General features: G+C 69.5%; 54 protein-coding genes and 1 rRNA gene (1 of these 55 cut by a window edge). 28 read left to right on the forward strand and 27 right to left on the reverse strand.

The window, feature by feature from the left end; all coding sequences use genetic code 11:
- The 6 genes from ACX28W_RS28545 to ACX28W_RS28570 form a co-directional block, all read right to left on the reverse strand.
- Positions 1-213: the 5' portion of a hypothetical protein gene (locus tag ACX28W_RS28545; protein WP_362067351.1), read on the reverse strand. It extends 75 nt beyond the left edge of the window; the window shows 213 of its 288 coding nt (coding positions 1-213); its start codon is at positions 211-213; its stop codon lies beyond the left edge, outside the window.
- A gap of 1,304 nt (positions 214-1,517) precedes the next feature.
- A complete protein-coding gene (locus ACX28W_RS28550; RefSeq protein ID WP_362067353.1) occupies positions 1,518-1,841 on the reverse strand; it encodes a hypothetical protein in 324 nt (107 codons plus the stop codon).
- Positions 1,838-2,188, reverse strand: coding sequence for a DUF6247 family protein (locus tag ACX28W_RS28555; RefSeq protein ID WP_459002513.1), 351 nt, complete (start codon positions 2,186-2,188; stop codon positions 1,838-1,840). Before ACX28W_RS28555 ends, ACX28W_RS28550 begins: the two co-directional genes overlap by 4 nt.
- A gap of 29 nt (positions 2,189-2,217) precedes the next feature.
- On the reverse strand, positions 2,218-2,373 hold the full coding sequence (locus tag ACX28W_RS28560; RefSeq protein WP_459002514.1) for a hypothetical protein: 156 nt from the start codon (positions 2,371-2,373) through the stop codon (positions 2,218-2,220).
- A 52-nt stretch (positions 2,374-2,425) separates the two neighbouring features.
- Positions 2,426-2,647 carry a DUF397 domain-containing protein gene (locus tag ACX28W_RS28565; RefSeq protein WP_459002515.1) on the reverse strand — a complete coding sequence of 74 codons (222 nt, stop codon included), beginning with the start codon at positions 2,645-2,647 and terminating at the stop codon, positions 2,426-2,428.
- The gene (locus ACX28W_RS28570) at positions 2,644-3,468 is read right to left on the reverse strand and encodes a helix-turn-helix domain-containing protein (RefSeq protein WP_459002516.1); all 825 of its coding nucleotides are present in this window, start codon (positions 3,466-3,468) and stop codon (positions 2,644-2,646) included. The genes ACX28W_RS28565 and ACX28W_RS28570 overlap by 4 nt, the downstream gene beginning before the upstream one ends.
- Positions 3,469-3,599: 131 nt before the next feature.
- On the opposite strand from ACX28W_RS28570, the gene ACX28W_RS28575 reads away from it, so the two are divergent.
- Positions 3,600-3,929 carry a hypothetical protein gene (locus ACX28W_RS28575; RefSeq protein ID WP_459002517.1) on the forward strand — a complete coding sequence of 110 codons (330 nt, stop codon included), beginning with the start codon at positions 3,600-3,602 and terminating at the stop codon, positions 3,927-3,929.
- Positions 3,926-4,237, forward strand: coding sequence for a hypothetical protein (locus tag ACX28W_RS28580; RefSeq protein ID WP_459002518.1), 312 nt, complete (start codon positions 3,926-3,928; stop codon positions 4,235-4,237). Before ACX28W_RS28575 ends, ACX28W_RS28580 begins: the two co-directional genes overlap by 4 nt.
- 66 nt (positions 4,238-4,303) lie before the next feature.
- Here ACX28W_RS28580 and ACX28W_RS28585 read toward each other — a convergent pair whose 3' ends face one another.
- From ACX28W_RS28585 to ACX28W_RS28605, 5 genes are all read right to left on the reverse strand, one after another.
- Positions 4,304-4,585 (reverse strand): hypothetical protein, encoded by a 282-nt coding sequence (locus ACX28W_RS28585; RefSeq protein ID WP_459002519.1) that lies wholly within the window; start codon positions 4,583-4,585, stop codon positions 4,304-4,306.
- Positions 4,582-4,938, reverse strand: coding sequence for a hypothetical protein (locus tag ACX28W_RS28590; RefSeq protein ID WP_459002520.1), 357 nt, complete (start codon positions 4,936-4,938; stop codon positions 4,582-4,584). The genes ACX28W_RS28585 and ACX28W_RS28590 overlap by 4 nt, the downstream gene beginning before the upstream one ends.
- A 534-nt stretch (positions 4,939-5,472) precedes the next feature.
- Positions 5,473-7,254: an ABC transporter ATP-binding protein gene (locus ACX28W_RS28595; RefSeq protein WP_459002521.1), complete on the reverse strand. Its 1,782-nt coding sequence runs from the start codon at positions 7,252-7,254 to the stop codon at positions 5,473-5,475.
- 95 nt (positions 7,255-7,349) lie between these two features.
- Positions 7,350-7,487, reverse strand: coding sequence for a hypothetical protein (locus ACX28W_RS28600; RefSeq protein WP_459002522.1), 138 nt, complete (start codon positions 7,485-7,487; stop codon positions 7,350-7,352).
- A 247-nt stretch (positions 7,488-7,734) separates the two neighbouring features.
- A complete protein-coding gene (locus ACX28W_RS28605; protein ID WP_459002523.1) occupies positions 7,735-9,534 on the reverse strand; it encodes a bifunctional metallophosphatase/5'-nucleotidase in 1,800 nt (599 codons plus the stop codon).
- 200 nt (positions 9,535-9,734) lie between these two features.
- Here ACX28W_RS28605 and mshD point away from each other — a divergent pair, with 200 nt between their 5' ends.
- Entirely contained in the window at positions 9,735-10,661 is a 927-nt protein-coding gene (mshD, locus tag ACX28W_RS28610; protein ID WP_459002524.1) for a mycothiol synthase, read from the forward strand.
- Positions 10,662-10,717: 56 nt separating this feature from the next.
- On the opposite strand, the gene ACX28W_RS28615 is transcribed toward mshD, so the two are convergent.
- The 5 genes from ACX28W_RS28615 to ACX28W_RS28635 all read right to left on the reverse strand — a co-directional run bounded on the left by ACX28W_RS28615 (position 10,718) and on the right by ACX28W_RS28635 (position 15,408).
- On the reverse strand, positions 10,718-11,443 hold the full coding sequence (locus tag ACX28W_RS28615) for an ABC transporter (RefSeq protein WP_459002526.1): 726 nt from the start codon (positions 11,441-11,443) through the stop codon (positions 10,718-10,720).
- Positions 11,431-13,014 (reverse strand): ABC transporter permease, encoded by a 1,584-nt coding sequence (locus ACX28W_RS28620; protein ID WP_459002528.1) that lies wholly within the window; start codon positions 13,012-13,014, stop codon positions 11,431-11,433. The genes ACX28W_RS28615 and ACX28W_RS28620 overlap by 13 nt, the downstream gene beginning before the upstream one ends.
- On the reverse strand, positions 13,011-13,889 hold the full coding sequence (locus ACX28W_RS28625) for an ABC transporter ATP-binding protein (RefSeq protein WP_459002573.1): 879 nt from the start codon (positions 13,887-13,889) through the stop codon (positions 13,011-13,013). Before ACX28W_RS28625 ends, ACX28W_RS28620 begins: the two co-directional genes overlap by 4 nt.
- A gap of 62 nt (positions 13,890-13,951) precedes the next feature.
- Positions 13,952-14,869, reverse strand: coding sequence for a zf-HC2 domain-containing protein (locus ACX28W_RS28630; RefSeq protein ID WP_459002529.1), 918 nt, complete (start codon positions 14,867-14,869; stop codon positions 13,952-13,954).
- On the reverse strand, positions 14,866-15,408 hold the full coding sequence (locus tag ACX28W_RS28635) for an RNA polymerase sigma factor (protein WP_459002530.1): 543 nt from the start codon (positions 15,406-15,408) through the stop codon (positions 14,866-14,868). The genes ACX28W_RS28630 and ACX28W_RS28635 overlap by 4 nt, the downstream gene beginning before the upstream one ends.
- A gap of 123 nt (positions 15,409-15,531) precedes the next feature.
- On the opposite strand from ACX28W_RS28635, the gene ACX28W_RS28640 reads away from it, so the two are divergent.
- The 10 genes from ACX28W_RS28640 to pstB all read left to right on the forward strand — a co-directional run bounded on the left by ACX28W_RS28640 (position 15,532) and on the right by pstB (position 26,510).
- Positions 15,532-15,969 (forward strand): GntR family transcriptional regulator, encoded by a 438-nt coding sequence (locus tag ACX28W_RS28640; protein WP_459002531.1) that lies wholly within the window; start codon positions 15,532-15,534, stop codon positions 15,967-15,969.
- Positions 15,966-16,868 (forward strand): ABC transporter ATP-binding protein, encoded by a 903-nt coding sequence (locus ACX28W_RS28645; RefSeq protein ID WP_459002532.1) that lies wholly within the window; start codon positions 15,966-15,968, stop codon positions 16,866-16,868. The genes ACX28W_RS28640 and ACX28W_RS28645 overlap by 4 nt, the downstream gene beginning before the upstream one ends.
- Positions 16,865-17,902 (forward strand): ABC transporter permease, encoded by a 1,038-nt coding sequence (locus tag ACX28W_RS28650; RefSeq protein ID WP_459002533.1) that lies wholly within the window; start codon positions 16,865-16,867, stop codon positions 17,900-17,902. The genes ACX28W_RS28645 and ACX28W_RS28650 overlap by 4 nt, the downstream gene beginning before the upstream one ends.
- A gap of 361 nt (positions 17,903-18,263) precedes the next feature.
- Positions 18,264-20,495 (forward strand): RNA degradosome polyphosphate kinase, encoded by a 2,232-nt coding sequence (locus ACX28W_RS28655; RefSeq protein WP_459002534.1) that lies wholly within the window; start codon positions 18,264-18,266, stop codon positions 20,493-20,495.
- On the forward strand, positions 20,476-21,594 hold the full coding sequence (locus ACX28W_RS28660) for a CHAD domain-containing protein (protein WP_459002535.1): 1,119 nt from the start codon (positions 20,476-20,478) through the stop codon (positions 21,592-21,594). The genes ACX28W_RS28655 and ACX28W_RS28660 overlap by 20 nt, the downstream gene beginning before the upstream one ends.
- Positions 21,595-21,656: 62 nt before the next feature.
- Positions 21,657-22,073 carry an NUDIX hydrolase gene (locus ACX28W_RS28665; protein ID WP_459002537.1) on the forward strand — a complete coding sequence of 139 codons (417 nt, stop codon included), beginning with the start codon at positions 21,657-21,659 and terminating at the stop codon, positions 22,071-22,073.
- 321 nt (positions 22,074-22,394) lie between these two features.
- Positions 22,395-23,522: a phosphate ABC transporter substrate-binding protein PstS gene (gene pstS, locus ACX28W_RS28670; RefSeq protein WP_459002538.1), complete on the forward strand. Its 1,128-nt coding sequence runs from the start codon at positions 22,395-22,397 to the stop codon at positions 23,520-23,522.
- A 103-nt stretch (positions 23,523-23,625) separates the two neighbouring features.
- Complete coding sequence (gene pstC, locus ACX28W_RS28675; RefSeq protein ID WP_459002539.1) at positions 23,626-24,636, forward strand: phosphate ABC transporter permease subunit PstC; 1,011 nt, start codon at positions 23,626-23,628, stop codon at positions 24,634-24,636.
- On the forward strand, positions 24,633-25,694 hold the full coding sequence (gene pstA / locus ACX28W_RS28680) for a phosphate ABC transporter permease PstA (protein ID WP_459002540.1): 1,062 nt from the start codon (positions 24,633-24,635) through the stop codon (positions 25,692-25,694). The genes pstC and pstA overlap by 4 nt, the downstream gene beginning before the upstream one ends.
- Before the next feature lie 39 nt (positions 25,695-25,733).
- Positions 25,734-26,510, forward strand: a complete 777-nt coding sequence (gene pstB, locus ACX28W_RS28685) for a phosphate ABC transporter ATP-binding protein PstB (RefSeq protein ID WP_459002541.1) — start codon at positions 25,734-25,736, stop codon at positions 26,508-26,510.
- A 427-nt stretch (positions 26,511-26,937) separates the two neighbouring features.
- Here the strand turns inward: pstB and ACX28W_RS28690 are convergent, their stop codons facing one another.
- On the reverse strand, positions 26,938-27,936 hold the full coding sequence (locus tag ACX28W_RS28690) for an inorganic phosphate transporter (protein ID WP_459002542.1): 999 nt from the start codon (positions 27,934-27,936) through the stop codon (positions 26,938-26,940).
- A gap of 7 nt (positions 27,937-27,943) precedes the next feature.
- Positions 27,944-28,564 (reverse strand): DUF47 domain-containing protein, encoded by a 621-nt coding sequence (locus tag ACX28W_RS28695; RefSeq protein ID WP_148009124.1) that lies wholly within the window; start codon positions 28,562-28,564, stop codon positions 27,944-27,946.
- A 211-nt stretch (positions 28,565-28,775) separates the two neighbouring features.
- Between ACX28W_RS28695 and ACX28W_RS28700 the strand changes: the two genes are divergently transcribed.
- Positions 28,776-29,129, forward strand: coding sequence for a metal-sensitive transcriptional regulator (locus ACX28W_RS28700; RefSeq protein ID WP_459002543.1), 354 nt, complete (start codon positions 28,776-28,778; stop codon positions 29,127-29,129).
- A gap of 69 nt (positions 29,130-29,198) precedes the next feature.
- Here ACX28W_RS28700 and ACX28W_RS28705 read toward each other — a convergent pair whose 3' ends face one another.
- Positions 29,199-29,384, reverse strand: coding sequence for a hypothetical protein (locus ACX28W_RS28705; protein WP_459002544.1), 186 nt, complete (start codon positions 29,382-29,384; stop codon positions 29,199-29,201).
- 111 nt (positions 29,385-29,495) lie between these two features.
- Positions 29,496-30,335 carry a hypothetical protein gene (locus tag ACX28W_RS28710; RefSeq protein ID WP_459002545.1) on the reverse strand — a complete coding sequence of 280 codons (840 nt, stop codon included), beginning with the start codon at positions 30,333-30,335 and terminating at the stop codon, positions 29,496-29,498.
- 118 nt (positions 30,336-30,453) lie between these two features.
- Here ACX28W_RS28710 and ACX28W_RS28715 point away from each other — a divergent pair, with 118 nt between their 5' ends.
- Both ACX28W_RS28715 and ACX28W_RS28720 read left to right on the forward strand, forming a co-directional pair.
- Positions 30,454-30,624: a hypothetical protein gene (locus tag ACX28W_RS28715; RefSeq protein ID WP_459002546.1), complete on the forward strand. Its 171-nt coding sequence runs from the start codon at positions 30,454-30,456 to the stop codon at positions 30,622-30,624.
- 218 nt (positions 30,625-30,842) lie between these two features.
- The gene (locus ACX28W_RS28720; protein WP_459002547.1) at positions 30,843-32,408 is read left to right on the forward strand and encodes an FAD-binding oxidoreductase; all 1,566 of its coding nucleotides are present in this window, start codon (positions 30,843-30,845) and stop codon (positions 32,406-32,408) included.
- 32 nt (positions 32,409-32,440) lie between these two features.
- On the opposite strand, the gene ACX28W_RS28725 is transcribed toward ACX28W_RS28720, so the two are convergent.
- Both ACX28W_RS28725 and ACX28W_RS28730 read right to left on the reverse strand, forming a co-directional pair.
- On the reverse strand, positions 32,441-33,142 hold the full coding sequence (locus ACX28W_RS28725) for a phosphatase PAP2 family protein (protein WP_459002548.1): 702 nt from the start codon (positions 33,140-33,142) through the stop codon (positions 32,441-32,443).
- Positions 33,143-33,300: 158 nt separating this feature from the next.
- Positions 33,301-34,308 carry a C40 family peptidase gene (locus ACX28W_RS28730; RefSeq protein ID WP_459002549.1) on the reverse strand — a complete coding sequence of 336 codons (1,008 nt, stop codon included), beginning with the start codon at positions 34,306-34,308 and terminating at the stop codon, positions 33,301-33,303.
- Positions 34,309-34,566: 258 nt separating this feature from the next.
- Between ACX28W_RS28730 and ACX28W_RS28735 the strand changes: the two genes are divergently transcribed.
- On the forward strand, positions 34,567-34,737 hold the full coding sequence (locus tag ACX28W_RS28735) for a hypothetical protein (protein WP_459002550.1): 171 nt from the start codon (positions 34,567-34,569) through the stop codon (positions 34,735-34,737).
- 3 nt (positions 34,738-34,740) lie between these two features.
- Here ACX28W_RS28735 and ACX28W_RS28740 read toward each other — a convergent pair whose 3' ends face one another.
- Both ACX28W_RS28740 and ACX28W_RS28745 read right to left on the reverse strand, forming a co-directional pair.
- The gene (locus tag ACX28W_RS28740; RefSeq protein WP_459002552.1) at positions 34,741-35,304 is read right to left on the reverse strand and encodes a Uma2 family endonuclease; all 564 of its coding nucleotides are present in this window, start codon (positions 35,302-35,304) and stop codon (positions 34,741-34,743) included.
- A gap of 47 nt (positions 35,305-35,351) precedes the next feature.
- Positions 35,352-35,786, reverse strand: a complete 435-nt coding sequence (locus tag ACX28W_RS28745) for an ATP-binding protein (protein WP_459002553.1) — start codon at positions 35,784-35,786, stop codon at positions 35,352-35,354.
- Positions 35,787-36,018: 232 nt separating this feature from the next.
- On the opposite strand from ACX28W_RS28745, the gene ACX28W_RS28750 reads away from it, so the two are divergent.
- From ACX28W_RS28750 to bla, 4 genes are read left to right on the forward strand one after another with little or no spacing between them, the layout of a single operon-like run.
- The gene (locus tag ACX28W_RS28750; protein ID WP_459002555.1) at positions 36,019-36,864 is read left to right on the forward strand and encodes a helix-turn-helix domain-containing protein; all 846 of its coding nucleotides are present in this window, start codon (positions 36,019-36,021) and stop codon (positions 36,862-36,864) included.
- 10 nt (positions 36,865-36,874) lie between these two features.
- The gene (locus tag ACX28W_RS28755; protein WP_459002556.1) at positions 36,875-37,069 is read left to right on the forward strand and encodes a DUF397 domain-containing protein; all 195 of its coding nucleotides are present in this window, start codon (positions 36,875-36,877) and stop codon (positions 37,067-37,069) included.
- Positions 37,062-37,298 carry a DUF397 domain-containing protein gene (locus tag ACX28W_RS28760; RefSeq protein ID WP_459002557.1) on the forward strand — a complete coding sequence of 79 codons (237 nt, stop codon included), beginning with the start codon at positions 37,062-37,064 and terminating at the stop codon, positions 37,296-37,298. The genes ACX28W_RS28755 and ACX28W_RS28760 overlap by 8 nt, the downstream gene beginning before the upstream one ends.
- Positions 37,292-38,194 carry a class A beta-lactamase gene (gene bla, locus ACX28W_RS28765; RefSeq protein ID WP_459002575.1) on the forward strand — a complete coding sequence of 301 codons (903 nt, stop codon included), beginning with the start codon at positions 37,292-37,294 and terminating at the stop codon, positions 38,192-38,194. The genes ACX28W_RS28760 and bla overlap by 7 nt, the downstream gene beginning before the upstream one ends.
- 15 nt (positions 38,195-38,209) lie before the next feature.
- Here the strand turns inward: bla and ACX28W_RS28770 are convergent, their stop codons facing one another.
- Complete coding sequence (locus tag ACX28W_RS28770; RefSeq protein ID WP_459002558.1) at positions 38,210-38,851, reverse strand: SRPBCC family protein; 642 nt, start codon at positions 38,849-38,851, stop codon at positions 38,210-38,212.
- A gap of 558 nt (positions 38,852-39,409) precedes the next feature.
- Between ACX28W_RS28770 and ACX28W_RS28775 the strand changes: the two genes are divergently transcribed.
- The 6 genes from ACX28W_RS28775 (at position 39,410) to ACX28W_RS28800 (ending at position 46,640) form a co-directional block, all read left to right on the forward strand.
- The gene (locus tag ACX28W_RS28775) at positions 39,410-39,718 is read left to right on the forward strand and encodes a hypothetical protein (protein ID WP_054232206.1); all 309 of its coding nucleotides are present in this window, start codon (positions 39,410-39,412) and stop codon (positions 39,716-39,718) included.
- 175 nt (positions 39,719-39,893) lie between these two features.
- Positions 39,894-40,751, forward strand: a complete 858-nt coding sequence (locus ACX28W_RS28780; protein WP_459002559.1) for a hypothetical protein — start codon at positions 39,894-39,896, stop codon at positions 40,749-40,751.
- Entirely contained in the window at positions 40,741-42,054 is a 1,314-nt protein-coding gene (locus ACX28W_RS28785) for a hypothetical protein (RefSeq protein WP_459002560.1), read from the forward strand. The genes ACX28W_RS28780 and ACX28W_RS28785 overlap by 11 nt, the downstream gene beginning before the upstream one ends.
- Entirely contained in the window at positions 42,051-43,610 is a 1,560-nt protein-coding gene (locus ACX28W_RS28790; protein ID WP_459002561.1) for an SCO6880 family protein, read from the forward strand. The genes ACX28W_RS28785 and ACX28W_RS28790 overlap by 4 nt, the downstream gene beginning before the upstream one ends.
- A 14-nt stretch (positions 43,611-43,624) precedes the next feature.
- Positions 43,625-45,049 (forward strand): ATP-binding protein, encoded by a 1,425-nt coding sequence (locus tag ACX28W_RS28795; protein WP_459002562.1) that lies wholly within the window; start codon positions 43,625-43,627, stop codon positions 45,047-45,049.
- 1 nt (position 45,050) lies between these two features.
- Positions 45,051-46,640, forward strand: coding sequence for a type IV secretory system conjugative DNA transfer family protein (locus ACX28W_RS28800; RefSeq protein WP_459002563.1), 1,590 nt, complete (start codon positions 45,051-45,053; stop codon positions 46,638-46,640).
- A 32-nt stretch (positions 46,641-46,672) separates the two neighbouring features.
- Here ACX28W_RS28800 and ACX28W_RS28805 read toward each other — a convergent pair whose 3' ends face one another.
- Positions 46,673-47,221: a GNAT family N-acetyltransferase gene (locus ACX28W_RS28805; protein ID WP_459002564.1), complete on the reverse strand. Its 549-nt coding sequence runs from the start codon at positions 47,219-47,221 to the stop codon at positions 46,673-46,675.
- A 122-nt stretch (positions 47,222-47,343) separates the two neighbouring features.
- Between ACX28W_RS28805 and ACX28W_RS28810 the strand changes: the two genes are divergently transcribed.
- Complete coding sequence (locus ACX28W_RS28810) at positions 47,344-48,105, forward strand: CDP-alcohol phosphatidyltransferase family protein (RefSeq protein WP_459002565.1); 762 nt, start codon at positions 47,344-47,346, stop codon at positions 48,103-48,105.
- 271 nt (positions 48,106-48,376) lie between these two features.
- Here ACX28W_RS28810 and rrf read toward each other — a convergent pair.
- Positions 48,377-48,449, reverse strand: a 5S ribosomal RNA gene (gene rrf, locus ACX28W_RS28815); the annotation flags it as partial.

Here is a 48,449-nt window from a genome sequence, read left to right on the forward strand (position 1 = left end):
GCTGTCGAATTCCTCGTCCGACAACGTGCACCCCATCCGCTCACGCAGGGCTTTGCGCGTGGCCGCCACGCGCTCGGCGATCTGCTCAGCGGTCGGCTGCTCGGCCGCGAGCTGCTCGACGAGCTGCCCCAGCGTCATGCCGCGATCCTTGGCCACCTGGGCGAGGTGGTCGCGGACTTCCTTGGTCACCTGAATGGTGGTGTGCTCGGCCATAGAATCACCATAGCTCCACTAGCATGCACCGGGGGGCGTCCTCACACGGAAGAGGCCTCCTCGCACTCCTCTCCGATTTTGACCTCCGCCCAACGGCGCCCCTGCCCTGGGCATCCCACCGAGGCCCCCTGAGCGCGGGGGCCCTACCTGACTCGGGCCTGGTCCTGGCCCTGGGGCACCCGCGGAAAGAGCGTCTGAACTTCCACGCCTGCCCAAGTCCTGAACCAGAGGAAACGGGTCTGGTCCGCTCGCGCGTCGGCGTTTTCACGTGACCGTCGGGGCCGCCCGCTTCTTTGTCAGTGTCGTGCTTCCACGGCCCGCCTCAAGGGCGCTTCGCGTCGCCTTCGGCGATCGGCCTACGGCCGCCCCTTGACCCGGGCCGTTCCAGCACGGGGAAGAAGCGAGCGAGCGGCCCGGAAAGCGGGGGTCCCAGGTCGGCCGACGGACGGGGTGGGTTGCGTTGCGAGCCGGGGTGGACGGGCGCGACCGCGCCTCGCCTGCACGCCGGGCCGGCTTAGCGGCGGACGGTGAGTGGGAGCGTACGCCCGGCGGAGTGGGGGCACGCCGTGGCGGCTTGGCGACTTACGGCCGGTGGGCCGCACCCACCGGCCCAGGGTGTGCCCCACCTGTCACATCCACCTCGCCCATCACGCCTCCGGAGGTAATTGGTGCGTTTGGGCCACGACGAGGACAGCCGACCTGGGCTTTCCTCTCCCGGGTGGCCCAAATCCTCCAATTACTCGGTCACGGCCCGCTCGCCGCGTCCCCTGAGGGGGCATCCCCGCCGTCCGGGGCATCGCCCGCCACCCCGTGACCACGGACAGCTCCCACCACCCACCGGCCGCCCGCCGCCAAGCCGCACCGGCGTGCCCCCACTCCGCCGGGCGTACGCTCCCACTCACCGTCGGCCGCTAAGCCGGCCCGGCGTGCAGGCGAGGCGCGACCGCGCCCGTCCACCCCGGTCCACAGCCCAACCGACGGCTCCCGCAAACCGACCCGGGCCCCCGCTTTCCCCAGGCCGCCCGCTCGCTTCTCACCCGTGCTGGAGCGAGCCGAGTCAAGGGGCGGCCGCAGGCCGATCGGCGCAGCCGACGCGACCGGAGGGAGCGCCCTTTACTCGGCTCGCGGAAGCACGACACTGGCAAAGAAGCGGGCGGCCCCAACGGCAACCCCACCACAGGCGCCCACAGCACCAACGTCGCTCCTACGACCCCGACCCTGACCTCTACCAGAAACGACGCCCACGCCGACGTGCCGAACACCAGCACCGGATCGGCCTGTGCGGAGTGAGGGAAACGCACCGCTCACTGCCAGAAGATCTCTTCCACCACGATCTGGGGATCTTCGGTTCGACGTACGAAGGTGTACTTCAACCAGCCCTTGCCGTTGTCGAAGAAGCAAAGGTGGCGGCCCTTCGGAACAGTGGACTGGTCCGGCATGACCCTCATGCCGTCGGGAAGCCCGGCATCAGTATCGATGCCTCGAAAGTACGGGTCTTTCGCCGTGACCAGTTCGGCGCGCGCGGCGAGGACCATCTCACGAGCGTGGTCGGGCAGTGCCTCGAAGGTGACGAGAGCATCGATCCGCCAGTCCGCTTGCCAAGGCGGCCCCATGAACCCATCAGTCACTCGCCGGGCTCCAGTTCTCGGACCCGGTAGTAAATCTTCGCCGCCTCTTCAAGGAGGGCTTTGGCTTCGGCGATGTCGGTGCACTCGTACGCGGCTCGGTGTTCGAGATCAAGTACGTGCGCGTTCAGTTTGGGGTCGCGGGCGATGGCGTACTGACCCCACCAGCGGGCCATGAACGCCGGCACCGGACCGAGGTCGTAGGTGTCGGCGATCGCCCACTTCCAGTGCGCGTCGAAATCCGGGAGAAGTTCGGGAGTGTGCTCGGCGATGGCCTCGCGCAGCGCCTTCGGGGTCCGCTCGGGCATGGGGGGGACGACCGCATCGGGTTCCGCAGCGTGGGCAGCCATGATCGATGTCCTCCTTCGACGCGCCGTGTCTACGACCATAGCCGCGCTCCCCGTCCCCGCACGGATCGTCCGCGCACCGGCTCCGGCCGAGACAGCAGGCCCTGGGCGCGGATCTTCTCGGCGGCCGGCGCGTACAGGTTGGCCACTGCGTCCGCAAAGGGGTCGATGGTCATGTTCTCTGCCATGACGTCACCGTGGCCGGACCGCACCCCTTCCCGTCCCGGTTTCCCGCACGCTTCACCGGACCGTGTTCACACCCGCGTCACCCTTGACGCCCTCCATGAACGCGGACCAGGACACCGCCGAGAAGACCAGCAGGCGGTCCGTCGGGGTCTTGCTGTCCCGGACGGGGACGAGGCCGGGGTAGCCGTCGGCGACCTCGACGCAGTTGTTGTCTCCCCCGTCGCTGTAGCTCGACTTGCGCCAGGCCGCGTTGCTGAGGTCGGGGGTGGACTTCATGACCTGTGTTCCTCCAGAACGCCCCTGATGAACGTCAGCGAGTCCGACGGGGGCAGCGCCAAGTCTCGGAGGCGATCGTAGGACAAGCGGTGGCGCAGGACCCCCTCCGAATCGTCGATCAACTCGCCGCCGCCGTTGCCTTCCTTGTAGGCAACGGCACTTCCGTCCATCTGCCACAGCAGAGTCAGAGAACCGTCGATGAGGTGGTGCACGCCGGTCGCGAAGGGCAGCACCTGGAGCGCAACGTTCGGCCACATCGCCACGGCTTCGATGCGAAGCAGCTGGTCGTCCCAAGTCTTCGCGGTGGCAGCCGGGCGCCGGAACGCGTACTCGTCGATGATGAACCGGACGTTGGGCGCCGGGTCTCTGCGCAACAGAAGCTGCCGCCCCATGCGCGCGGCCACCTGTTCCTCGACCTCTTCGCTGTTGCCAGCCGTTGCCTGAGCGCCAGACAACACCTCGCGGGCGAAATCCTCTGTCTGCAACAGCCCGGGCACGCCAAGCGTGAGCTTGTGCATGACCCGCGCCGTCGCCTCCAGCCCCATGAACCGCTTGTACTTGTCCTTGAAGGCGTCGTGCCGCGCCACCTTCCACAGCTGAACCAGCAGGTCACCGGACCCGTAGTAGCGGTCCAGGTCCTCCATGACCACCATCTTGGACAGCCGCTTGCCCGACTCCATCCGGCTCAGATAACTCTTGTCGTACCCGCTCTCGTCAGCCAGTTGCCCCAGTGACTTCCCGGCCTTCTCCCGCAGATGCCGGAGCGTCCGGCCCAACCCCGCGAGCCCCGACTCCCCTTCCCCGTCAACAAGTTCGTCCACGTCACCCCTCCCTGTTGCCTGGCGGCCCAGACAACACCAGCCCCCTTCCGCAGAGTACGCCCGAGCAGTGACGATCGAGACACGAACGGTAATCACCGCTCGTCAGAGCACCGTGAAAAGGGAGCGCCGCCATGGCCGAATGCATCGCGGGATTCTGGGAGTTGCTACTGCTGGCGCTGGTACGCGCCCTGCTCCCCGCCCGGGGCCGGCACCGAGCCGCCCAGGTCCAACCCCCGGGACAGGGAAGCCCGTTGGCACCCGCCTCACCCTTACTCTCCGGCCGCCCCCTCGACGTATGGCCCTTCGAGCCGGACACGCATCTCGTACGCCCGTACCTCCTCACCCCACAAGAGCGCCACGAGCGGCGGCTGCGACGGCAGCGGCGGCGCGCGCTGTGGCTCGCCGTGCACGGCATCGACGTAGGCCCCCGCCACATCCACGGAGTGGAGGTGCCCGCGTGAGCGCCCCCGAGGAAACATCGACGACCGTGACGCTGCGGCTGCTCCCCTGGACGCCCCCCGAAGGCAAGCCCTGCTATCTGAGCACCGACAGCGAGCACAGCCGCCTCTCCCTCCTCGCCGACGACATGGAGGCGGCCCAGTTGGACTCCGGGGAACAGGTCCTCGCCGGAGCCAAGGCCGTACTCTCCGATCCCAAGGCGGGCGAGCGGGCGGTCCGCTTCGCGCTCACCCGGGCGACGGAGTCCCTGGCCGACGTACTCCGCGTCGCGGTCAGCCGGGGCACGCGCATCCTCGGAGACGAGGAGTGACCTCGCGCCGGCGGCAGGGTGAAGCGAGCCAGGCTGGGCCGGCTCTCGCACAAGGTCGGCCCGACCTCATCCGAGCCAGGTCACCCGCTGGATGTAGACCCGTTTCCGGTAGTCGATGATCTGGTACCAGACCATGAGCGGGCCCATGGCGATCACGCGCAGGCCCTGCGGGTTCGTCACGCTGGCTCCGTCACCCGGATCCTGGCTCAGTGAAGCGAGGACGACCAACTGCCTCGCGACCTCCTCGGCCGCCGCGCGTCCTTCGGCGGACAGGTCGCCGACCACCCAGTCCGGCTCCGCTCCGTACTCCCAGGTCCACTCCGGGTCGTGCGGCTCCTCGTCGTTCAAGCCTCGATCTCCCGCTCGGCCTCACGCAGAATCGTGTTGATCTCCGCCATCGCGGCGCGAAACGCGGCTTCGTCGACCGTGTCGTCCTGGGAGATCCGCTCGGCCTCGTGCAGACGGGCCGCACGCGCGGGGTCCCGCTCGATCGCCACGAACACGCCCCAGCGTCGCAGGAACAGCCGAAGCGGAGCGGTGCTGCCGGTCTGGCTGGCCTGGTCGAAGGCCCGCCCGGCCTCCAGGTCGAACTGCGGCAGGTTCACGAGACTCACCCGCTTCACCGCCTCGCGCAGCGCGTCCCTCGTCAGGGGCGGCATCGGGGTGCTCGGCCCATCCTGGTGCACCGGCTGTGCGCTCATCCCTCGTCCCCTTCTCCTCCGCAGGTCGGGCCCAGTGTGCCCGTGGTCATCACCTGCCAGGGTAGCCGCGTACCACCACAGCCGACGGGTCATCGGCGGGACCGGCCGAAGCGGGCAGCGCCCATTTCCTCCTCCCCCGGCAACCTTTCCCCCACCAGCGGCAACCACTCAACGTCCCTCCCCTCCACAGACGTTGAACGGACCCCACACGTGACTGACATCCGCAAGGCACGCCACCGCAGGCGCAAGACCGCGCTGTACGTCGGCGAACAAGGACAAGCTCAGCTGACCGACGCCCAGGCCGGGGCCAGACGGTCGCCGCCTGGCTCGGCGACTGGACGCCCACCGCCTCCTGACACGCATCGCGTCATGACGCCCCACGCCTCATGACGCCCGGCACTTCCTGACCCCCACCGCCTCCTGGCGCTCGACGCGGAGGCCATGGGAGGACAGGGAAGACGGGGAGGCTGGGGGAGCCGCGGGGGGCCGCCCCCAGCCTCCCCACACGTCTCTCCAGACCGTGCGGGGCCTGGGCTACACGCTGCGCGCCGCCAAGTGGTCGTAGCCGTAGTCGTAGCCGTCGAGTGCGGGCGTCGGCGTCGCGAGGCTCGCGTATGTCCCGCCCCGCGCCATCAGTTCGTCGTGTGTGCCCGCCTCCACCAGTCGGCCGTCGTCCACGACCAGGATCCGGTCGGCGTCGGGGGCGAGGCTCAGGTCGTGCGTGATCATGATCGTCGTACGGCCCGCCATCAGCCGCCGCAGCGGCTGCACCACCCGGCGGGCGGCCACCGAGTCGAGTCCGGCCGTGGGCTCGTCGAGGACGAGGACGGGGGCGGCACGCAGCATGGCGCGGGCGATGGCGATGCGCTGGAGCTGGCCGCCGGAGAGGGTGGCCGTGCCGGGCGCGATCTCCGTGTCGTATCCGTCGGGCAGTGCGCTGATGAAGTCGTGTGCGACGGCGTCCGCGGCGGCCTGTTCGATGTCGGCCCGGGAGGCGCCCGGCCGTCCGCACTCGATGTTCTCGCGGATCGTGCCGTGCAGGATCAGGGTCTCCTGGGGCAGCAGCGCGACGTTCTCGCGCAGGAACTCCAGGGGTACGTCGGGCAGCGGGACGCCGTCCAGGCAGATCACGCCGGCCGTGGGGTCGTAGAAGCGGGTGAGGAGTTTCGAGAGCGTCGACTTTCCGGCGCCGCTGGGGCCGGTGACGATGACGAGTTCGCCGGGATTCGCGGTGAAGGTCACGTCGTGCAGGGTCTCGCGCTCGGTGCCGGGGTAGCGGAACGAGGCGCCGTGCAGGCTGACCCAGCCGCGCACGGGCCAGGGCCGGACCGGGTCGGCGGCGTCGGTCACGGCGGGTTCGGCGTCGAGGATCTCCTGGATGCGTTCCGCGCCGGCGGTGGCGGCGGTGAGGGTCAGGCCGAGCTGGCCGAGGTTGCGGATCGGCGGGTAGAGGTAGCCCAGGAAGGCGGCGAAGGCGAGCAACTGGCCGAGCGACATGCGCCCCTGGGAGATCTCCCAGGCGCCGAGGCCGATCACCGCGAGTACGCACAGGGTCTCGATGACCTCGACGAACTGCTCGTACATCTCGCTCGCCCGCGCCCCGCGCACGGACGCCCGCATCCAGGCGCGTGCCTCGCGGTCGAGCCGCTTCTCCTCGGCGCGACGCCGGTTGTACGCCTGGGTCAGCACCACGTTGCCGAGGGATTCCTCGACGACCGAGGTGATCGCGCCGTCGGCGGCCCGCTCCTCCTGGGAGGACTTCTTGATCCGGCCGGAGAAACGGCGGGCTGCGACGAGGAAGAGAGGGGCGAGGAGGAAGGTGACGAGGGCCAGGTCCCATCGCAGCCAGAGGGCGGCGGCCGCGTAGAAGACCGTCGAGAAGGCAGCGGAGACCGTCCCCACGACACCCGACACGACCATCTGTTCGATGGCCTCGACATCACCGGTGAGGCGTTCGACCAGGTCGCCCTGGCGATGCTTCTGGAAGAAGTCCGGCGGCAGGTCCTGGACGTGGCGGAAGACACCCGCGCGCAGCCGCAGTACGAATCTCTCGGCGGTCCACACGGCGAGCGAATTGCCGAGATAGCCGACGATCGCGCCGATCACGGCGACCGCGAGCCAGGCTCCGGCCGGTCCCCAGAACGCGGAGAGCGAACCGGCCTGCAAGGCGTGGTCCGTGAGCTGCGCGAACAGCAGGATCGAGGCCGTCTCGGCGAGCGCGGCCACGATCACGCAGCCGATGATCAGGACCAGCCATGTGCGGTCGCCGCGCGTCAGCGGCCAGAAGCGCGCGAATGCCTCCCGGACTTCCCGCATATCAACTCCACTCCCCTTTCGGGTCCAGAACATGGCCGAGGCGGGGCCACCGGAAGTCGTTTCTCCTTTCCGGGGGCCCCGCCTCGCGCGGGCTACTACTGGCCCTGACGGCTCACCGGACGCTTCTTCGGCGCGGGAGCGGCGGCCTTCTTCGGTGCGGGCTTGGCGACGCGCTTGGCAACCGGGGCGGCCTTGCGGTGCTTCTTGACCGGGGTGATCTTGTGGAAGCTCACGGGAATCTCCTTTTGCCGTTTTCTTCGTTTGCGTCGTTCGCTTTCGACATGGAAAACATTACGGGACCGCGAACCCGGAAATCGCCAATTCCTCTTAGACCTCAATGAATTGCAGCTAAAACCAATTTTCAGATGGCGGGCGGAACCAACTCGCTACTCACACAGAATTTAAGTCAAGAAAAAATCAATAAAAGGGGGCCGGTACGCATGTGCGCACCGGCCCCACTCGCTGCAACTTGCCGCCGTACTACTTCACGATCGTGATCCGGTCCGCCGTCGGCACCGGGTACGGCGCCGTGGCCGACGAGTTCGCCGTCAGGTAGGCCTCGAAGGCCGCCAGGTCGTCGCCGCCGACCAGGACGTTGGTGCCCTGGCCGAGCGCGGCGAAGCCGTCGCCGCCGCCCGCGAGGAAGGAGTTCATCGCGACGCGGTAGGAAGCGGCGGGGTCGATCGCCGTGCCGTTGAGCTTGACCGAGTCGGCCACCACCCGGGCGGCGCCCGTCTTGGTGAGGTCGAGCGTGTAGGTCAGGCCCTTGGAGATCTGCAGGATCTTCGGCGCGCCCTCGTTCAGCCCGCTGACCTGCTGCTGAAGTGCCGTGATCACCTGAGCCCCGGTGAGGTCCACCAGGTTGACGGTGTTGGCGAACGGCTGCACCGTGTACGCCTCCCCGTACGTCACCACCCCGTCGCCCTCAGCGCCGCTCGCGGCGTAGGTGAGCCCGGAGCGGATGCCGCCCGGGTTCATCACCGCGAGGTCGGCCTCCGCGTCGAGGGACTTGGCGTACGCGAGCTGCGCGTCGGCGATCATGTCGCCCAGCGGGGACTCGGTGCCGGTGTTGCCGATCTCGCCCGCGATGTAACCGATGGGGCGCGAGGCGATCGGGGCGGCGAGGGCCTTCCACTTGCTGATCAGGCCGGTCATGTCGGTGGCCGCCGCGACGTCACGGGTGACCACGTGGTTCGCGGACTTGACCGCCGTACGGGCGATGTCGCCGGTCCAGCGGTCGTACGTCAGCGTCGTGTCCGTGTAGAGGCGGCCGAAGGACGCGGCCGAGGTGACCATGCGGGGCTTGCCCGCCGGGTCGGCGATGGTGCACGCGTACGCCTGGTGGGTGTGGCCGGTGACCAGCGCGTCCACGGCCGGCGTGACGTTCTTGGCGATGTCGACGATCGGGCCGGAGATGCCGTCACCGGCACCGGGGCTGTCGCAGTCGTAGTTGTACGCCGTCGAGGCGGGCGCGCCGCCCTCGTGGATGAGCGCGACGATGGACTTCACGCCCTGCTTCTGGAGCTCCTTGGCGTACTTGTTGATCGTCGCGACCTCGTCGCCGAACTTCAGGCCCTTGACCCCGTCGGCGGAGACGATGTTCGGGGTGCCCTCCAGGGTCACGCCGATGAAGCCGACCTTGACGCCGTTCTTCTTCCACACCCAGTAGGGCTTGAGGATCGGCTTGCCGGTCTTCTCGTTGGTGACGTTCGCCGCGAGGTAGGGGAAGTCGGCACCCGAGAACTTCTCGCTGTCGTCGTAACAGCCGTCCGTCGGGTGGCAGCCGCCGTTCTGCAGCCGGGCCAGTTCCTTGGCGCCCTCGTCGAACTCGTGGTTGCCGACCGAGCTGACATCGAGGTCGAGGCCGTTGAGCGCGTCGATCGTCGGTTCGTCGTGGAAGAGCCCGGAGATCAGCGGGGAGGCGCCGACCATGTCACCGGCGGCGGCCGTGATCGAGTACTTGTTGCCCGTGCGGGCCTGTCGCAGGTGCGTGGCGAGATATTCGACGCCGCCCGCGTTGATGGTCTCGGTGGTGCCGTCCTCGTGGACCTCCGTGACACGGCCGGACGAACCGGACGGCGGCTCCAGGTTGCCGTGCAGGTCGTTGAAGGACAGCAGCTGCACGTCCTGGTAGCGGCCGCTGCCCTGGTGGTGGCCGGCGGTCGCCTTGTCCTGCCCTGCGCTCGCGGGCATCGCGGCGGCCAGCGCACCGACGGTGGCCAGGCCCGCGGCGGCCGCGAGGATGCGATGGGTACGTCTCTGCCGGGGCATCGGCGGCATGGGTTCCCCCCTGTGGGAGCGGTGATGCTGTTGTGGTTTTAACGCGCACCTTAGAATCAACGCGCGTAGCGCAACAGGGGGTTGAGGGTTACAGACTGGTTGCCATCACCTCTCCGGCGTCGAGCGGAACCCCCGCCACGCCCCGCGCCCACCCCGCCCAACTCCTTGTCCGGAAATCACCGCGCCGTACCCTCGTAACCATGACCAGCGACGACTCCGCACCGCCTGCCCTGTCCCGGTCCATCGAGACCTGTACCGCGCTCTCCCCCGCCCAGGCGGAGGAGGTGCTCCAGCTGCTCGCGGAGGCCGCCCGGTCCGACGGGCAACAGGCAGTGTCCGAGCAGGGGCGGTTGCAGCTGAAGGGCGGGGCTCGCGCGGGCGTACGCCATCTGCTGCTGACCGTCGGCGCCGAGCTGATCGGGTATGCGCAGCTGGAGGACACCGACCCCGTGGAGGCCCCGGCCGCCGAGCTGGTCGTGCACCCGGCGTACCGCGGGCACGGGCACGGACGCGCCCTGGGTTCGGCGCTGCTCGCCGAGTCCGGCAAGCGGCTGCGCGTGTGGGCGCACGGCGGGCACTCCGCGGCCCGGCATCTCTCCCAGGTCCTCGGACTCACCCTGTTCCGCGAACTGCGCCAGATGCGGCGACCGTTGGGCGACCTCGACCTGCCTCAGCCGAAGCTCCCGGACGGCGTGAGTGTCCGTCCCTTCGTGCCGGGCCAGGACGACGCGGCCTGGCTCGCCGCGAACGCCGACGCGTTCGCCCACCACCCCGAGCAGGGCTCCCTCACCCAGCGCGACCTGGACGACCGCATGGCCGAACCGTGGTTCGACCCGTCCGGCTTCTTCCTCGCCTTCCGCGGAGGCGAACTCATCGGCTTCCACTGGACCAAGGTGCACGCGGAGGAGCAGCTCGGCGAGGTCTACGTGCTGGGAGTCCGCACCGGCGCCCAGGGCGGGGGCCTGGGCAAGGCGCTCACCACGATCGGCCTCCGTCACCTCGCCGCCCAGGGCCTGCCGACCGCGATGCTGTACGTCGACGCCGACAACCAGGCCGCCGTGACGGTGTACGAACGGCTCGGCTTCGTCACGCACGAGACGGACCTGATGTACCGGAGCGAGTCGTAACAGCCGCTCCGCCAAGTCAGCGCTGAACGGCGGCAGTCAGCGCTGAACGGCGGCGGTCAGCGGTGAACGACGGCAGTCAGCCGCATCCGCCGTACGGGCTCCGCCCAGGCGGCCGCCCCCGCCACCGCCGCCACGACCAGGATCCCCGCCCACCGTTCGTGGGCGCCGTCCCAGCGCGGGTCCCCCACCGGCACGACGAGCGCCCACCGGTCGGGGAGCAGCAGGGCCGCGGCCGGTCCGCCGCCCAGCAGCCCGGCCGCCACCGCGATGCCGGGTTCGGCCGCGTCCGTGCACCGCACCGCCAGGGCCGCGCCGGCCAGGGCGAGTACGGCGATGGCGGCGGCCTCCAGGGTGACGGCGCCCACCGGCGGCCGGGCCTCCTCCGGTACGAGGAGCAGCGCGGCGGTCCACCAGAGCGCGGCGAGCGGGACGGCGAGCGCCACGCGCAGGCCGGTGCGCACCGGACGCCGGGTCGGTACCACCGCGGTGGTGTGCCGGGCCGGGTCGTCCAGCAGGAACGCCAGGCCCAGGCCGAAGGCGAGCGCGGCGGCCCGCAGGATGTTGAGGCCGGGCCAGGAGTCGCGGGAGACCGACAGCAGCCACGGGGCACCGGCGAACAACAGCCCCAGGACGGCACCGGACGCGAGGGCCCGGCGGGGCAGGGAGCGCCATACGGGGTGGAGAAGGGCGCGGATCACGGCGTACGCGGACGCCGTGGCCGGTGCACGGGTGCCGGGCTCCGGGGCCCGCGCGCCCGCGCCGGGCGCGGCTACTCCTCGCACCAGCCCTCCTCCGCGTCCGTGTCGGCCGATCCCTTGGACGCGGCCTCCACGCCCAGCAGTTCGGCCACCTGGGCCAGGGACGTCTTCGGGGAGGTGAGTTCCGTCCAGTGGGACTTCACCTTGGGGATGACGCTGTAGCGGGGCTTCTGTAGCAACTCCCGTACGATCCAGGTCTGTTCGGCGTTCATGGAGATGCCGTTCGTGGGCGCGAGGACGAGGTCGGAACCCTCGACGCTATCGCCGAGCCGGACGTTGCGGAACGCGGTCATCGGGTCGGACTCGCCGCCCAGCGCCAGCCACATGATGGTGACCACGCGGGCGTCCCCGGTGCACCATTCGCTGGTGGCCACCTCGTTGCCCGCAACCAGGACCGAGGCGACTCCGACGGCGAACTCGGGAACCCGGTTGCCGCCCCACCGCGTGCCGACGGTCACCGTGCCCGGTGCGGTCGACGCGTCGAGCGCGTAGTCGCTGGTCAGGCCGGAGCGGGCGTCGACCCGCTGCCGTACGGTCAGCCGCTCACCGCCGGCGGCGCCGCCCGCGAGGGACTGGACGCGGTCGACGACCGGGGCCCAGTCGAGGGCGGCGCGGGCATCCCACTCGGGGAAGGCGCAGTACGTCGACCTGCCGTACTCGTGGCACGTCTGGAACTTCTCCGGGCTGACGGACACCTTCGTGCGGGCCGCGATCAGGGCGGCCGAGTCACCCTGGGACTGCCCGGCGACACCCGCGACCGTGGCGGCGAGGGTGACGGCGGTGGCCGCCTGCACGATCCGGGTACGACCGCCGCTGACCAGGACCGCGGCGCAGATCAGCACCCCGATGAGCCCCACCAGATACAGCGCGTGCCAGGCGGCCGGGCGGCCGATGAGTTCGGACGGGAACGGGGTGGCGCCCGTCTCGGTGACGACCGGCGACAGCCACTGCTGCCAGTGCGGGCTGCCCGTGCTGGAGAGCAGCAGGGCGGGCAGGATGACGGCGCTGACGACGAAGAGCGGGGCGACGAACGAGGACCGGAACAGCCGTGCGAGCAGTACGCCGAGGACACCGGACAGGAGCACGGTCAGCGGCCCCACCGCCAGTTCGGCGGGCGAGGGGTGGCCGACGGCGCCCGGCTTGCGCCCGGCCCAGACGATCTGGAAGGCGACGACAAGGGCGGTGACCGCCGCGAACGGCACGACCGACAGCGCGTGTGCCACCGTACGCCGCCACGGTTCCATGACCAGGACGTCGAAGTGCCGGTCGGTGCCGCGCCGGTGGGAGCGCAGGACGGTCCGGTTGACGCAGATGAGCAGCGCGACGGCGAGGAGCAGCGGGCCGTCCTGGGTGGAGCGGTCGACGTCCTGGAGGACCGGGAACTCGTCCATGCCCTCACGACCGTTGAACAGGCTCCAGCCGGTGAAGGCGAGGTAGAACAGGAGGAAGGCGAACACCGGTATGTGGAGGAGGAGTTGGCGTGCCTCGAAGCGCGCGAGGGCGATCACGGCCGCCGCCCTGCGCGGCTCGGTCCGCGGAGTCGGCTCCACTCCCGTGGGAGCCGCCTCCTTGACCAGGCCTGTCGTGCTGCTCATGCGGCCACCTCCGCGGTGTCGCCGGTCTCGCCCGTCTCGCCGTCGAGGGTGAGCAAGTAGCCGTCCTCCAAGGTCGGTTCGAGAAGATCGGCGCCCTTGGGCGGGTCGCCGACGTTGCGGAAGGAGCCGGTGCCCGTACGCCATCCGGCACGCGCGGCCGGGTCGCGTTCCGTGCTGCTCCACACCCGGCCCGCCGCACGCGCGGTCAGCTCGGCCGGGGTGCCCTCGAAGCGGACACGCCCGCGGGCCATGACGATCACACGGTGGCAGAGCATCGCGACGTCCTCGGTCTGGTGGGTGGACAGGAGAACCGTCCGTCCTTCTCCGGCCTGGGCGATCAGCTCCCGGAAGCGCATGCGCTGTTCGGGGTCGAGTCCGACGGTCGGCTCGTCGAGGACGAGGAAGCCGGGGTCGTCGACGAGCGCGGCGGCCAGCGCGACCCGCTGGCGCATTCCGCCGGACAGCTTCTTGATGCGCTTGCTCCGTACGTCGGACAGGCCGACGGCGTCGAGCACGCGGCGCACTTCCCGGTGCCGGGCGGTGCGGTCGGTCAGTTCCTTCAGGATCGCCACGTAGTCGACGAACTCGAAGGCGGAGAAGTCATCGTGGAATCCCGGGGTCTGCGGCAGATAACCCAGCTCGCGCCGCAGGTCCAGGCGCCCGGCCGCGGTACCCGGGTCGTGCCCGAGCGCCGTGAAGGCCCCGTGGTCGGCGGGCACTGCGGTGGCCAGCACCCTCAACAGGGTGGTCTTTCCGGCCCCGTTGGGCCCGAGCAGGCCGGTGACGCCCGCGCCGAGGCGCAGTGAGACGTCGTCGAGGGCGAAGGTCCCGCCGTAGCGGAGGGTCAGGCCGGAGGCGGAGACGGTGGGCGGCATCGGCATACGTACGGCGCTCCTGTCGGAGGGGCGGGCGGAGAAGTGCTGAGGGAAGGGGGTGGTCACACCGCACCCCCGCCGGAGAAGGGGACATGCGCGGGCGCCGAGTCGAACCGGTCCCGTACGAGATAGAGCAGCCCGGCGGCGCACGCGGCGACCGCGCCGGCGACGCCCTGGCCCGCCGCCGTGAACGGCGCGAGCGTGGCATGGCCGGCGGCCGTGGCCTGCGCCGCCAGCAGGAGCACGACCCACGCCCCGCCGACCAGCGAGGGCGCGAGGACAGGGCCGAGGCGAGGTGTCAGCGCGAGCCCGGTCCCGGTGAGGGCGAGCGCGGGCAGCAACCAGGCCAGTGCGCGCAGCCCGTAGGAGGGCAGCGCGAGGGTGGCGAGCCCGTTCAGGCCGAGGCCCACGGTGAGCACGGCGACGGTCCGGATCAGCAGCAGCCGGAACCCGTGCGTCGGCGAGACGACGGCCATCTCGTACATCGGGTCCAGCGTGGGCCCGTACGACAGGGCGACCCCGGCGAGCGGGAGCAGCGGCGCGAGCGCGAGGAACAGCTTGGGCGTGGTCGCGGCGTCCGCCGAGTAGGCCGCCGCCACGGTCATCAGAAGCACCGCGACGACCGCGCACAGCCAGGAGCGGCGCAGCACGGGCGTGGCGGCCAGCAGCCGTGCCGTGTGGTCGGCGATGCCGATCCGCACCAGCAGCGACTCGGCCCTCCGCGGACGCGGCGCGTCCAGCTCGGCGTCGAGCCGCTCCCACCCCGCGTCCAGCGCGACCGGGTCACTCACCGAGGCGAGCACCTCCCGGCACCGCGCGCAGGAGGCGAGATGCGTGTCCGCGGACCAGAGTCGGGGCGGGTCCAACGCACCCTGGGTGTAGGCCCGGAGGTCGTCGGCGTCCACATGCCACCGCCCGTCGTCCCGCGCCCCGGGTCCGTCGTCGCCCGGCACATGCCCGTTCGTACCGCTGTCGCTCATGCCAGCTCCTCCCGCAACTGCTTGCGCGCCCGCAGGGCCCGCGTCTTGACCGTGCCGGGCGGAATGCCGAGCAGGACGGCCGCTTCCCGGGTCGTCAGTCCGTCGATGACCGTGGCCTGGAGAACCGCGCGCAGTTCCGGCGAGAGCCGTATCAACGCGCCCGCGAGGTCGCCGTGTTCGACCCCGGCCAGGACGCGCTCCTCGGCGGAGGCCTCGTCCCGGTGGCGGAGGCGGGCCAGCGCCTGGCGCATCCGGCCGCGCGCGCCGTCGCCGCGCAACGCGTCGACCAGCCGCCGCGAGCCGATGCGCCACAGCCAGCCGGCCGCGTCCCCCTCCTCGCGGTAGCGCGCGGTGCCGCGCCACACGGCGAGGAAGGTCTCCTGCACGACATCGTCGACGACCCCGGCGTCGGCGCAGCGGCCGCGCAGCCTCGCGGTCAGCCACGGCGCATACCGCCGGTACAACTCCTCGAAGGCGCGACGGTCCCCGTCCGCCGCGATGGCCCGCAGCAGCTCCCCGTCGCTTCTCGTTTCCCTCACGCCCCCTCATCGGACGAGCCCCGCCGATCGGTTCACGCCCACCGAAAAAATCTCGCGCTTGACAGTGATCGCCATCCTGGACCACCCTTTCACTACTCAATTAGTGAAAGGGTGGTTTCCGTAGTGGTGGAGTACCGCATCGACCGGCGCAGCGGTGTCGCCACGTACGTGCAGATCGTCCAGCAGACCAAGCAGGCCCTGCGCCTGGGCCTGCTCGAACCGGGCGACAAGCTGCCCACGGCCCGCGAGGTCGTGGAGGCCACCGCGATCAATCCGAACACCGTCCTGAAGGCCTACCGCGAGCTGGAGCGCGAGGGTCTGGTCGAGGCCAGACGCGGCCTCGGCACCTTCGTGAAGCGCTCGCTGGGCACCACGTCGGCCGACTCGCCCCTGCGCGCCGAACTGGACGCGTGGGCGTCCCGGGCCCGCGAGGCCGGGCTCCAGCGCGACGACGTGGCCGCGCTCTTCACCGCCGTACTCGATGAGCGGTTCGCCGTACTCGATGAGCAGTTCACGGCTGAACGCCCCGGAACTGCACACCCCAAGGGAGACCAGGAATGACCAACACCGCCATCGAGGCGGCCGGGCTCGGCAAGCGGTTCGGGCGGCGCGGGAGCTGGGCGCTGCGCGAGTGCTCCTTCCGGCTTCCCGTGGGACGCGTCTGCGCCGTCTTCGGCCCCAACGGCGCGGGCAAGTCGACCCTGTTGTCCCACGCCGCAGGGGTGCTCGCCCCCACCGAGGGCTCCCTCACCGTGCTCGGCGCGCACCCGGCCGCCGCCCGCGAACGCATCGCGTACGTCGCCCAGAACAAGCCGCTGTACCCGCAGCTCACCGTCGCCGAGACGCTGCGCGTGGGCCACGATCTCAATCCGGCCCGCTGGGACGCCTCGGTCGTCGAGCAGATCACCTACGACGCCGGCGGCCTGGATCCGAAGGCGAGGATCCGCTCCCTCTCCGGCGGCCAGCGCACCCGCGTAGCCCTCGCCCTCGCGCTCGGCAAACGGCCCGAACTCCTGCTTCTGGACGAGCCGATGGCCGACCTCGACCCGCTCGCCCGCCATGAGCTGATGGGCACGTTGATGTCCGAGGCCGCCCAGTACGGCACGACGGTCGTCATGTCCTCGCACGTCGTCGCCGAGCTGGAGGGCTCCTGCGACTACGTGCTGCTGGTGAGCGGCGGCCAGGTGCGGCTGGCGGGCGACCTCGACGACGTACTGGCCGCGCACACCCTGACCACCGGCCCGGTCCGCGACCTCGCCCCGCACACCGTGGTCGAATCCCGCACCACAGGACGCCAGCTGACCGCCCTGATCCGCCCCCAAGGCCCTCTCGGCGCCGAGGACGGACAGGCCACCGCGCCCTCCCTGGAGGAACTCGTCCTCGCGCACCTGCGCCATCCCGAAGCCCCCGCGCTGCTCCTCGCCCCCGCCCGCACCTCAGCCAAGGAACCGGCCGCATGACCGCCCTCACCACCACCAGCACCGGCACCTCGGCGACGCCCGCCCGCCGCCCGTCCGCCTCGGGCGGCCTGATCCGGACGATGCTGCGGCTGCACCGCCCCGCCCTGTACGTCTGGACCGGTCTGTTCGTCGCCGTCGCGGCCCTGCTGCTGTGGCTGTACGGTCCCGTCACGGACGCGGCGGCCGCGGCCTGGCAGCAGTGGAACCGCTGCAACACGGCCACGTGCTCCTACGACCAGGACTCGATCCTCACCTACAAGTCGTTCACGCTGTACACCACCATCGCGGTGAACCTCGTACCGTTCCTCGTCGCCGCCTGGGCCGGTGCCGCGCTGATCGGCCGCGAACTGGAGAGCGGCACCGCGCACCTCGCCTGGACCCAGTCCGTCTCCCCCGCCCGCTGGCTGGCGGTCAAGCTGGCGATGCCGGCCGCGTTCGTCACCGCCGGGACGAGCATCCTGGTCCTGCTGCACAACATGGTGTGGTCCAAGGGGCGCGACAAGATCGACACCGCCAAGCCCTGGTCCGACTCCCTCATCTTCCACGCCAACGGCCCGACCACCATCGCCTTCGCCCTGTTCGGCCTGGTCACCGGCGCTCTCGTCGGCCTGATGCTGCGCCGCTCCCTGGCCGCGCTCGTCGTGGCACTGCTGTGGACGGTGGGCATCCGATCCGCCGTCGCCCTGGCGGTGCCCCATCTGTGGCCGACGGTGACAACCGTCAGCAGCCTCACCAACGAACGCCCCAAGAGCCTCGGCCTCACCGTCGACGAAGGCCTGCTCACCTCCACCGGCGCCCGGATCCCCAACCCCTTCTGCGGCAGCAGCGGGTACCCGGAGTGCAGCGCCGCGTACGACAAGCTCGACGCCGTCAGCTACTACACCGACTCCCACCCCTTCTCCCACTACTGGCCCCTCCAGCTCACCGCCACCGCCCTCGTCCTCACCCTCGCCGCACTCACGGTCCTCGTCGCCTTCCGCCTGCTGAAGCGCCAGACCGGCACCGTCCGTGCCGTGAAGAAGGTCAGCCCGTGAGTGCCGCCTGTGGCCTCCCCCGCACCGCGCGGCGCTGATCCGTACGCGGCTCCCGGACATGTAGACGTCCGGGAGCCGCCCCCCGCTATCCCGCACGTCATGTCGCCGTAACCATCGATTCAGATGACCTTGCGACGCTCGACGAATGACGCCCGCCGTGCCAGAGCCTTCGCCTCCGCCGGAGAACGAGCCCCTGCCGACGACGGGGAGCGAACCCCCACAGAGGACCCCGAACGGGACCCCGCAAAGGACGCCGCAGGGGACCTCAAAGCCGACGATGAACGGGAATATTCGCCTCACCGCACTGCCGCTCGCCCTCTCCGACGCGCCGGTCATGCCCCCGGCGCGGAAGAATGGCTCCATGAACCAGCCCAGCGCTCAGGCACCGGTCAAGCACCCGCAGCCCTCCGTCGGCTCGATAGCCGCGCACCGCCCGCACACCGTGGCGGCGAATGTCTCCGACCTCGAGCCCGACCTCGACGCCGATCTCGATGCGTACGAGGACACGGTGCAGGACGGCATCCAACTCCCGCAGGGCCGGTTCCTGGACCGGGAGCGCAGCTGGCTGGCGTTCAACGAGCGAGTCCTGGAGCTCGCCGAGGACCCGAACACGCCCCTGCTCGAACGGGCCAACTTCCTCGCGATCTTCGCCAGCAACCTGGACGAGTTCTTCATGGTCCGGGTGGCGGGACTGAAGCGCCGTATCGCCACGGGTGTCGCCACGAAGTCCGCCTCCGGGCTCCAGCCCCGCGAGGTCCTGGAGATGATCTGGGCCCGCTCGCGCGAGCTCATGGCCCGGCACGCGGCCTGCTACCAGGAGGACGTCGCCCCCGCGCTCGCGGAGGAGGGAGTCCACCTGGTCCGCTGGAGCGAGCTGACCGAGAAGGAGCAGGCCCGCCTCTTCACGCTGTTCAGGCACCAGATCTTCCCGGTGCTGACCCCGCTGGCGGTCGACCCCGCGCACCCCTTCCCGTACATCTCGGGCCTGTCGCTGAATCTCGCGGTCGTCGTACGGAATCCGGTCAGCGGCCACCGGCACTTCGCGCGCGTCAAGGTCCCGCCGCTGCTCTCCCGCTTCCTGGAGGCCTCGCCGAACCGCTACGTCCCCATCGAGGACGTGATCGCGGCCCACCTGGAGGAGCTCTTCCCGGGCATGGAGGTGCTCGAGCACCACACCTTCCGCCTCACCCGCAACGAGGACCTGGAGGTCGAGGAGGACGACGCCGAGAACCTGCTTCAGGCGCTGGAGAAGGAGCTCATGCGGCGCCGCTTCGGGCCGCCGGTGCGGCTCGAGGTCGAGGAGTCCATCGACCGGTACGTTCTCGATCTCCTCGTACGGGAGTTGAAGATCTCCGAGGCCGAGGTGTACCCGCTGCCGGGTCCCCTCGACCTCACCGGCCTCTTCGGCATCGGCTCCCTCGACCGGCCCGAGCTGAAGTACCCCAAGTTCATCGCGGGGACCCATCGCGACCTCGCCGAGGTCGAGTCGGCGTCGGCGCCCGACATCTTCGCGGCGCTCAGGGAACGGGACGTACTCCTCCACCACCCCTACGACTCCTTCTCCACCTCCGTGCAGGCCTTCCTGGAGCAGGCGGCGTCCGACCCGGACGTGCTGGCCATCAAGCAGACGCTGTACCGGACCTCGGGCGACTCGCCGATCGTCGACGCGCTGATAGACGCCGCCGAGTCGGGCAAGCAGGTCCTCGTCCTGGTCGAGATCAAGGCCCGCTTCGACGAGCAGGCCAACATCAAGTGGGCCAGGAAGCTCGAAGAGGCCGGCTGCCATGTCGTGTACGGGCTCGTCGGACTGAAGACCCACTGCAAGCTGTCGCTGGTGGTGCGGCAGGAGGGGGAGACGCTCCGGCGCTACTCCCACGTGGGCACCGGCAACTACCACCCCAAGACCGCACGCCTGTACGAAGACCTCGGGCTGCTCACCGCCGATCCGCAGGTCGGCGCGGACCTCTCCGACCTCTTCAACCGGCTCTCCGGCTACTCGCGACGCGAGACCTACCGGCGGCTCCTCGTCGCCCCCAAGTCGCTGCGCGACGGCCTGATCTCGCGGATCAACAAGGAAGTCCAGCACCACAACGCCGGGCGCCCCGCCCACGTCCGCATCAAGGTCAACTCGATGGTGGACGAGGCGATCATCGACGCGCTGTACCGCGCGTCGCAGTCCGGGGTGCCGGTCGACGTGTGGGTGCGCGGCATCTGCGCGGTCCGGCCGGGCGTCACGGGCCTGTCCGAAAACATACGGGTGCGCTCCGTCCTCGGACGCTTCCTCGAACACTCCCGGGTCTTCGGTTTCGGCAACGGAGGCGAGCCCGAGGTGTGGATCGGCAGCGCCGACATGATGCACCGCAACCTCGACCGGCGGATCGAGGCCCTGGTCAGGGTCACCGACCCGGCCCACCGCGCCGCGCTGAACCGCCTTCTCGAGACCGGAATGTCCGACGGCACCGCCTCCTGGCACCTGGGCCCGGACGGCGAGTGGACCCGGCACGCGACCGACGCGGACGGCCAGCCCCTGCGGAACGTTCAGGAGATGCTCATAGACGCCCGGAGGCGCCGGCGTGGCACAGCAACACCTTGACCCCACCGACCCCACGGCCGGGCCCTCCCCCAAGCTCTCGGCCGCCAAGCTCTCGGCCACGCTCGAGCAGGGAGGCCCGCCCACCGGCGATGCCCTCGCGGACTATCTGCGAGCCCAGGCCACGGAGTTCCTCCGCTCGCTGCGGCAGCACCGGGAGACCGGTGCCGGTGGGGGTTTCCCCGCGCGAGCGGAGTCGAAAGTGGGGGAGAACCGCTCGGAGGGGTCCGTCGACGCGGCGCGCGCACTGCGCCGCTCGGCCCGCCGCATCAGCGGCACGCTGCACACCTTCCGGCCCTTGCTCGACGCGGACTGGTCGGAGGGCATGCGGCCCGAACTGGCCTGGCTGTCGGGCACGCTGGCCCGTGAGCACGCGTACTCGGCCCGACTGGAGCGACTGCTCGGCGCACTGAACCGGCTGTCGGGCGCGGCCGGCTTCCCCGCACAGGCCGGATCGGGCGCGACCGCGGCGCCCAAGGGCAATCTGACCGTCGGCGCGGCGAAGGCGGGCGCGCTGCTCGACCGCCAGCTGACCCTCGCCCGTACCCGGGCCCACTCCGCGGCGCTCCAGGCGCTGGGTTCCTCCCGCTTCCACGCCGTCGCGGACAGCGTGGCCGTACTGGCGAGCGAGGTCCCGCTGACCCCGGCGGCGGCCACGACCGACCTGCGCCCGGCGGCCGCGGCCGCCGAGGACCGCCTGCTCGACGCGGTCGCCGCGCTGCCGCTGGTCACCGCGGGCCATCCCTACAACGCGGAGGCCCTCGTCCACGGACTCTCCGCGGACACCGTGCCCCATCCCCAGGACGCCCCCTGGCACCAGGTCCGGCTGCTGCTGCGTCTGCATCGCTACGCGCGCGAGGTCCTGTACGGGGAGGGCATGCCCGCCGATGTACGACTGCTCGGCGCAGGTCAGGCCCTCAACCGGCACCGGGACGCGGCGGAGGCCGCTTCGGCCGCGGCGTCAGCAGCCCGCACCCCGCGTATCGCCCCGGCGACGGCGTACGCGCTCGGCGTGCTCCACGCCGACCAGCGGCACGAGGTGGAGGCGGCGCGGTTTGCGTTCCAGCAGGCGTGGCAGAAGGAAGCGGCACGCACCCTTTGAGGGAGGGCCCATGGCCGAGGACCCCGTGACCGAGGGAAGCCCCCATGGCTGAGGGAAGCCCCATGGCTGACGACACCGTCCAGGCGGCGGGCTGCGCCCTGTGGCGCCACTCCCCCGTCGGCGGCGGCGAGCTGGAGATCTGTCTGGTCCACCGGCCCAAGTACGACGACTGGTCGCATCCGAAGGGCAAGCTGAAGCGCGGTGAGGACCCGCTCGCGGGGGCCGTACGGGAGGTCGAGGAGGAGACCGGCTTCCACTGTGCGCCCGGAGCACGCCTCCCCTCCGCCGTCTACTACGTGGGCGGCCGCCGCAAGCACGTCAGCTACTGGGCCGCCGAGGCGACGGACGGCCACTTCACGCCCAACCGCGAGGTCGACCGTGTGTGCTGGCTCCCGCCGGCCGCGGCCCGCGACCGTCTCACCCAGCCCCGCGACCGCGACCTGGTGGACGCGCTCCTCAGCGCGCTGCACCTGGCGTAAAGCCGCGGGAGGACGGGTGAGGGCGGGCGAGGGCGGAACCGCCCGAGCCGTTGACACCTGTGCGCATCTGTTTGATTACGCAACGTTTACCCGGAGGCCCTACAAGCCGGGATCTGTCCGTGTCCTCGACGTAAGCGTTCCGTGACCTCACCGTACCGCCCACAGGGGTTCACCCCCCGTTCACTTTCGGCCATCGGCGCCTTCACTTGATCTGCCTAATTTCGGCCTTACACGGTGCGAGGGAACGTTATGGATGCCCTCACACCACACAGACTTCGCACGCCGCCACCAGACGGCGGCTCCTGGAAGGAACTCCCGAAAGTGAAGCTTCAGCGCATGAACCGGCGGGCCCTCACCCTCGGTGCTCTCGCCGTCTCCGGCGCCCTGGCCCTCACGGCGTGCGGCTCTGACGACACGGGCTCCACCTCCGAGACCTCCTCGGGCACCACGGCCGCGGCCGGCAACATCGACTGTGGGGACGCCAAGGGCCAGCTGCTCGCCGACGGCTCCTCCGCGCAGAAGAACGCGATCGACGCCTGGGTCAAGGCGTTCACGGCCGAGTGCTCCGGCGTGCAGATCAACTACAAGGGCGGCGGCTCCGGCGCGGGCGTCACCGCGTTCACGCAGGGCACGGTCGCCTTCGCCGGTTCCGACTCGGCGCTGAAGCCGGAAGAGGTCACCGCCTCCAAGGAGATCTGCTCCGGCGGCCAGGGCATCGACCTCCCGATGGTCGGCGGCCCGATCGCCGTCGGTTACAACGTCCCGGGTGTCGACGACCTGGTCCTGGACGCCCCGACCCTCGCCAAGATCTTCGACAGCAAGATCACGAAGTGGAACGACGCCGCGATCGCGAAGCTGAACCCCGACGCGAAGCTGCCTGACCTCAAGATCCAGGCGTTCCACCGCTCGGACGAGTCCGGCACCACGGACAACTTCACCAAGTACCTGATCGCCGCCACGCCCGACAACTGGGGCTACGAGGGCGGCAAGGCCTGGCAGGCCAAGGGCGGCCAGTCCGCGTCCGGCTCCTCCGGTGTCGCCCAGCAGGTGAAGCAGACCGCCGGCGCCATCAGCTACATGGAGCTGTCGTACGCGAAGGACGGCATCAGCACGGTCGCCCTCGACACGGGCGCCAGCGAGCCGGTCAAGCCCAGCACCGAGGGCGCCACCGCGGCCATCGCGGACGCCAAGGTCGTCGGCACGGGCAAGGACCTGTCGCTCGAGATCAACTACAAGACCACGGCCGACGGTGCCTACCCGATTACCCTGGTCACGTACGAGATCGTCTGCGACAAGGGCAACAAGTCGGACACCCTGCCCACCACCAAGGCGTTCCTCACCTACATCGCGAGCGAGGACGGCCAGAAGGTTCTGGCCGAGAACGACTACGCGCCGATCCCCGAGGACATCATCGCCAAGGTTCGCACCACCATCGCCGACCTGAGCTGACCTGAAGTGCGGCCCGGTCCCCACCCGGGACCGGGCCGCACCGTCCGGTGCACCGCCGCCAGGAGCCGCACACGACGTACGGCTCCGCAGACCGGAGACCCCGATGGACATATCTACAAAGAGCACTGACGAAGCGCCTCCCCCCACCCCACAGCCTTCCGTGGCCGCGCAGAAGCGCGCCGCCCGCGGTGCCACCCGACCCGGTGACCGAATCTTCCTCGGCCTCACCCGCGGATCGGGCATCCTGCTGTTGGCGATCATGGCCGCCATCGCGGCCTTCCTGGCCTACCGGGCCTCGCTCGCCATCAGCAAGGACCACGCGAACTTCCTCACCACCTTCGAGTGGAACACCAACCTCAACCCGCCGGAATTCGGCATCGCCGTCCTGGCCTTCGGCACGGTGGTCTCCTCGATCATCGCCATGGTCATCGCGGTCCCCATCGCGGTCGCCATCGCGCTCTTCACCACGCACTACGCGCCCCGCAAGCTCGGCGGCACCATCGCGTACGTGATCGACCTGCTCGCCGCCGTCCCGTCCATCGTGTACGGCCTCTGGGGCGCTCTCGTCCTCGTACCGCACATGGACGGCCTCTTCGGCTGGCTGAACGACTACTTCGGCTGGACCGGCATCTTCGAGTGGCAGGGCGGCGCGCCCCGCTCGATGCTCACCGTCGGCATCCTGCTCGCGATCATGATCCTGCCGATCATCACCAACGTGAGCCGCGAGGTCTTCCGCCAGGTCCCGCAGATGCACGAGGAAGCCGCGCTGGCCCTCGGCGCCACGCGCTGGGAGGTCATCCGCATGTCGGTGCTGCCCTTCGGCCGCTCCGGCGTGATCTCCGCCTCGATGCTCGGTCTCGGCCGCGCGCTCGGCGAGACGATGGCCGTCGCCACGGTCCTCTCGCCGACCTTCGAGATCAACGCCAGCCTGCTCGACCCGGGCGGCGGCACCTTCGCGCAGAACATCGCCAGCAAGTTCAGCGAGGCCTCGCAGGACGGCCGTGACGCCCTCATCGCCTCCGGTCTGGTCCTGTTCATCATCACCTTGCTGGTCAACGGCGGGGCGCGCATGATCATCGCCCGCCGCAAGGAGTACTCGGGGGCCAACGCATGAGCACCGCAGCCATTACCGACAAGCGCCCCGACTCCTTGCGCGGTGCCAGCCTCCCCAAGTGGTCGCCGTGGGCGATCGCCGCGGGCTCCATCGCCCTCGCCGTCGGCATCGGCCTGGCCGCCGGCCTCGACAGCAAGATCCAGTGGGGCCTGATCGCCGCGATCCTCTTCATCCTCGGCACGTACGGCATCGCCACGCGCATCGAGGGCCGCCGTCAGGCCAAGGACCGCATCGCGACCTCCTTCGTCTGGGTCTCCTTCCTGATCGCCGTGGTGCCGCTGGCCTCCCTGATCTGGACAACCGTCAAGCGCGGCGTGAAGGTCCTGGACGGCTACTTCCTGACCCACTCGATGGGTGTCGTCGCCGACACCGAGCCGGGCGGTGGCATCTACCACGCCATCATCGGCTCCCTGGAGCAGGTCGGCCTCGCGGTCCTGATCGGTGCGCCGATCGGTGTGCTCACGGCGATCTACCTGGTGGAGTACGGGCGCGGCAACCTCGCCCGCTCGGTCACCTTCTTCGTCGACGTGATGACCGGTATCCCGTCGATCGTCGCCGGTCTGTTCATCCTCAGCCTGATGCTGATCTTCGAGATGCAGCCCTTCGGCTTCGCCGGCTCGCTGGCCCTGGCCATCCTGATGATGCCGGTCGTGGTCCGCTCCACGGAGGAGATGCTCAAGCTCGTACCGAACGAGCTGCGCGAAGCCTCCCTCGCCCTGGGCATCCCGAAGTGGCGCACCATCCTGAAGGTGGTCCTGCCGACGTCGATCGGCGGCATCACCACCGGCATCATGCTGGCGATCGCCCGCATCGCCGGTGAGACGGCACCGGTGCTGCTGCTGGTGTTCGGGAACCCGTTCATCAACTCCAACCCGTTCGAGGGTGCGCAGTCCTCGCTGCCGCTGTACATCTACCAGCAGTACGCGAACAGCGCGGGCTCGGGCGCGGCGTACGACAGGGCCTGGGCGGCGTCGCTCACGCTGATCGCCTTCGTGATGATCCTCAACCTAGGCGCCCGCGGCATCGCCCGCTGGAAGGCCCCGAAGACCGGTCGCTGACGCGGCCATCAGCGACTGACTGGAAGTGAAGTAACCACCATGGCCAAGCGAATCGACGTAAGCGGGCTGACCGCCTACTACAGCGCCCACAAGGCGATCGAAGACATCTCGATGACGGTCGAGCCGCGCTCGGTGACGGCCTTCATCGGCCCCTCCGGCTGCGGCAAGTCGACCTTCCTGCGCACCCTGAACCGTATGCACGAGGTCACCCCCGGTGGCCGCGTCGAGGGCAAGGTGCTCCTGGACGACGAGGACCTGTACGGCACCGGGATCGACCCCGTCGCCGTGCGCCGCACGATCGGCATGGTCTTCCAGCGCCCCAACCCCTTTCCCACCATGTCGATCTTCGACAACGTGGCGGCGGGCCTGAAGCTCAACGGCTCCTACAAGAAGTCCGAGCTCAGCGACGTCGTCGAGAAGTCCCTCAAGGGCGCGAACCTCTGGAACGAGGTCAAGGACCGCCTGAACAAGCCCGGCTCGGGCCTGTCGGGTGGTCAGCAGCAGCGACTGTGCATCGCCCGCGCGATCGCGGTGGAACCCCAGGTCCTCCTCATGGACGAGCCCTGCTCGGCCCTGGACCCGATCTCCACCCTCGCCATCGAGGACCTGATCGGCGAGCTCAAGGAGCGCTTCACGATCGTCATCGTGACGCACAACATGCAGCAGGCCGCCCGCGTCTCCGACCGCACCGCGTTCTTCAACCTGTCCGCGGTGGGCCAGCCCGGCCGGCTCATCGAGATCGACGACACGGAGCGCATCTTCTCCAACCCGTCGGTCCAGGCGACGGAGGACTACATCTCCGGCCGCTTCGGCTGACCGGGCCGTCCACCAGGACACAAGAACCCCTCGCGGTGCTGCATGGCGGTGCCACCGTGAGGACGAGAAGGGCCCGCCCCTGGCTCCCGGGGGCGGGCCCGCTCGTCTTTTCCTCCATGGGAGACGGCAACGAAACCATGTTCTCGCCCCCGCCGCCCCCAGACCCCCCGCTTCGGCCTGAACGGCCTCGTCCTCAAACGCCGGACGGGCTGAAAGACTGCCGGTTGGCGCTGAAAACCTTCAAGCACCGCCCGGCATCATCCAGCCCGTCCGGCGTTTGAGGACGAGCCCTTCGGGCGAAGGCGGGGGTCCAGGGGGGCGCAGCGCCCCTGGCGGGGGTCTGGGGGCGGAGCCCCCAGGGATGGGACGGGTAGGGGCGGCGGGGGCGAAGAAACCGCCTGTGGAAAACCCGTACCGAGCCGAACCCCTACAGGAACGCCAGGTTCACGATCCAGAAGCTGGCCGCAGCCACCAACGCCGCCGCCGGCATCGTAATGAACCACCCCAGGACGATGTTCTTGGCAACGCCCCACCGCACGGCGTTCACCCGCTTCGTCGCCCCCACACCCATGATCGCGGAGGTAATGACATGAGTCGTGGAGATCGGCGCCTTGAAGAGATACGCCGTGGCGAACATGATCGACGCCCCCGTCGTCTCCGCGGCAAACCCCTGCGGCGGATCCAGCTCAATGATCTTCCGCCCGAGCGTCCGCATGATCCGCCAGCCACCCGCGTACGTCCCCAGCGACAGCATCACCGCACAGACGATCTTCACCCACACCGGAATCGGCGCATCGGCACTCTGGACATCCCCGATGACCAGCGCCATCACCACGATGCCCATCGTCTTCTGCGCGTCCTGAAGACCGTGCCCCAGCGCCATCCCGGCCGCCGACACGGTCTGAGCGATACGAAAGCCCCGCTTGGCCTTGTGCGGATTGGCCTTGCGGAAGATCCACATGATCGCGCACATCACCAGATAGCCGACGATCAGACCGACGACCGGCGACACGAACATCGGGATGACGATCTTGTCCACGACGCCGGACCACAGCACGGTCGTACCGCCCGCGAGCGCCGCCCCCACCAGCCCACCGAACAACGCGTGCGACGAGGATGACGGAAGCCCGAAGTACCAGGTGACAAGGTTCCAGACGATGGCCCCGACGAGCGCCGCGAAGAGGATCCCCATCCCCTTGCCGCCCTCGGGCGTCTCGATCAGCCCCGTACTGACGGTCTGCGCGACCCCGCTGCCGAGGAACGCACCCGCGAGGTTCATCACCGCGGCCATGGCGAGCGCGGCCCGCGGGGTCAGCGCCCGCGTCGACACCGACGTGGCGATGGCGTTCGCCGAATCGTGGAAGCCGTTCGTGTAGGTGAATCCGAGCGCGACCAGAATGGTCACGATCAGCGCAAAGGTGTCCATGAAGAAGTCAGGACTCCTTGACGGCGATGGTCTCCACCGTGTTCGCCACATGCTCGAACGCGTCGGCCGCTTCCTCCAGCACATCCACGATCTGCTTGAGCTTCAGCACCTCGATGGCGTCGTACTTGCCGTTGAAGAGCTGTGCCAAAAGCTTTCTGTGAATCTGGTCCGCCTGGTTCTCCAGCCGGTTGACCTCGATCCAGTACTCGGTGAGGTTGTCCATGGTCCGCAGGTTCGGCATGGCCTCGGCCGTCAGTTCGGCCGCCCGCGCCAGCACCTCGATCTGCTGCTCCACGCCCTTGGGCAGTTCCTCGACCTGATAGAGGACAACCAGGTCGACGGCCTCCTCCATGAAGTCCATGATGTCGTCGAGGGACGAGGCGAGGTTGTAGATGTCCTCGCGGTCGAACGGCGTGATGAAGGAGGAGTTCAACTGGTGGAAGATCGCGTGTGTCGCATCGTCCCCGGCGTGCTCCGCGGCCCGCATCCGCTCTGCGATCTCGGCCCGGGCGGAGGCGTCCGCCCCAAGCAGTTCCATCAGGAGTTTCGAGCCCGTGACGATGTTGTCCGCGGATGCGGAGAACATGTCATAGAAGCTCGTCTCCCTGGGGGTCAGACGAAAGCGCACTTGGGGTCCTCGGAGTCCTTTTGTTTCGGTCAGGCTGATGCTAAGCGCATCATCCCGGCCGCGGCTAACCGGCCGTCTCCCAGTGTCGCCCATCAAGCACAGTGATCAGCACAGGGTCCGGTCCCGCCATCGGGCAAGGGCCCTATACCCAGCAAAGTTCGTTACCATATACCCACCAGGGGTATCAGTACGGCATCAGCAGGAGGACGCGATGACGACCACCGAGGCCGGTGCGACGGCACCCTCCGGCGACCGGGAAGTCGTGACCGACCACGACCGCGGTATCCACGGCTACCACAAGCAGAAGGACGAGCACCTCAAGCGCCTGCGCCGGATCGAGGGCCAGATCCGCGGTCTGCAGCGGATGGTCGACGAGGACGTCTACTGCATCGACATACTCACCCAGGTCTCCGCCTCCACGAAGGCCCTGCAGTCCTTCGCCCTCCAGCTCCTCGAGGAGCACCTGCGCCACTGCGTCGCGGACGCGGCCCTCAAGGGCGGCGACGAGATCGACGCGAAGGTCGAGGAAGCGACGAAGGCGATCGGACGACTGCTGCGTACGTGACGACTACCGCGCACGTGATGACAGCTGCGTACGTGAAGGGAAGCGCGACCGGGGCCTAACCGCCGGGGCCTACCCCTCCGTACCTCTCCCACGGGCACGCTCTTCGGCCACCTTCAGCACCTCGTCGATGCTCTCCAGGCTGAGCCGGTCCTCATGGGCGGCCGAGGCCGCGATGATCAGGTCGCCGCACAGCTCGATCTCGGCGAGGGCCACGTGGTCCTGAACTGCCGTACCGCCGACCGGAGCCACGTGCATCACCTCTTCCTGCCGTCACCGACTTTCCTAGCGTAGGGAGCGGCCTACACACCGCGCATGGCACGGAAGGGCCATTTCCGGCCCCCCACTCCTCCTCATACGCCCCGCGTACTACGGCTCCGCGATCTTCCCCGCGAAGATGTCCCCGGGTTCCGGAAGCCGTACGTCGGTGGGGACCCCGAAGTCGTACAGCAAGGTCGTCGAGGCGACCGCGACGGTGCCCTCCTGCTGTCCGTTGACGAAGCTGAACCGGTGCCGCAGCTTGCGGATGCGGCCCTGCTCGTCGAGGTAGGCGTCGAAGGGGACTTTGGCGGTGGCGAACCCTTTCGCCGCCGCCTCGATCGCCTTCCGATTGCCCTTCGACGCGCTCTTCGCGGCGACGCCCAGGTCGACGGTGCCGCGATAGTGCCGCACGGGAGTACCCGCGACCTCCGTCTTCCCCACATACGTCGCCGTACGCGTCCCCCGCAGCAACTCGGCCGCGGCAAAAGGGTCGGTGGCACCGCCGGTCACCAGGTTCCCGTCGGGGAGGGTGGCCGTGTCGACACGGACCCACTTGTCGGCGGGGACCCCGGCACCGCGGTTCTTCATGAACAGGGCGCCCGGCGCGAGGAGTTCGGTGATCGGCCGGTGGTCGTCGGCACCGGCCGGGTCCTGCGGCAGCAACACCTTGAGCCGGCCCGTCTGCTCCGTGAAGTCGTACACACCCTCACCGCGGATGGTGACCCGGGTGCCGCCGGTGGCCATCTCCATCGACGTACGGGCCTTCGCGCTGCCCGCACGCTCCAGCGCGGCAGCGGCCCGGTGCAGCTTTTCGACGGGGGCGGCTCCGGGGCGCGCGTCCTCGGCATCGGCCCGGTCGACCGAACACCCGCCGGCACAGACCATCAGCCCCACCACCGCGACCGCGACGACCTCCCCGCCCGCCCGCCTCTGCTGCTGCGCCACCATCGTCCGCCGACCCCCAGCCGGTCCGTCCCGGGCCCTCCTGTCGTTCCGGTTAACGACGGGTAGCGAAGCTCGTCACGCCATTGCCCTTCGTTTACTTGCCTTGGGTAACGTTGTCGCTGTGGCGCAGCAGCACGAGAGCATCCCCACGCAAGAACACCGGACCACCACGGTCGAACAGGGCCGGTTCTGTCTGGCCCGCTGCACCTGCGGCTGGCGCGGACCGGCGCGCAGAGCCCGCAGCCTGGCCCGCACGGACGCAGAGGGACACGCGCAGGCCGTACTCACGTAGCCGACCCGTACTCACGAACCCGCCCCGTACTCACGAACCCACCCCGTACTCACCTAGCCAACCCGTACTCACGAACCCACCCCGGCATCCTTGGCCGGAAAGAGACGTCGATCACGGTCGGGTAATGATTCCGTCCCGCGCTCGTCCCCGCGCCTCCCCCCATGGAACCCGCGGAACCGGACACCCGTCTCGTTCCACGAAACCAACAGGAGGCGCACATGCAACGGCGTACGTTCATCGGTGGCGGCGCGGCCGCACTCGCGACAGTGGCCACGGCCGCGTGCGAAGGCAAAGCCGGCACGGGCGCCAGTGCCTCGGCAGCCCCGAGGACGACCGCCACCTCGATACCCACCGCCGGCGGCACCGTCACCCGCGCCGCCGCCAACTGGTCCGCCCTGGCGAAGGACCTGGACGGCGCCCTGGTCCGTCCCGGCGACAGCAGCTGGCCCAGCGCCCGCCAGCTCTACAACACCCGCTTCGACTCCCTGAAGCCCACCGCCGTGGCGTACGTCGCCCACGCCGAGGACATCCGTACGACCCTGGCGTACGCCCGCGCCCACAGCATCCCGCTCTCGATCCGCAACGGCGGCCACTCCTACGCGGGCTGGTCCTCCGGAAACGGCCGCCTGATCCTCGACGTCTCCCAGCTGAACAAGATCCGGGCGTCGGGCGGCGAGGCGGTCGTCGGCGCCGGTTCCAAGCTGATCGACGTCTACCGCGCCCTCGCCGCGAAGGGCGTCACGATCCCCGCGGGCTCCTGCCCCACGGTCGGTGTCTCGGGCCTGACCCTCGGCGGCGGCCACGGCGTGGTCTCCCGCGCGTACGGCCTCACCTGCGACAGCCTCACCCAGGCGACGCTGATCACCGCGGACGGCAAGCAGCTCACCGCCGACGCGACCGAGAACAAGGATCTCTTCTGGGCCCTGCGCGGCGCCGGCAACGGCAACTTCGGCGTCGTCACCGAGCTGCGCTTCAAGACCCACCCGGCCCCTCAGGGCGTATCCGCCTACATGACCTGGCCCTGGGCCAGGGCCGCCGCCGTCGTGAAGGCCTGGCAGGAGTGGGGCCCGAGCCAGCCGGACGAGATCTGGTCCTCCTGCCACCTCGCCAACGCGGCCGGGGGCACGCCCACCGTCTCCATCGCCGCGTTCTCCCTCGGCACGTACGGCGAACTCCAGAACGCCGTGGACCGCCTCGCCGACACCATCGGCGCACCCGCGAGCAGCGTCTCCCTCAAGAAGCGGTCGTACGAGGAGTCGATGGAGGTGTACGCGGGCTGCTCATCCTTCGCCACCGACGCCCAGTGCCACCTGCCGGGCTCGACGCCGGGCCGCTCCCCGCAGGGCGCGCTCGGCCGCGAGACGTACGCGGCCCGCTCGGACTTCTTCGACCGCTCGATCTCCGCGGCCGGCATCCAGACGCTGCTGAACCAGATCTCATCGGTGCGCGGCGGCGCGGGCAGCATCGCGCTCACGGCACTGGGCGGCGCCGTCAACCGGGTCTCGCCGACCGCGACGGCCTTCGTGCACCGCCGCTCCCGGATGCTGGCCCAGTACATCGCCTCCTGGCAGGCGGGCACCTCCGGCACCACGGCCCAGTCCTGGCTGACCTCCGCCCACACGGCGATGGCCCGGCACGCCTCCGGTGCCGCCTACCAGAACTACACGGACGCGACCCTCGCCAACTGGCGCAAGGCGTACTACGGCGATGCGGCGACCCGCCTCACGGCGCTGAAGAAGCAGTACGACCCGAACCGTGTCTTCTCGTTCCCGCAGGCGCTGTAGGACCACGCCCTGACCGTGAGAAAGCCACGGAGCTACGCGGCCAGATCCGACTCTTCGGGCCGCTCGGCCCGAGCTCCCGGAATGAACGCGTCCTGCCCTGCCGGAGCGGCACCCCGCGCCCTGATCAGCCACCCGACCCGGGAAGAACCCTCCACGGCCTTCATCACCGGCGTCAGCAGCGCCATGGCGAGCGGGGACAGCAGCAGCGCGACGGCCGTACCGAGGGCGAACCCGCCGATGACGTCCGTCGGATAGTGCACGCCCATGTAGACCCGGCAGAAGCCTTCGAGCAGCGCGACCCCGATGCCGATGAGCCCGAACCGCCGATGGGCGACGAACAGTCCGACCCCCATCGCCATCGTGAGCGTCGCGTGATCGCTCACGAAGGAGAAGTCGGTCTTGCCGCTCACCAGCACATCGAGCCCTTGGTGATCGACGAAGGGCCGGGGCCGCTCCACAAAGCCCCGTATCGGCACGTTCACCAGCACCGCGATGCCCGCGGCGAGCGGGGCCCACACCAGTGCGGCCACCGAAGAGGCGGCGTTGTCCCCGTCCCGCCTCCGAACGGTCCACCAGCACCACATCACCAGCAGAACCATGACGAGCAGCAGCCCGTACTCGCCCACGAACTCCATGCCCCGGTCGAACCAGTGCGGCGCGTCCTTGGCGAGGCCGTTGATGTCGTACAGCAGATCGACGTCGGGGTTCGAACCGGAATCGGCGAGTCCAGCCATGGTGCTGCGGCCCCTTCGTCGTCTTTCTCTACCGGAACAGGAACGCACACTCCCGTTCAGTACGTTCCACCCTCCACCGAATGATCACGCAGACGTTATCGAAGAGAGATACATCGCCGCAGCTCAGGGGGCGGGTTCAGGCCCGATTCAGGGTGGCTTCAGACCGTCGTGGGCAATGCTTTCGCGCCATCCTCGGTCACCCGCGTGGCCCCGAAGTAGTCGGGGGTGTCGATGGGGTCGAAGCGGATGACGGCACCCGTCCTGGGCGCGTCGATCATGTACCCGCCACCCACATAGATCCCCACGTGCCGGATGGTCCGCGAGTTGGTGAGGTCGTCGGAGAAGAAGACGAGATCCCCCGGCAGCAGCTCCTCGCGCGCGGGGTGCGGTCCTGCGTTGTACTGGTCGTTGGCGACGCGCGGCAGGGTGACCCCCACGCTCTCGTAGGCGGCCTTCGTCAGCCCCGAGCAGTCGAAGCGTCCGCCCTGGTCGGCGGTGCCGTTGCCGCCCCACAGGTAGAGCGTGCCGAGCTTCTTCTGAGCGAAGGTGATCGCCGCGGCGGCCTGCCTGGAGGGATCGACCCGCCCCACCGGCCGGGCGAAGCTCTGCTGCAGGGTCGTGATCGTCTTCACATAGTTCTGGGTCTCCTTGTACGGCGGCACGCCCCCGTACTTGATGACCGCGTACGCCCCCGCGTTGTAGGCGGCGAGCATGTTGTGGGTCGGGTTCCCCGGCGCGTCCTCCACGTACTTGGCGAGCTCGCAGTCGTACGACGCGGCCGACGGAATCGCGTCATTCGGATCCCAGACGTCGCGGTCCCCGTCCCCGTCGCCGTCGATCCCGTGCGTGGCCCAGGTCCCCGGGATGAATTGCGCTATCCCTTCGGCCTTCGCCGGACTCTTCGCACTCGGATTGAACCCGCTCTCCTGATACAGCTGAGCGGCCAGCAGCGCCGGATTGATGGCGCCGCACAGATTGCCCCACCGCTGGACGAGCGTCTGATACGCGGCCGGCACCGCACCCTTGGCGAGCCCGACCGCCCCTCCGCCGATCCCGTTGGCGAGGTTCCCCGCGACCAGGTAGACGCCGACGACAAGCAGCATCACGAAGCTGAGCGCCGCCCCGCCGACAGCGATCGCCACGATCCACGCCTTACGCACCGTCAACCGCCCCTCGCCGCCAGGGAGTCCGCCGAGGTCAGTGTAGAGGCGCCCCCCGCGCGACGGGGCGATCACTCACAAGGAGAAACCGCACGTGGCACCCCCGCCCCAGCACCCGAACCCGCCCCAGGGCAACCCCTTCGCCCCGCAAGCGGATTACACGCCAAACCCCGGCCCCGGCGCACGGCGCGCCTGGCCAGAACCCGTAGGCGCAGAACCCCCCGCACCCCACCTGCCGCATATGCGGCGCCCAACCCCGGCGCCGTGACAATCCGTCAGCACATGGGGCTGCTCATCGTGATGCGGTTCTCCAAGATGAAGGGCCCGATGTGCCGCTTCTGCGGCACGGCGATCCATCGCCCCCTCACCTACGTGGTCCTCGCCCCGCTCGCCTGGTTCGGCTGGGTCCCCTTCATGCTGCTCACGAGCGCGTGACCATCAACGCCCATACACCGGAAGCCCGTCCGTCCCCACCTCGAACCCGAGCGGCTCGGGCAACGGCACGGGTTCGCCGTACTTGCCGGGCAGCACGTCCTGGTAGGCGCCGTTGTCGGGGTGGGCATGCAGAGCCCAGGTGCCATGGCGGGGGTCGACGACGAGGAGCACGGACACCCGCGCGACCGCGTACCAATCGGCCTTGTCCGTGATCCCCCTGGACTTCTCGGAAGGCGGGATGACCTCGACCGCGACCGCCGCATCCTCGGGTATGGCCAACCAGTCGTCGCCCTCAGCCCAGCCGATGGGCAGGACGATCAGATCCGGCGTCACGTAGTCGTCCGGGTCCTCCGGCAACGCGATCGAGGACGTCCCGAACGCGGCCAGCCCCTCCGGCAGGAGCTGCCCAAGTTGTCGGCGGAGTATCTCGACCACCCCGACGTGCTTTCCGGTCCGTGCCGCGGACATCACCAGCTTCCCTCCCACGATCTGTACCCGGAGCCCGGTCGCGTCCTCGATCTTCTGGGCGACCTCGCGCAGGTTCCCCGGCCGCGGTAACGGATACATCCGGCCCTCCTCCACCTCGCCTCCTTTCACGCCCCGATCAGCCAACATCACTCTAAGTCACCCCACCGACACTCCGCCCACAGAAGCTTCCCGCCCTCCCTGAACCCGGCGTCACCGAACACGTACGCGCCCCACGCGTCCGCGTAGGCCCGCACCAGGTGCAGCCCGCGACCGCCCTCGGCGGTATCCACAGGCTGTGGGCCCCGGTCGCCGAAGCCGGGCGGGACCCGTGGGTCGGAGTCCCAGACGGCGATCCGGAGCCGGTCGGGTTCGGTCGCACGGATGCGGAGGGCGTACGGCCCTTGGGTATGCAGATGGGCGTTGGTGAGCAGCTCGGAGGCCAGCAGTTCGGCGGCGGGGGCCAGTTCACCGAGCCCGTGAGCGGCGAGAACGGTACGGAGGGTGGCTCGGGCGATGCCCGGGGCGCGGGGATCGTGCGGGAGTTGGAGGGTGTAGTTCCAGGGCGGAGATACGGTTGCCATCGGAAGTCTCCTGGTTCGGAGGGAAGTTGGGCGAGTTGGGCGAGTTGGGCGAGTTGAGCGATTTGGATACGTTGCCCAGTGACCGCGGCCACTCCGTCGAGCGGGGTGCTTCTGGGCGAGGCGCCTGAGCAATAAGGTAGCGGTGTCCGTGTCATACATGACATGAACGACCGAGAATCCATGACATGCCACCCGTGTGGGTGACAGCCGCAGCAAGGAGGCGGGCCAGCCCGTGAGAAGCAACCCGACGGGTCGCCAACTCCGGTTCGGCAGTGAGCTGCGTAAATTGCGCGAGCGAGCAGGCCTGAGCGCAACCCAGGCCGGTCAACTGATCGGCGCTCAGCAGAGCCAGATCAGCAACATGGAGGCCGGACGCATCGGTGTCAGCGCGGAACGCGTGCGCACGCTGGCCTGTCATTACAAATGCCCGGACAAGAACCTTGTCGAGGCACTCGCGGGCATGACCTCCGGACGTAAACGCGGCTGGTGGGAGGAGTACCGCGAGATCCTGCCCGCCGCCCTGCTCGACCTCGCCGAGGTGGAGCACCACGCCAGGCGCCTGCGCACCGCGGTCACCGTGCACATCCCCGGCCTTTTCCAGACCACCGACCACGCCCGCGAGCTGTTCCGCCAGGTCGTACCCGAGCTCCCCCCTCCGGAGATCGAGCACCGCGTGTCATTCCGCATCAAGCGCCAGGCCGTCCTCTTCAGGGACCCGCCGACGCCACAGGTGGCGATCATCCACGAGGCAGCTCTCCGCATGCAGTTCGGCGGCGCCACCGTTGCCAAGGCGCAGTTGCGCCACCTGCTGAACATGAGCGAGCGGGACCACGTCACCCTGAAGGTGCTCCCGTTCGCCGCGGGCTCCTTCCCGGGTTCCGGCCAGTCGATCTTCTACTCCACGGGACCCGTCGCCCAGCTCGACACCGTGCACCTCGACCAGTCCCACGGCCCCGTGTTTCTTGACGCCGAGGCCCAGCTCCAGATGTACCAAGTCCTCCTCGACCGCGCGGAATCCGTGGCCCTCGCCCCCGAGGACTCTCGCGACTTCATCCACAAGCTGATCCACGACCTGTGAGGGGACCGAAATGCTCCAGCACCACTCTTGGCAGAAGTCGTCCTTCTGCGGATCAGGCGACTCCTGCGTACACATAGCCGCCACCGGCACAGCCCAGATCCATCTCACCGAAAGCAGCGACCCGCGCCAAGCCATACTCGGGACCACCCCCCGAGCCTTCGGCGCCCTCATCCACGTACTGAAGGAGAACGCACGCCGTGGCTGAAGTCCCCCCGAACCTCGACTGGGTCCGAGCCGCCCCCGACGACGCGACCGGCCCCGGCCCCTGGATCGAACTCGCTTTCGGCGACAACGACCTGGTCTACATCCGTGAAACCAGTGACCCCACGAACATCGTCACTACCACTCAGAAGAAGTGGGACGCGTTCGTACTGGGCGTACAGGCGGGCGAGTTCGACCACTTCGTAGAGGGACTGGAGGAAGAAAAATCTTAGGCTCGACGAAGCGCACCACAACGCGCCGCACCCTGCTGACCACGGCCACCGCACTCGCGCTCACCGCGGCGGCGGGACCGGCGTACGCGAACACCCGTGCCCACGACATACGCTCCCGCCTGCGGGAACTGGAAGAACAACACGGCGCCAGACTCGGCGCATTCGCGCACAACCCGGTGACGAAGGCGACCGTGCGGTACCGGGCGGAGGAACGGTTCCCGATCCTCTCCACGTTCAAGCCGCTGGCCGTCGCGGCGATCCTGCGGGACCTGGACCACGACGGCGAGACCCTCGCCAAACGCATCCACTACACGACGGCGGACGTGGTCGAGAACTCGAAGATCACCGAAAAGCCGGAGAACCTGGCCGCCGGAATGACCATCGCGGAGCTCTCCGCCGCGGCGATCGACTACAGCGACAACACGGCCGGCAACCTCCTGCTCCGCGAGCTCGGCGGCCCCACGGCAGTGACCCGCTTCTGCCGCTCCCTCGGAGACGACACGACCCGGCTGGACAGGTGGGAGCCGGTCCTCAACTCGGCGGAACCGTGGCGGGTGGAGGACACGACCACCCCGGCAGCCATCGCCCGCACCTACGCCCGGCTGGTCCTGGGCAACGCCCTGAACCCTCAGGACCGCGAACGCCTGACCGGCTGGCTGCTCGCCAACACGACGAGCACGGAACGCTTCCGCGCCGGACTACCCAAGGACTGGACCCTCGCCGACAAGACGGGCGGCGGCGATTACGGCGCCAACAACGACGTAGGCATCGCCTGGACCCCGGACGGAACCCCCGTGGTCCTGGCCGTCCTCACCACCCGGTCCACGGTGGACGCACCCTACGACCACCCGCTCATCGCCGAGACAGCCGAGATCCTGTCGGAAGCCGTGACTTGACCGACGGCCCCCTCACTACTCGGCGGGCGCCGCCCCCGTATACGCCGCGGTCGTACGATCCGCAGCGGCGCGGGCGGCGTCCTCGGGCGCTCCGCCGGCGACGTTCGCCTCGTACCACTCGTCGCTGCTCAGCGTCACGAAGCGGCGGCCCTCGTCGGACATCAGCCAGGCCATGCTCTCCTTCGGGTCGACGGAGCCGCCCGTCGAGAGGTGGTGGGCGAGGCCCATGAAGCTGAGGTCCCAGCCGACGCCGACCGCGCCCGGACCGAACTCCGTCCAGCGCTCGTCGTCGACGTGAGCGATGTGTTCGAGCTCGAGGCGCGTGACGGCTTCCGCCACCGCCGTCAGCCGGACCTCGATCCAGGTGACCTCGCCGCCGTACTCCCAGGTCGCGGCGAAGCCGTGGGGCGGGTCGCAGCGCTCGATGGTGCCGCCGGCGTTCCCCTCCAGTTGGTACGTGCCGCCGAGGCGGAGGTCACCGGAGACGGGCAGGAACCACCGCGGGATGCGTTCGGCGTCGGTGCAGGCGCCCCAGAGGTCCTCGATCGTCGAGTCGTACGTCTGGCTCACCGTCACCACCCGCGCCTCGCCCCCCTTGTACACGCGCGTGCCGACCTGCCGTTGCACCGCGTCGACCTGATGAGCGACATCGAACATGGGGAGCTCCGTGAGTGGGAGGTGTTGAGTCAAGCCACCGTCAGTTTCTCGCCATCGAGCGGCCATTGACCGGCGACGCGCAGACCTCGTTCAGTATGGGACGCGGCTACCAGCCGCGGCCCGTCGCCGTGCGCCACAGAAGCACGGGATAGCCTTCGTATCGACGGTCGGCGTCCACATCCGGCAGACGCACGACCCGGGGAACATCGGCTCGACGGCCCGTCAGGAACGGGACGCGTTCGCAGGGATGCTACGAGGTGGGTGGGGCGACCGCCGCTTAGCAGGGGTCAACGACGGCACCACACCACAGGTTCCGCCTCGACTTCATTGCCCGGCGTGACCAGCCGTGATACACAGAGTGACCATGCGAATCTTTGCATACCGTCATACGCCGCCCGTGAGGGTCCCGCGTGCGCCGGTGGCAAGGGATTCGTACGAAACCCGCCAATCAATGACGTCAAGTCGACATACGACAGCGACATTGTCAGCGAGAATGGGCCCGACCTCTGCGCGCAGTGGCAGGGGGTGCAGAACTACCCACTAGGGGCGGTGACTTACATGCTTTTCGCAGCCGACAAGGGCGACATCACCACCATCATCGGCGGAATTGCCCCGGACTGGGGTCCCTTCGGCAGCCTGGGCAACGAAGCCAAGACGATGATCCAGGTCGTGATGGCGGTCGCCATCCTGCTCTGCCTCGGGATCGCAATCTGGGGAGCAGCGAAACAACGCATCGGCGCTACGGCGCTGCGTGACACGTTCAGCGCCGAACAGGGCAAGGGCCTCATCATCGCGGGCCTCACCGGGGTCTTCATCATCGGCTCGCTCGGCACGCTGTTCACCATCGTGTACGGCATGGCCGTCTAGCCCCGGCCGGGCGCCCGGCTCCCCTCCTCTTCCCATTCGACCCACCCGTCCGTCGTGCCCACCGGCTGAGGTTGCGTTCCCTGATGTCGAGTCACCACACCGCGTCCGCGCGGGAACCAGCACGGCTACCGTCGTACTACATGGTTCAGCAAGAGGTTGAGGGGGCGAGCGCGGCATGAGTCTCGGTGACGAACCCGGATACGGGGACGCTTCCCGTGGCGAGGACGGGGGATACGGGGGTACGGGCCAGACCCGCACCCGCCTCCCCGACCGCGCCGGCGACGTCTACGGCGGCGCCCGCCGCGGCCGCTCGTCCTCGCGGAGCCTGGTCACGGTGGTGGGCGTGGTCGTCCTCCTCATCGCCGCCATCGCCTTCGCGAACCGCGGAGGAGACGATTCCTCAACCGACGGAAACGGGGGCGGGGGCGACACGTCGACCACGTCACCTACGGCGGCTTCGGGGGAGCGGCCGGTGGATTCGAAGACGGGGGCGATCCCATCGGGGTTCGCGCACAGCGAGCAGGGGGCGCAGAGCGCGGCAGCGAACTACGGGGTGTCGCTCGGATCGACCGGGATGTTCGACACCGGCCAGCGGCACACGATCGTCAACACGGTGTACGCGCCCGAAGTCGCCGCAGTCCGGCAGACGGACCTCGACAACGCCTACTCCAGCGAGAAGTTCCTGACCAACATCGGCCTGAACAAAGACGGCACGGCGCCCACCGGCCAGACCTTCATCTCACGAGTCATCCCCGTGGGCACCAAGGTCACGTCCTCTACTGCTGACAGCGCCACGGTCGAACTCTGGTACACATCGCTCTTCGGCCTGGCCGGGGAAGGGTCCACGAACCCCGTATCCGAGAGTTGGTACACCACGACGTACCAACTGAAGTGGATCAGCGGGGACTGGAAGGTCACCGACTTCTCGCAGAAGGACGGGCCGGTCCCGGTCGGGCGTGACCAGAGGGCCTCCACCGCCGACGACATGACCAAGGCTGTCGAAGAGTACGGAGGGTTCACGTATGCCCGCTAGCCGCCGCGTACTCAAAGTCGCCGCCGCTGTCACGGCCGTTCAGGCCACGACGGTGCTGCTGGCCACCCGCGCCCTCGCCGCCCCCACGCCGACGCCGAGCAACGACCCCTGCGACCTCATCCGCGGCCCCGCCAAAAACTACTGCGAAAGCGACAGCGGATCCGGCGGCACCGGCGGCACCACCACCCCCTCCGTAACCTCCACCCTCGACCCCCTCTCCTCCCTCGCCCAGGGCTGTGCCGATGCCGCCTCCTGGACGGTGGACCAGCTCTCGAAGGCTGTGAAGGAGACGGCGGACGTCGACTTCACGAACCCCAAGTTCCTCCAGCAGTACGCCGTCGTCTTCGCGGCGTCGGCGATCCTCACCCTCCTGCTGTGGCTACTGGCCGTGGCCAAGCGGGCGGTCCGCGGCGTCCCCCTGACGACCGCCCTGTCGGAGGCGATCGGCTTCCTCTGGCTCACCGTGCTGGCCTCCGCCTTCACCCCGCTGATCCTGTACACGGTCGTCTCGGCGACCGACAGCGTCAGTGACGTGCTCGCGAAGACGACCGGCAACCAGACGGACACGTTCTTCGGCACGTTCTCCGCCGCCCTGGACAAGGGCAACGACATCGGCGGCGGCCCGATCATGCTGATCCTGGTGTCGCTCGTCTCCATCGTCGCCGCGGGCGTGCTCTACCTGGAGCTGTATCTGCGGGCCGTGCTCCTGTACGTCGGCGCCCTCCTCGGCGTCGTCGTCTACGCGGGCCTCGTCGACAAGAACCTCTGGGGCCACGTCCGCCGCTGGGCGGGCGTCATGATCGCGGTGATCCTGGTGAAGCCGGTGATCGTCATCGTGCTGGGCCTGGCCGGCGCGCTGGCCACGGACGGCGGCCCGGACTCCCTCGCCGCCGTCGTCTCCGGCCTCGCCATCATCCTGCTGGCCATCTTCGCCAGCGCGATGATCTACCGCTTCGTCCCCGGCTTCGGCGACGAGATCGCGAACTCCCGCAACAACCGCATCATGCAGGGCGCCGAGGGCAAGGCCGCGGCCGTGATCAGCTCCCCGGCCACCCTGGTCGCCCAGGGCATCAAGACCCACAGCACCCGCGCCGACAACAACGGCGGCGGCGGCGGAGGGGGCGGAGGCGGCAGCAGCCAGCCCCGCCCCGCCAATCCCGCCTCCGGCGGCGTAGCCGCCCACAGCTCCCGTACGTCGAACAGAGGCGGCGGATCTGTCCCCCCCGCCGCACCCCCGCCCCGTACAAGCCCCGCAGGCAACACCCGCAACAGCATCAACCGCACGGGAGGTGAAGGGCGTTGACGACCGAGTCCCACGTGTCCCATCCGGTCACGCCCCGCCGTACATATCTGATCGGCCGCGCCCGGCCGAACGCGATCGTCGGCCGGAATCGTGAATCCGGCGAGATCGCGCTCATCATCGCGGGCGCGTTCCTGGGCATGATGTGCGGCCTGCTCGTCCCGGTGCTCTCGCTGCGGATCGTGCTGCTGACGGGCTTCCCGCTGGTGGCACTGGCCGCGGTGTACGTCCCGTACAAGCGCCGCACGTTCTACAAATGGTTCGAGATCAACCGCAGTTACAAGCGCAGCCTCCGCCGCGGCACGGCCTACCGCAGCAACGTGATGGAGGCCGGCACCCACGTCGACGGCCGCGAGGTCGAGATCGGCCCGCCCCCCGGCATCGGCCGGATCTCCTGGCTGGCCGCACCCTTCGGCCCCGACGAGATCGCCGTGCTGCTGCACGCCGACCGCCGCACGGTCACCGCCGCCATCGAGATCGAGGGCCCCGGCGTCGGCCTGCGCGACAGCGAGGACCAGGAAGCCCTGGTCGACCGCTTCGGCACGCTGCTGAAGCACGTCGCGAACGGCGACGGCTTCGTCACCCGCCTCCAGATGCTCGCCCGCACCCTCCCGGCCGACCCGGACGCCCACGCCAAGGACGTCGCCGTACGAGGCGACGAGAAGGCCCCCGGCTGGCTGCAGCAGTCGTACGACCAGCTCCAGTCCATGGTGTCCACGAGCAGCGAACAGCACCGGGCGTACCTCGTCGCCTGCATGCACTACAGCCGCGAGCTGGCCGCCGAGGCGAATGCCATGGCGCGCGCCGCCCGGCCGCAGGGCGGCAAGAAGCTGGACCGGGACGCGGGGCTCGCCGTCGTCATGGCGCGCGAGCTGACCGACATCTGCTCCCGGCTCCAGGAAGCCGACATCCGCGTACGGCAGCCGCTCGGCCAGGGCCGGCTCGCCTCCCTCGTGCACTCGATGTACGACCCCGACCACCCGATCGACCACATCCAGGCGATGACGAAGCGGAACGCCTGGCCGGCCGAGCTGGACGCCATGGAGCCCACCTACCTCCAGGCGAAGACCCGCGAGTCCTCCACCCGCGCACCCTGGTGCCACGCCACGGCCTGGGTGAAGGAGTGGCCGATGACCCCGGTCGGCGTCAACTTCCTCGCGCCCCTTCTCGTCCACACCCCGGACGTCATCCGGACCGTGGCCGTCACGATGGACCTCGAACCCACCGAGGTCGCCATCGAACGCATGCTCACCGAGAAGACGAACGACGAGGCCGAGGCCAGCCGTCAGGCCAAGATGAACCGCACGGTCGACCCCCGCGACATCGCCTCCCACAACCGCCTGGACCAGCGCGGCGAGGACCTCGCGAGCGGAGCCGCCGGGGTGAACCTCGTCGGCTACATCACCGTCTCCTCCCGCTCCCCCGAGGCACTCGCCCGCGACAAGCGGACGATAAGGGCCTCCGCCGGCAAGTCGTACCTGAAGCTGGAGTGGTGCGACCGCGAGCACCACCGGGCCTTCGTCAACACCCTTCCGTTCGCCACCGGAATCCGCAGGTAGGAGCTGATGTTCTGATGCGGGATCCGATGTCCGCCCTCACGGACGCCTTCACGGGCTTCCTCTTCGGCAAGGTCGAGACGACCCGCCTGCCCGTGCGCACGTCCACAGGCCAGGCGCAGGCCGTCTACCTGCCGACCGCCGCGCCCGGCCTCGGCGACTCGGGCGTCATCATCGGACGCGAGGTGTATTCCGGGAAGGGGTACATCTACGACCCCTTCCAGCTGTACGGACAGCAGCTGCCGGCCCCGCACTGGCTGGTCCTCGGCGAATCGGGCAACGGCAAGTCGGCGCTCGAGAAGACGTACGTCCTGCGACAGCTGCGCTTCCGCGACCGGCAGGTGGTGGTGCTGGACGCGCAGGGCGAGGACGGGGTCGGCGAATGGAACCTCATCGCGGAAGAGCTGGGGATAACCCCCATCCGGCTCGACCCGACGGCCGCCCTGGACATGGGCATCCGGCTCAACCCCCTCGACCCGGCGATCACCACCACCGGCCAGCTGGCGCTGCTCCGGACGATCATCGAGGTCGCGATGGGGCACGGGCTCGACGAGCGGTCCGGCTTCGCACTCAAGGTCGCGCACGCCTACGTCAACGAGACGATCGTCGAGCGCCAGCCAGTACTGATGGACATCGTCGAGCAGCTACGGCACCCCGAGCCCGAGTCTGCCGAGGCGATGAACGTCGCCCTGGACGACGTACGGGCCTGGGGCCTGGACGTCGCCCTGGTGCTGGACCGGCTGGTCGACGGTGACCTGAGGGGCATGTTCGACGGACCCACGACGGTCGGGATCGACCTGGACGCCCCGCTCATCGTCTTCGACCTGTCCCACATCGACCGGAACTCCATCGCCATGCCGATCCTGATGGCGATCGTGGGCGTGTGGCTGGAGCACACATGGATCCGGCCCGACCGCAAGAAGCGCATCTTCCTGGTGGAGGAGGCGTGGCACATCATCAACAGCCCCTTCGTGGCCCAGCTCTTCCAGCGCCTGCTGAAGTTCGGGCGGCGGTTGGGTCTGTCGTTCGTGGCGGTGGTGCACCACCTGAGCGACGTCGTGGACGGGGCGGCGGCGAAGGAGGCCGCGGCGATCCTGAAGATGGCGTCGACACGGACGGTCTACGCCCAGAAGGCGGACGAGGCGAGGGCGACGGGGCGGGTGATCGGCCTGCCCCGGTGGGCCGTCGAGATCATCCCGACCCTGACACCCGGCATCGCGGTCTGGGACGTCAACGGCAATGTCCAGGTGGTCAAACACCTGATCACCGAGACGGAGCGCCCCTTGGTCTTCACCGACCGCGCCATGACCCAGTCCTCCGCCGACCTGCACGCCGACGACGCGCTGCGCGCCGCGGAACGGGAGGCCGAGGAGCGCGCGGCGGCCTTCGTGGAGCAGCACCTCAGCGATCTCGACGGTTCCTCCGAGTCCACGGTGGCGTGAGATGAGACAAGACCGGCGGGACGGACGAGCCGAGGAAAGAGGCATCCCCGACGGGTTGCTGGTCGGGGTGCTGGCCTTCCTGCTCGGAATGACGGCGCTGGTGTGGTCGGCCACGGGGCTCGCCGGGTGGCTCGCCCGGGGGGCCTGGCCACAGGCCGTCACCTTCTCCCGTACGCCGCTGGCCTTGCGGCATCTGATCGGGAAGCCGCAGGACATGGCGGGCGCGTGGCCGGACACGCCCGCGGACCAGCTGTCGGGCTACGGGCTCTTCTGGGGCCTGTTCATCGGGCAACTGATGGTGCTGGTCGTGCTGACGGTGTTCGTGGTGGGGACGGTGACACGGTGGCGGGCGGTACGGGCGAGGCGAAGGGCCGGGGCGTACGACACTCCGGCTCGGGTACCTGGACCGGAGCCGGAGCCGACGTATCACGAGGTCCTGATTCCCCGCCCGACGCCGGAACCAACGGACCGGCAAACGGAGCTGCCCACGGGGGCGGAGCGCACGACAGAGTCGCCGCAGAAGCCGGAGCCACTGCAGAAGAGGGCAGACGCACTGCAGCCGACACAACCCCCGCAGACGCACCCGCTGCCGACACTCCCACTGCCGACGGCTCCCTTTGGGGCGGACAGCAAACAGGTGGGCGGGTGGGAAAAACCCCGCACCGCAGCCGCCGCGCTCATCCTCGCCCCACCCGAATCCCGCCACCCCACCGCAACCCAAGCCGTACGCGACGCGGAGGGCCCAGCCCTGGTAATCACCTCAAACCCACAAACCTGGTCGGAGACGAAAGACGCCCGAGCCAAACTCGGCCCCGTCCTCCTCTACGACCCCACCCACCTCTGCGACACCCCGGCCCGCCTCCACTGGAACCCCGCGTCCGGCTGCGAGGACAAGGCAACGGCGGCAGCAAGAGCCGTCGCTCTCCTGACCCCCGTACGCCCCTCCGCCAAGGTCGACCAGGCGATGGCGGACGTCGCGGAAACGCTCCTGCGGAGCTATCTGCACGCCGCCGCCGTGGAGGGCAAGGCCTTCCGCCACGTCCACCGCTGGGCACAGGGAACGCAGGTGCAGGACGCCGTACGAACCCTCCGTACGCATCCCAAGGCCGCATCCGGCGCGGCCGGCGAACTCGAGGCCGCGCTCACCTCGCACCCCGAACGCCGCGATATCGCCCAGGAGTTGACGGCCCGCGCCCTCTCCTCGCTCTTCACCGTCAACATCCGCGAATCCTGCACGCCCAACCGAAGTGACGCCCTCGTCCTGGATTCCTTTGTGAACGAAGGGGGCACGCTTTATGTGGTCGGTGAACCGATCGAGGACCCCAAGGCGAACCCCGGCGCGATGCCGCTCCTGACGGCCCTCGCCTCAAGCGTGGTCGAGCGCGGCCGGCGCATGGCCGAACGGTCATCCTCTGGTCGCCTCGACCCACCACTCACGCTCGTCCTGGACGACGTCGCCGCGGTGGCTCCGCTTCCCCAGCTCCCGGAGCTGCTGTCCACCGGAGCGGATCAGGGCCTGCCGACCCTGGCCCTGCTCCGCTCCAAGGAACAGGTCCGAGCTCGCTGGCCCCGCTACGAACTCCCGGTCTAGGGCCTGCGGACGTCAGCAAGCATCGGAGCGCCTCAGCGGTCCCGAGTGATCACAAACTCCAGCTCCCGCTCCCCCGTGTCCCCCGGCGCCGCCACGGTCCCCCCGGTGGGCACGAACCCCGCCTTGCGGTAGAACGCCTCCGCCCGCCCGTTCTTCTCGTGCACGAACAGCCGTACGCGCTCGAGGCCGATCTCCCAGGACCACGCGAGGGCCGCGTCGAAGAGCGCATCCGTGACACCGCGCCCCCGGTGCTCGGGCCGCACGAAGACCCCCACCAGATGCCCTTGGTCCTGCTCGATGACGTTCCCGAGGACATCCCGCTCCCCGGCCTTCTCGACCAGCACGACCACGGAGCCACCCCACACGCCGTCCCCGCCCACGGCGACGAACTGGCGCCGCTCGCTCGCCCCCTCGGCCGCCCCCGCCGCCCGCTCCCGCCAGACCGAGTCGGGACGCGCCGCGGCATCCTCGTACGTATCCAGGAACGCGAGATGCGCCACGGGGTCGCTCAGGGCAGCGAGCCGGAGCTCCTTCACCTCGGCCCACTCGTCGGCGCGTATGGAACGGATCACGTGGTTCATGGGGGCCACCGTAATACGCGCGTACGACATCACCCACTGGTTATCCACCCTGCCGACGCCCGCCGTTCGGGCCCCCGTCATGCTCTTCCCTGAACGCACTTTGATCCAGGGGAGAAAGTCGCATGACCAAGGTCCAACTAGAGGAACTCCGCGAGGTCATCCATCCTGCGGGCAAACTGGACAGCAGGGCGGAGCACTGGGCCGGCCGCCTCTACATGCGTGCGCTCTCCCTACGGGTGACCCGCCTGATGCTGGGCACGCGCTTCTCGCCGAACCAGATCACGACCGTGATGGTCTTCGCGGGCGTCCTCTCCGGAGTCGCCCTGATCCTGCCGGGCCTGGGCGGCGCCGTACTTTCCGTCCTCTTCATGCAGCTGTATCTGCTGCTGGACTGCGTGGACGGCGAAGTGGCCCGCTGGCGCAAGCAGTTCAGCCCGCTCGGCGTCTACCTGGACCGCCTCGGCGCCTACCTCGCCGACGCCGCCGTCATGGTCGGCCTGGGCATCCGCGCCTCCGAACTCGGCCTGGACCTCTACCTGGTGGCCGGTCTGGCGGCGGCCATCGGCGTACTGCTCCTGAAGTCGTCCTCCGACCTCGTCCACGTGGCCCGTTCCGACAGCGGCATGGAGAAGGCCACCGACCAGTCCGTCGTCCCGCGCTCCACCGGCCTGGCCCGGGTCCGCCGCCTCACCTCGGCCGTCGGCCTGCACCGCCTGGTCAACGGCATCGAGTGCACCCTGCTGCTGCTCGTGACCGCGGTCGTCGACCTGGCGCTCGGCGACCTGACGGCGACGAAGATCGCGACGGTGGCCGTGGCGGCGATCGTGTGGCTCCTCGTTCCCGCGCACATCGTCTCGATCGTGGCGTCGTCCCGCCTGAAGTAACCACGGGCTGGCGGGGACCCTGAACCCGATGTCGGGGACCCCGTCATACCCCGGCACTACACCGCCTCTCCCACCCGCCCCCGCCTACGGAGGACCACCCGGCGCCCCTCCACCAGGTCGGCGCCCTGCTGGAGGCCCGCTCGATCCACAGCGCCACCCCCGGAACCCTGGAGATCCGCGGCACAGACGCCGTACGACCCGGAACGCAATACCCCTGAACGCAGAAAACCCCTGTACCGGATTCCCGGTACAGGGGTTTTCTCTACAATTAGTTCGGCGGCGTCCTACTCTCCCACAGGGTCCCCCCTGCAGTACCATCGGCGCTGTGAGGCTTAGCTTCCGGG

This window comes from Streptomyces sp. SD15, from assembly GCF_054462255.1.

Excerpts from the sequence above, each read along its gene's own strand:
- ACX28W_RS28555 (WP_459002513.1), bottom strand. The coding sequence starts at position 2,188 with ATGGCTGCCCACGCTGCGGAACCCGATGCGGTCGTCCCCCCCATGCCC.
- ACX28W_RS28560 (WP_459002514.1), bottom strand. The coding sequence starts at position 2,373 with ATGGCAGAGAACATGACCATCGACCCCTTTGCGGACGCAGTGGCCAAC.
- ACX28W_RS28565 (WP_459002515.1), bottom strand. The coding sequence starts at position 2,647 with ATGAAGTCCACCCCCGACCTCAGCAACGCGGCCTGGCGCAAGTCGAGC.
- ACX28W_RS28575 (WP_459002517.1), top strand. The coding sequence starts at position 3,600 with ATGGCCGAATGCATCGCGGGATTCTGGGAGTTGCTACTGCTGGCGCTG.
- ACX28W_RS28590 (WP_459002520.1), bottom strand. The coding sequence starts at position 4,938 with ATGAGCGCACAGCCGGTGCACCAGGATGGGCCGAGCACCCCGATGCCG.
- ACX28W_RS28595 (WP_459002521.1), bottom strand. The coding sequence starts at position 7,254 with ATGCGGGAAGTCCGGGAGGCATTCGCGCGCTTCTGGCCGCTGACGCGC.
- ACX28W_RS28605 (WP_459002523.1), bottom strand. The coding sequence starts at position 9,534 with ATGCCGCCGATGCCCCGGCAGAGACGTACCCATCGCATCCTCGCGGCC.
- mshD (WP_459002524.1), top strand. The coding sequence starts at position 9,735 with ATGACCAGCGACGACTCCGCACCGCCTGCCCTGTCCCGGTCCATCGAG.
- ACX28W_RS28620 (WP_459002528.1), bottom strand. The coding sequence starts at position 13,014 with ATGAGCAGCACGACAGGCCTGGTCAAGGAGGCGGCTCCCACGGGAGTG.
- ACX28W_RS28625 (WP_459002573.1), bottom strand. The coding sequence starts at position 13,889 with ATGCCGCCCACCGTCTCCGCCTCCGGCCTGACCCTCCGCTACGGCGGG.
- ACX28W_RS28630 (WP_459002529.1), bottom strand. The coding sequence starts at position 14,869 with ATGAGCGACAGCGGTACGAACGGGCATGTGCCGGGCGACGACGGACCC.
- ACX28W_RS28645 (WP_459002532.1), top strand. The coding sequence starts at position 15,966 with ATGACCAACACCGCCATCGAGGCGGCCGGGCTCGGCAAGCGGTTCGGG.
- ACX28W_RS28650 (WP_459002533.1), top strand. The coding sequence starts at position 16,865 with ATGACCGCCCTCACCACCACCAGCACCGGCACCTCGGCGACGCCCGCC.
- ACX28W_RS28655 (WP_459002534.1), top strand. The coding sequence starts at position 18,264 with ATGAACCAGCCCAGCGCTCAGGCACCGGTCAAGCACCCGCAGCCCTCC.
- ACX28W_RS28665 (WP_459002537.1), top strand. The coding sequence starts at position 21,657 with ATGGCTGACGACACCGTCCAGGCGGCGGGCTGCGCCCTGTGGCGCCAC.
- pstC (WP_459002539.1), top strand. The coding sequence starts at position 23,626 with ATGGACATATCTACAAAGAGCACTGACGAAGCGCCTCCCCCCACCCCA.
- pstA (WP_459002540.1), top strand. The coding sequence starts at position 24,633 with ATGAGCACCGCAGCCATTACCGACAAGCGCCCCGACTCCTTGCGCGGT.
- pstB (WP_459002541.1), top strand. The coding sequence starts at position 25,734 with ATGGCCAAGCGAATCGACGTAAGCGGGCTGACCGCCTACTACAGCGCC.
- ACX28W_RS28690 (WP_459002542.1), bottom strand. The coding sequence starts at position 27,936 with ATGGACACCTTTGCGCTGATCGTGACCATTCTGGTCGCGCTCGGATTC.
- ACX28W_RS28700 (WP_459002543.1), top strand. The coding sequence starts at position 28,776 with ATGACGACCACCGAGGCCGGTGCGACGGCACCCTCCGGCGACCGGGAA.
- ACX28W_RS28705 (WP_459002544.1), bottom strand. The coding sequence starts at position 29,384 with ATGCACGTGGCTCCGGTCGGCGGTACGGCAGTTCAGGACCACGTGGCC.
- ACX28W_RS28710 (WP_459002545.1), bottom strand. The coding sequence starts at position 30,335 with ATGGTGGCGCAGCAGCAGAGGCGGGCGGGCGGGGAGGTCGTCGCGGTC.
- ACX28W_RS28720 (WP_459002547.1), top strand. The coding sequence starts at position 30,843 with ATGCAACGGCGTACGTTCATCGGTGGCGGCGCGGCCGCACTCGCGACA.
- ACX28W_RS28725 (WP_459002548.1), bottom strand. The coding sequence starts at position 33,142 with ATGGCTGGACTCGCCGATTCCGGTTCGAACCCCGACGTCGATCTGCTG.
- ACX28W_RS28740 (WP_459002552.1), bottom strand. The coding sequence starts at position 35,304 with ATGTATCCGTTACCGCGGCCGGGGAACCTGCGCGAGGTCGCCCAGAAG.
- ACX28W_RS28745 (WP_459002553.1), bottom strand. The coding sequence starts at position 35,786 with ATGGCAACCGTATCTCCGCCCTGGAACTACACCCTCCAACTCCCGCAC.
- ACX28W_RS28755 (WP_459002556.1), top strand. The coding sequence starts at position 36,875 with ATGCTCCAGCACCACTCTTGGCAGAAGTCGTCCTTCTGCGGATCAGGC.
- ACX28W_RS28770 (WP_459002558.1), bottom strand. The coding sequence starts at position 38,851 with ATGTTCGATGTCGCTCATCAGGTCGACGCGGTGCAACGGCAGGTCGGC.
- ACX28W_RS28775 (WP_054232206.1), top strand. The coding sequence starts at position 39,410 with ATGCTTTTCGCAGCCGACAAGGGCGACATCACCACCATCATCGGCGGA.
- ACX28W_RS28780 (WP_459002559.1), top strand. The coding sequence starts at position 39,894 with ATGAGTCTCGGTGACGAACCCGGATACGGGGACGCTTCCCGTGGCGAG.
- ACX28W_RS28785 (WP_459002560.1), top strand. The coding sequence starts at position 40,741 with ATGCCCGCTAGCCGCCGCGTACTCAAAGTCGCCGCCGCTGTCACGGCC.
- ACX28W_RS28795 (WP_459002562.1), top strand. The coding sequence starts at position 43,625 with ATGCGGGATCCGATGTCCGCCCTCACGGACGCCTTCACGGGCTTCCTC.
- ACX28W_RS28800 (WP_459002563.1), top strand. The coding sequence starts at position 45,051 with ATGAGACAAGACCGGCGGGACGGACGAGCCGAGGAAAGAGGCATCCCC.
- ACX28W_RS28805 (WP_459002564.1), bottom strand. The coding sequence starts at position 47,221 with ATGAACCACGTGATCCGTTCCATACGCGCCGACGAGTGGGCCGAGGTG.
- ACX28W_RS28810 (WP_459002565.1), top strand. The coding sequence starts at position 47,344 with ATGACCAAGGTCCAACTAGAGGAACTCCGCGAGGTCATCCATCCTGCG.